General features: G+C 38.6%; 45 protein-coding genes and 1 pseudogene (2 of these 46 running past the window's edge). 16 read left to right on the forward strand and 30 right to left on the reverse strand.

Annotated features, from left to right (window positions below):
- The 4 genes from F580_RS0112900 to F580_RS0112915 all read left to right on the forward strand — a co-directional run.
- Positions 1-3,482, forward strand: partial view of an ATP-binding protein gene (locus F580_RS0112900; RefSeq protein ID WP_019028151.1) — the 3' portion only. The gene continues 334 nt to the left of window position 1, outside the view; 3,482 of the gene's 3,816 nt are visible here — the last part of the coding sequence; its start codon lies off the left edge, out of view; the stop codon is at positions 3,480-3,482.
- Complete coding sequence (locus tag F580_RS0112905) at positions 3,475-4,098, forward strand: hypothetical protein (RefSeq protein WP_019028152.1); 624 nt, start codon at positions 3,475-3,477, stop codon at positions 4,096-4,098. Before F580_RS0112900 ends, F580_RS0112905 begins: the two co-directional genes overlap by 8 nt.
- A 61-nt stretch (positions 4,099-4,159) precedes the next feature.
- Positions 4,160-5,434, forward strand: coding sequence for a hypothetical protein (locus tag F580_RS0112910; protein ID WP_019028153.1), 1,275 nt, complete (start codon positions 4,160-4,162; stop codon positions 5,432-5,434).
- Positions 5,435-5,479: 45 nt separating this feature from the next.
- Positions 5,480-6,400, forward strand: a complete 921-nt coding sequence (locus tag F580_RS0112915) for a DUF7281 domain-containing protein (protein WP_019028154.1) — start codon at positions 5,480-5,482, stop codon at positions 6,398-6,400.
- Positions 6,401-6,851: 451 nt separating this feature from the next.
- Here the strand turns inward: F580_RS0112915 and F580_RS0112920 are convergent, their stop codons facing one another.
- Positions 6,852-7,115, reverse strand: a complete 264-nt coding sequence (locus tag F580_RS0112920; protein WP_019028155.1) for a hypothetical protein — start codon at positions 7,113-7,115, stop codon at positions 6,852-6,854.
- A gap of 198 nt (positions 7,116-7,313) precedes the next feature.
- Between F580_RS0112920 and F580_RS0112925 the strand changes: the two genes are divergently transcribed.
- On the forward strand, positions 7,314-8,186 hold the full coding sequence (locus F580_RS0112925) for a hypothetical protein (RefSeq protein WP_019028156.1): 873 nt from the start codon (positions 7,314-7,316) through the stop codon (positions 8,184-8,186).
- 553 nt (positions 8,187-8,739) lie between these two features.
- Entirely contained in the window at positions 8,740-9,999 is a 1,260-nt protein-coding gene (locus tag F580_RS0112935; RefSeq protein ID WP_019028157.1) for a tyrosine-type recombinase/integrase, read from the forward strand.
- Positions 10,000-10,637: 638 nt separating this feature from the next.
- On the opposite strand, the gene F580_RS26375 is transcribed toward F580_RS0112935, so the two are convergent.
- The 6 genes from F580_RS26375 to F580_RS0112965 form a co-directional block, all read right to left on the reverse strand.
- On the reverse strand, positions 10,638-10,811 hold the full coding sequence (locus tag F580_RS26375) for a hypothetical protein (protein ID WP_019028158.1): 174 nt from the start codon (positions 10,809-10,811) through the stop codon (positions 10,638-10,640).
- Positions 10,812-10,891: 80 nt separating this feature from the next.
- Positions 10,892-13,348, reverse strand: a complete 2,457-nt coding sequence (locus tag F580_RS0112945) for an autotransporter outer membrane beta-barrel domain-containing protein (protein WP_019028159.1) — start codon at positions 13,346-13,348, stop codon at positions 10,892-10,894.
- A gap of 878 nt (positions 13,349-14,226) precedes the next feature.
- The gene (locus F580_RS0112950; protein WP_019028160.1) at positions 14,227-14,895 is read right to left on the reverse strand and encodes an esterase/lipase family protein; all 669 of its coding nucleotides are present in this window, start codon (positions 14,893-14,895) and stop codon (positions 14,227-14,229) included.
- 11 nt (positions 14,896-14,906) lie between these two features.
- Positions 14,907-16,226 carry a type II toxin-antitoxin system HipA family toxin gene (locus tag F580_RS0112955; protein WP_019028161.1) on the reverse strand — a complete coding sequence of 440 codons (1,320 nt, stop codon included), beginning with the start codon at positions 16,224-16,226 and terminating at the stop codon, positions 14,907-14,909.
- On the reverse strand, positions 16,220-16,585 hold the full coding sequence (locus tag F580_RS0112960; RefSeq protein ID WP_019028162.1) for a helix-turn-helix domain-containing protein: 366 nt from the start codon (positions 16,583-16,585) through the stop codon (positions 16,220-16,222). The genes F580_RS0112955 and F580_RS0112960 overlap by 7 nt, the downstream gene beginning before the upstream one ends.
- Before the next feature lie 315 nt (positions 16,586-16,900).
- Positions 16,901-17,851, reverse strand: a complete 951-nt coding sequence (locus F580_RS0112965; RefSeq protein ID WP_019028163.1) for an MBL fold metallo-hydrolase — start codon at positions 17,849-17,851, stop codon at positions 16,901-16,903.
- 270 nt (positions 17,852-18,121) lie between these two features.
- On the opposite strand from F580_RS0112965, the gene F580_RS0112970 reads away from it, so the two are divergent.
- Positions 18,122-18,862 carry a tRNA (adenine(22)-N(1))-methyltransferase gene (locus F580_RS0112970; RefSeq protein ID WP_019028164.1) on the forward strand — a complete coding sequence of 247 codons (741 nt, stop codon included), beginning with the start codon at positions 18,122-18,124 and terminating at the stop codon, positions 18,860-18,862.
- Between the two features lie 33 nt (positions 18,863-18,895).
- Here F580_RS0112970 and F580_RS0112975 read toward each other — a convergent pair whose 3' ends face one another.
- From F580_RS0112975 to F580_RS0113045, 15 genes are all read right to left on the reverse strand, one after another.
- Positions 18,896-19,300, reverse strand: coding sequence for a hypothetical protein (locus F580_RS0112975; protein ID WP_019028165.1), 405 nt, complete (start codon positions 19,298-19,300; stop codon positions 18,896-18,898).
- 70 nt (positions 19,301-19,370) lie between these two features.
- On the reverse strand, positions 19,371-21,773 hold the full coding sequence (locus tag F580_RS0112980) for a UvrD-helicase domain-containing protein (RefSeq protein ID WP_019028166.1): 2,403 nt from the start codon (positions 21,771-21,773) through the stop codon (positions 19,371-19,373).
- 294 nt (positions 21,774-22,067) lie between these two features.
- Positions 22,068-22,208 carry a hypothetical protein gene (locus F580_RS26380; protein ID WP_019028167.1) on the reverse strand — a complete coding sequence of 47 codons (141 nt, stop codon included), beginning with the start codon at positions 22,206-22,208 and terminating at the stop codon, positions 22,068-22,070.
- Positions 22,209-22,299: 91 nt separating this feature from the next.
- Positions 22,300-23,244 carry a carbon-nitrogen hydrolase family protein gene (locus tag F580_RS0112990; RefSeq protein ID WP_019028168.1) on the reverse strand — a complete coding sequence of 315 codons (945 nt, stop codon included), beginning with the start codon at positions 23,242-23,244 and terminating at the stop codon, positions 22,300-22,302.
- An 823-nt stretch (positions 23,245-24,067) separates the two neighbouring features.
- Positions 24,068-24,574 (reverse strand): regulatory protein RecX, encoded by a 507-nt coding sequence (locus F580_RS0112995; RefSeq protein WP_019028169.1) that lies wholly within the window; start codon positions 24,572-24,574, stop codon positions 24,068-24,070.
- 61 nt (positions 24,575-24,635) lie between these two features.
- A complete protein-coding gene (locus F580_RS0113000) occupies positions 24,636-25,853 on the reverse strand; it encodes an EAL and HDOD domain-containing protein (RefSeq protein ID WP_019028170.1) in 1,218 nt (405 codons plus the stop codon).
- 255 nt (positions 25,854-26,108) lie between these two features.
- Positions 26,109-26,504, reverse strand: a complete 396-nt coding sequence (gene folK / locus F580_RS0113005) for a 2-amino-4-hydroxy-6-hydroxymethyldihydropteridine diphosphokinase (RefSeq protein ID WP_019028171.1) — start codon at positions 26,502-26,504, stop codon at positions 26,109-26,111.
- On the reverse strand, positions 26,504-26,854 hold the full coding sequence (locus tag F580_RS0113010; protein WP_019028172.1) for a dihydroneopterin aldolase: 351 nt from the start codon (positions 26,852-26,854) through the stop codon (positions 26,504-26,506). Before F580_RS0113010 ends, folK begins: the two co-directional genes overlap by 1 nt.
- Entirely contained in the window at positions 26,827-27,612 is a 786-nt protein-coding gene (locus tag F580_RS0113015) for an SDR family NAD(P)-dependent oxidoreductase (protein ID WP_019028173.1), read from the reverse strand. The genes F580_RS0113010 and F580_RS0113015 overlap by 28 nt, the downstream gene beginning before the upstream one ends.
- Positions 27,612-28,154 (reverse strand): GTP cyclohydrolase I FolE, encoded by a 543-nt coding sequence (gene folE, locus F580_RS0113020; RefSeq protein WP_019028174.1) that lies wholly within the window; start codon positions 28,152-28,154, stop codon positions 27,612-27,614. The genes F580_RS0113015 and folE overlap by 1 nt, the downstream gene beginning before the upstream one ends.
- 124 nt (positions 28,155-28,278) lie before the next feature.
- The gene (locus F580_RS0113025; protein ID WP_026301427.1) at positions 28,279-28,503 is read right to left on the reverse strand and encodes a hypothetical protein; all 225 of its coding nucleotides are present in this window, start codon (positions 28,501-28,503) and stop codon (positions 28,279-28,281) included.
- Positions 28,504-28,805: 302 nt separating this feature from the next.
- Complete coding sequence (locus tag F580_RS0113030) at positions 28,806-29,165, reverse strand: SpoIIAA family protein (protein ID WP_019028176.1); 360 nt, start codon at positions 29,163-29,165, stop codon at positions 28,806-28,808.
- Positions 29,166-29,342: 177 nt separating this feature from the next.
- Positions 29,343-30,164 (reverse strand): M90 family metallopeptidase, encoded by an 822-nt coding sequence (locus F580_RS0113035; RefSeq protein WP_019028177.1) that lies wholly within the window; start codon positions 30,162-30,164, stop codon positions 29,343-29,345.
- 552 nt (positions 30,165-30,716) lie between these two features.
- Positions 30,717-32,255, reverse strand: coding sequence for a methyl-accepting chemotaxis protein (locus tag F580_RS0113040; RefSeq protein WP_019028178.1), 1,539 nt, complete (start codon positions 32,253-32,255; stop codon positions 30,717-30,719).
- Positions 32,256-32,583: 328 nt separating this feature from the next.
- Positions 32,584-34,734 (reverse strand): CapA family protein, encoded by a 2,151-nt coding sequence (locus F580_RS0113045; RefSeq protein WP_019028179.1) that lies wholly within the window; start codon positions 34,732-34,734, stop codon positions 32,584-32,586.
- A 572-nt stretch (positions 34,735-35,306) separates the two neighbouring features.
- Here F580_RS0113045 and F580_RS0113050 point away from each other — a divergent pair.
- The 5 genes from F580_RS0113050 to F580_RS0113070 all read left to right on the forward strand — a co-directional run bounded on the left by F580_RS0113050 (position 35,307) and on the right by F580_RS0113070 (position 38,287).
- Entirely contained in the window at positions 35,307-35,507 is a 201-nt protein-coding gene (locus tag F580_RS0113050; RefSeq protein WP_019028180.1) for a hypothetical protein, read from the forward strand.
- A gap of 1,054 nt (positions 35,508-36,561) precedes the next feature.
- Positions 36,562-36,933, forward strand: a complete 372-nt coding sequence (locus F580_RS0113055; protein WP_019028181.1) for a hypothetical protein — start codon at positions 36,562-36,564, stop codon at positions 36,931-36,933.
- 12 nt (positions 36,934-36,945) lie between these two features.
- Positions 36,946-37,191 carry a hypothetical protein gene (locus F580_RS0113060; protein ID WP_019028182.1) on the forward strand — a complete coding sequence of 82 codons (246 nt, stop codon included), beginning with the start codon at positions 36,946-36,948 and terminating at the stop codon, positions 37,189-37,191.
- A 117-nt stretch (positions 37,192-37,308) separates the two neighbouring features.
- On the forward strand, positions 37,309-37,701 hold the full coding sequence (locus F580_RS24525) for a hypothetical protein (RefSeq protein WP_019028183.1): 393 nt from the start codon (positions 37,309-37,311) through the stop codon (positions 37,699-37,701).
- 43 nt (positions 37,702-37,744) lie between these two features.
- Positions 37,745-38,287 (forward strand): DUF4287 domain-containing protein, encoded by a 543-nt coding sequence (locus tag F580_RS0113070; RefSeq protein ID WP_019028184.1) that lies wholly within the window; start codon positions 37,745-37,747, stop codon positions 38,285-38,287.
- A gap of 314 nt (positions 38,288-38,601) precedes the next feature.
- Here F580_RS0113070 and F580_RS0113075 read toward each other — a convergent pair whose 3' ends face one another.
- The 5 genes and pseudogenes from F580_RS0113075 to F580_RS0113090 all read right to left on the reverse strand — a co-directional run bounded on the left by F580_RS0113075 (position 38,602) and on the right by F580_RS0113090 (position 49,943).
- Complete coding sequence (locus tag F580_RS0113075; RefSeq protein ID WP_019028185.1) at positions 38,602-40,209, reverse strand: N-acyl-D-amino-acid deacylase family protein; 1,608 nt, start codon at positions 40,207-40,209, stop codon at positions 38,602-38,604.
- A gap of 8 nt (positions 40,210-40,217) precedes the next feature.
- Positions 40,218-41,504: a M14 family metallopeptidase gene (locus F580_RS0113080; RefSeq protein ID WP_019028186.1), complete on the reverse strand. Its 1,287-nt coding sequence runs from the start codon at positions 41,502-41,504 to the stop codon at positions 40,218-40,220.
- 13 nt (positions 41,505-41,517) lie between these two features.
- Positions 41,518-41,748, reverse strand: a pseudogene (locus F580_RS26925) (hypothetical protein).
- A gap of 164 nt (positions 41,749-41,912) precedes the next feature.
- The gene (locus F580_RS0113085; RefSeq protein WP_019028187.1) at positions 41,913-44,813 is read right to left on the reverse strand and encodes a TonB-dependent receptor domain-containing protein; all 2,901 of its coding nucleotides are present in this window, start codon (positions 44,811-44,813) and stop codon (positions 41,913-41,915) included.
- A 384-nt stretch (positions 44,814-45,197) separates the two neighbouring features.
- Positions 45,198-49,943: an NAD-glutamate dehydrogenase gene (locus F580_RS0113090; protein ID WP_019028188.1), complete on the reverse strand. Its 4,746-nt coding sequence runs from the start codon at positions 49,941-49,943 to the stop codon at positions 45,198-45,200.
- Between the two features lie 381 nt (positions 49,944-50,324).
- Between F580_RS0113090 and F580_RS0113095 the strand changes: the two genes are divergently transcribed.
- The 4 genes from F580_RS0113095 to F580_RS0113110 all read left to right on the forward strand — a co-directional run bounded on the left by F580_RS0113095 (position 50,325) and on the right by F580_RS0113110 (position 56,118).
- Positions 50,325-51,602, forward strand: a complete 1,278-nt coding sequence (locus F580_RS0113095; RefSeq protein ID WP_019028189.1) for a type III PLP-dependent enzyme domain-containing protein — start codon at positions 50,325-50,327, stop codon at positions 51,600-51,602.
- 134 nt (positions 51,603-51,736) lie between these two features.
- On the forward strand, positions 51,737-52,948 hold the full coding sequence (gltS, locus tag F580_RS0113100; protein WP_040357317.1) for a sodium/glutamate symporter: 1,212 nt from the start codon (positions 51,737-51,739) through the stop codon (positions 52,946-52,948).
- A gap of 239 nt (positions 52,949-53,187) precedes the next feature.
- Entirely contained in the window at positions 53,188-54,909 is a 1,722-nt protein-coding gene (locus tag F580_RS0113105; RefSeq protein WP_019028191.1) for a Na+/H+ antiporter NhaC family protein, read from the forward strand.
- A gap of 333 nt (positions 54,910-55,242) precedes the next feature.
- Positions 55,243-56,118, forward strand: a complete 876-nt coding sequence (locus F580_RS0113110; RefSeq protein WP_019028192.1) for a LysR family transcriptional regulator — start codon at positions 55,243-55,245, stop codon at positions 56,116-56,118.
- A 59-nt stretch (positions 56,119-56,177) separates the two neighbouring features.
- On the opposite strand, the gene F580_RS0113115 is transcribed toward F580_RS0113110, so the two are convergent.
- The 3 genes from F580_RS0113115 to F580_RS0113125 form a co-directional block, all read right to left on the reverse strand.
- Complete coding sequence (locus F580_RS0113115) at positions 56,178-56,819, reverse strand: DsbA family protein (RefSeq protein WP_019028193.1); 642 nt, start codon at positions 56,817-56,819, stop codon at positions 56,178-56,180.
- The gene (locus tag F580_RS0113120; protein ID WP_019028194.1) at positions 56,812-57,282 is read right to left on the reverse strand and encodes a disulfide bond formation protein B; all 471 of its coding nucleotides are present in this window, start codon (positions 57,280-57,282) and stop codon (positions 56,812-56,814) included. The genes F580_RS0113115 and F580_RS0113120 overlap by 8 nt, the downstream gene beginning before the upstream one ends.
- Positions 57,283-57,504: 222 nt before the next feature.
- A protein-coding gene (locus F580_RS0113125; RefSeq protein WP_019028195.1) for a M20/M25/M40 family metallo-hydrolase crosses the window boundary here: on the reverse strand, positions 57,505-57,671 show its end. 844 nt of this gene lie beyond the right edge of the window; only the last 167 of its 1,011 coding nucleotides appear in the window; its start codon lies off the right edge, out of view; its stop codon occupies positions 57,505-57,507.

Genomic DNA, 57,671 nt, shown 5'->3' on the forward strand with positions numbered 1-57,671 from the left:
CTTATGATCCGCAGTACTTTAGAGCCACTAAGCATGATGGCAAGGCGAAGTCTTTTACCATCAACGAAATAGAAAAAAACTACCGTAATATCAATGCAGAATGTTCAAAGTTCCTCGGCATTGATAAATACCGCCAAGTTATTCAAAATTTGCGCAGTGGTCGTAAACACAAAGAAATAAGAATACTGCAAAATCGCTTCTCGTTCAGTGAGCAACCATGTCCACATATTGATAAAGTGATTAACGGCACCATAGAAAAAAACCTAGATTTTGAAGCGGTTAAGCGCATGTTAGTGGCAATTGCCAGTGATCACCTTGCCCGTAATACCAATGATGAGAAAGAACAGTTAAGTTTAAACAAAGCCGATATCACCAGCTGGTTGGCCGATATTCAGGCCAGTCGCGCTATTAAAAAAGTTGCCGACAAAATTTCTGTTTGGCAAAATGACTTTAGTGCCTTCACTAGTTTATTAAACAAGTTACAACATCTGCACGCAGAAGCAATCGCACATCAACAGCGCCTTGAATTAAAACAACAAGGGCGGGACGAGCTTAAGAAAACCAGCATAGTCACACGCAATAAACTTGAAACTGACTTAGCCAATACCATTGAAGAATATCAAAAAACCTTATTTACTTTAAACGCTAAGATTGATGCCGATTTAAGTAAAATAGAGCTACTTGATGAAGATAAGCTTAACTATGAAGACGATGATGCCAGTAGTTATCAAATAAAGGCCGAGCAAGCACCACAAATTCAAGCCGAGCTCGATGAAGTCATTGCCGTTATTGATGCCTTTGAAGGTAACATCACTAAAATAGGGCAGAAGTTTGATAAGCTAATCCAAAAAATTGAAGTAGAAAAACTTAAAGCAGTCAGTAGTAATAATGAAAAATCAGCGCTTATTACCCATACGTCAAATGAGCAATTAAGCCATATTCATGAGGTTTTTCATCAACAAGAACACTCTCTTAATGCCCAATTGCATAAAGAAGAGCTAAAACTGCAAAAAGATCAGCAACAAATACAATATCAATTAAACAGTGCTCAGCAACAGTTAACGCAGCCAATAATACCGCCAGAATTAACCGCCAATATTGACGATAACATTGCCGCGTTAACCCAGGCACAGCAAAGTTATAATCAACTGCTGCAACAAGAGTCAGTGCTACAAAAACAACAATATCAACTAGAGAAACAGCAAGACCAACAATTAACGCAACGCAGTGAAGCAAACCGTTACTTAGAACAGTTACGCCAAGATTATCATCAAGTTGAATTGCAACTGTTACCAGAAGCAGGCTCTTTACACCATTACCTAATTAACGAGCCTAAAGCGGCTAATTGGCAAAATGATATTGGCCGTTTACTCAACACCGAGCAATTATCGCGAACTGATTTAAATCCACAGTGGTTAGCCAACGATAGTTCAACGACCAGTCTTTATGGTTTATCCATAGATTTACAACAACTTCCTTGTGACGATTCATTATTTTTAGACGAAACGCAACTACGAGAAAAGCGTCAAGTTATCGAAACTAAGTTACAAGCTCAAACAGATAAAATCGTCCAACTTGATGAACATTTAAAAGGACTTGTTAAAGCGCTTAATCAGCTAAAAGTTAATATCACTGAACAGTCACAAAACTTAAACCAACAAAAATTAACCTTAGGGCAATTGCAAACACAGCAAGAAAGCCTAGTGGTTAAAAAACAATTGGCCATTAAGGCACACCGTCAAACGATCGAAGCACAATTACAAAGTTTCAATCAGCAAATAAAAGCGCTTGAGAAAAAGCAGCATAGCTTTAAAGAAGATAAAGCAGAGCAATTGCATGAACTCACTAATGATAAATTAGAAAAATGTATGGTGGTTGAAAGTGATAGAGATAATCAGTTAACGCTTTTAGCCGAGCAACTTATCACCTTAAAAACCAATGCCAAGCAGCGCCTAGCCGACCTTAAAAAACAACAAGCCAGTGATATTAAACACCTTGATCCCGAAGGTGAGGTAGACAAACGTATTGTTAAGCGAGTGACGTTAGAGCAAGATTTACAGCAATGTTCACTGTTTGCGCAAAAGGCGCGCGACTATCAAAGTTTTATCAATGAACGTTATTGTCATCGTGATGCCTTGGCAGAAGAAAATCAAAACAGAAAAATTACTAAGCGTAATCTCGATTCTAGTCATGAAGATACTAGCATTGCGCTATCCTCTGAAATTAGTGAATTAAGACAGCTGATTAAGAAAACCAATCTAGAAAAACAAGCTACCGATGATTTATTAGTACAGCTGAATGATAATAAACGTTTGTGTGAAATGTCAGCCATTGAAATTAAGCTATCGACAGATGAGCCAGCTAACCAAGCTGATTTAACCGTTAGCTTTTGTCATGATTTTCATCAGCAATTTAAGGTCATTGAAAAACGTTTGGCTAGTCAACTAAATACCTTTAGTGAACGCTTTAGAAAAGATCACTCTGGCAGTGAGCTTTTCGATAACTGGCAAAAATTATTAGCTGAAAATGATAACTACACCGGTGCTCAAGCTTTGTTTAAATATCGTGAACCTATTAGCGCGTTATTAAATAGTGCCGAGCAAAAGCAGCAAAGCACTTACCAACTGGTTACCGTTAACGCCACCATGATCAACGAGTTTTATCAGCACATCGAAAACTTTGGCCGTAATATAAAACGCATAGGTAAACTGCTATCAACTAAGGTAACTGCTTTAGCACATTTCGAAGCCTTAGCCGATATCAATGTTACCACGGTAATGAAGCAAGAAGAGCTAGAGTACTGGGGGCCGTTAAAAAGTTTTGCTGAGGTTTTTGAACTACATAAAGACCAATTGCGTGATGGCCTTGGTGATGTACCCGATGATTTAGTATACGCCATGCAAAAGTTGGCCAATTATTTACCTAATGAGGGTTTTGTTTTAGCACACAATAATTTATTCGATTTAGAATTTACCATTGTCGAAAAAGGCCAAATAAAATACGCTCGTAATGCCAAGCAGCTGAAAAAAGTGAGTTCAACCGGCTTATCTTATTTAGCCATGTTGTCTTTATTTGCCGGCCTTTTAGCCATGCTGCGTGGTGATAGCAAACATGCTAGCCAAATAATTTTACCGGTAGATGAACTCGGTGAACTTGCAGCAGAGAATATTGACCTGTTATTACAAATGTTTAATGACAATCATATCAGTATGTTATCTGCATCTCCTTCAACAGACCGCCATATTTTATCCTTGTATAACCGTCATTATAAATTAAAAGATAATAAGATTTATCATGCCGAAATTCCGCAATCACGCTTAGATGAATTACTCGCGCAACGTAATAAAGTACCGGATATTACTGATGAAAGTACCAAGGTAAGCGATGAGGATAAAACAGAAATTAGCACGGATGAAAGTACAGCAGTAACTGCAGGGGAAAGTGAACAACAAAGCAGTAAAGAGGAAATAAACAATGTTTAAAGAAAGTATTCAAAAGCTGCTTTGTGGTACGGTTATTTGTCAAACGGCTTATGAAGCTGAATATTTATACCTCAAAGCAGAAAGTCATAGCGATAAGGTCAATGATTTTTTAGCTAACTTAGATAGAAAACTTACCTATCTTGACAGTGCTGACGCCTACTACTGTACATTTAACCAGGTAGATGAAAGCAACGAACATGAACTCAGTATTTTATTTAGTGAAATGCGCAGTACCTTTAGACCACTTGTCGAGTTTTTAGATTTACTGCTAACGGCAACGCAAGCAGATTTACCTATTCGCGCTAAATCGGTTTTGAATATCAATGAGTTATTCGAACCCTTTGAACATGATCAAACCTTGAGCGAGCAATTAAGACGCTTAACTTCAATCAAGCCTTTTAAAACCAATAAAACTGAAACGCGAGAGCAATTAGTTATGGTCTTTCAAAAGCTTGAAGAAATGCAGTATTTTGTTCGTAAAAATACTGGTAGCAGTCGCTATTATGCTACCGCGCGTTTTGATTTAATTTATTTATTGATAGAGTTTTTAAACGATGCCGAGCTAGTAACTTTACCTGAGCAAGAAAAAAGCCAACAAGATGAGCTACTTTTCTAATGGAAAGTTTAATGGAAGTTCTATCGGAAAGTTTAATGGCTATCTCTAGTGGAGAATCCTAATGGCTGGTTTTGATTCTTCTCAAGTAGCAAGTTTACTAAGACAAATTGGTGCCTACAATGAGTTACTCGCCAGTGCCTATGTTTATGGCTCGATCGCGAGTGACGAACAAGATGTTAACACCATTAATTTGTTACACAAATCTGGCTTGATCAGACCTGACGATTCTCCAGGTGAGTATCGAGTAACCACAGATCTTAAGCGCATGTTAAACCGGTTAATGCGCAAGCAAACCAGTTATCGACAACTTACCGACATGGGTAAAGTCATTGAAGCGATTGAAGAAGTAGTAAAAGATTATCAACTGGCGACTATAGCCAAAGAGCAAGAAGATGCCGAGTATTATTTAGATCAGCTCGATGATTTACTTTACGAAACTAAAGACAGTTTAAACAATAACTTAGAGAACATGCATTTTGCTATTGTGAGCCAATTTGGTTTTGTCAGTAGCTTGTCTAACAAAATTCGCCAAAACGAACGTTACTTATCTCACGCGCAAAAGCTCCTGAATGAGTTACAACAAATTGACCCGCAAGATTGTTACGACTGGTTAGATTGGCTTTGTCCTAATGAGTTTGCTCGTAAAATATCAAACTTTGTTTACTGGTATAACCAAATTTTGCCGAAGCTGCGTTTGATTATTGATAACATGCGTATTAGTTTGTTTCGCTTACGTCGAGATGAAAAACAAGCCAGTCAATTACGCAATATGGCGCGTTTTTTACGTAAACATCCGGAATTTGATCTTGATGACAGACTTTTTGAGTTAGCCAATTTACCTGAACAGCTAAAATATTCGCCGCAAATGCCACTGCGCAGTTATGTTGATACCAAGCAAACCGACATTGAACAACCTTTACTCGAGTTGATACAGTCATTACGCAAACAAGCAGTAGTTACACCAATCAAAGCAAGAACCACCAATGAGGTGAGTTTCGAGCCGATTGAAAAAATTGCCGCCGATGAAGATTTTTTCGAAGAGCAAACTGAGTTGTTGTTTGAACGCGTTATTATAAATAACTGTGCGGTTTCAGCGTTAAGCTTTTATCAAGAGTTTCAAAATGTTTGGCTAGAATCATCTCAAGTTATCGCACCAAAAGAATGGATAGAATTAGTATTTAGTTGTTACTGCAAATTAACCAGTGGCCAACAAAAAGCACTGAATATAAAAATGAAAGGTGTGGCTGTGCCAGGCACTACCGATAACTACAGTTATAGTGATGTAGTTATCGAATTAAGAACCGAACTAAAACCTAAAATGAAAGCTAGTGCGTAAAAAGTCAAAGTTTAGTCGCAAAGCAATGCAAAGTAAAAAACAATCATGAACAAACAACTTTATAATTTTGCACAAGATAAACTTAAAAAAAACCGGCAGGGCGGTCAGATAAAAAATACCGCGTTAGCAACAAAGCTGTATGAAGAATATAATTTTGGCAAATTGGATTTCAGTAAAAAAGTCCTAAGCTTTAGCCTCACCGATATTTTGGCACTGAGCCAAGCAATAAAAACAACGCTGAGTGTTGAAATTAGAAATGATCCATATCCTAGTAAAACCAGCAGAGTAACTAATGCTGGAGTTAACCGAGGTGAAAAACAAAATAGCTATGCGGTTAGCAAAGATTTCATCCTGATTAATAGTCTAGCTGAGCTGAAACTTAATAAAACAACTTTTACACCGTCGCCATTTACTGCATTAGGTAACTATATTAAAGCAGATGAAATTCAATCAGTTGAACATAGTGCCATTGTATTAGTTGAAAATCTGGCTGTTATGGCAAACCTAAAGTTAATTAACTTAACCAAGTTATATACTGAAATTGATTTACCGATTAACCTAAGTAAAGCGCTTTGGCTTTACCGCGGTGATGTAAAACCGCAACAAACTACGAATAGCAGTTACCAATTTTTTAGACGTTTTAAGGGCGAAATTCCATTAATTTGCTTTAGTGATCTCGACCCGAAAGGTATTGAAATTGCGTTAACTAGCCATGCTGATTATTGGTTAACTCTTAAAAATGCCAATGAAGTTGATATGCCATTACTAGGTAGTGAACAAGAATGGTATAAACAAAAAACTTCAATTTCTTTTTTACTAAAACAAGCAAAGGCCAATGAAGAAAAACAGCCATGGCAGTTTAGCTTTGAAATACTACAGCATCATAGAAAGACGCTTAAGCAAGAACACATGCTCAAACATAAACTTGAGTTAGCGTTATTAAAAATAAATGACAAGGTGCATTAAGTAAAATAAATAGAAGCTGAAGCGAGAAAAAATAAACCAGGCTAAGTTAACTAAAAATAATTTCTTCCATCTGTGCACGGTTATCACCATGGCCATTGTCACAACGTAACATTTTCCCTAGCGGATAAAAACAAAGTGTTAGATATAAGTCGGGCTAGAGTTTTATATTTAAAGTGTTTGTTGAAGGTGTTAGCTGTAAAGCGACAGGCGCAAAGCATATTGTTGCAAGTAAGATTTAAAACAGTAAATGATAATGTAGAGTGTGAAAACGAACAGCTACAAAATCAGTAACTAGATTACCAACATAACTAAAATCATAACTGAAGTAATCCAGTGACAAGCCTAGAATACAAAGGCTAGAACAAACTAACTAATAGAGTAAATATCAGCAGAGCACAGATATATACTCTCACTATGTCCAATACTCTTCAGAATAGACAAATGGGCTATTTTACGCTCTTAAACTGCGTAGATGGGCTATTTTAGTGCTGATAGATGACTCTTTATTGATTTCGATAAGGAACCTCAACCTATCTATTTCAGCTTGCATTGAATCAATTTGTCCTTCGTATAATTCAACTTTTCTATCGAGATTATAATAATTCTCTACCGCTTTACGAACTGCTTTTGATGCTGCTCCAGTTCTGAACTGTAGTTTAAGCAATTCTACTTTCTGTTCAAATAATGGGTCTGGGGAATTGAATTTAATTAGCATTTGAGGATTATGCTTTTAAAAATTTAATATTGGTAGGTTATTTTAAATTGGATAATACCTTCGACGACGACGAAGGAGAAGCCTGAGCAATGAGAAGGACAAAGAAGGTATAGGGAATACTAACTCGTTTTAGTAGATTAAATATAGCATAAACCACATAATAACATGTCTAATCACTTGGTTTTATGGGGAATTTAATTGCAAGACAAAAACACTGTACCTATAGGTTTTAAGATTAACTACTTGAAACCTGTGACTCCTGAATCTTATGATAAGGCTCAGGGCATCAAACAATCATTAGATGAATTGATTGATGAATTAAATGGCGCTCTTGGCATAAATTTACTTTTAAAAAAATCAAAGAACCTAATTATTAACCGTTTAAAAAATCTGGTTAAGTTTATAAACAATAAAGATGCTAATGGATTTATGCAAGAATATACTCACATGCGTCTATTCACAAAACAGTTAATTTCAGTAAAAAACAATGATGTAGAAATGTTCGCCCACTTTAAACGTGAGATATTAAAGCAAAGTCACCAAGATAATTGGTATGGTATTCGAGCTGAGTTGGGTATTGCCTTTAATTGCTTAGAGAACTTTAAAGGCACAACTAGAAAAAGAGAAAGCCCTGATTTTGTATTAAATGAATCAACAATACCTGTCTTTATTGAATCAACAATGGCACATACGAACTCACAGAAAGTAGAAGTACTTTATAAAATAGGTGCTGCAATTAATAAGAAAAACAAAAAGATATATGCCAACAACAATACAGCTTTGTGCATAGACATAACAAATATTTTCAATCGTTTTTTTAATGATACTAATAAACAAGAAAGTGAACTTGTTGATTGGATAAATAATTATTTGAATGAAACAAAGATTAAATACGGCGCTATCATAATTATGGTTCATATGTATTTAAAGGCAGAACGTAGGTGCCAAGCAACATATTCAACATATAAATTACAACATTGCTCTGCTGAATTATCTGAAGTTTTAGATGAACTTTATCCTAAAATTGGGAAAAATAAATATGCTGACCCAGTGTTTTCAAACTATAGCTAAGGAGATTTTTTAGTTCGGGTACTAGTGACACCCGAACTAAGTCCGGACATCCGGATTATTTCTTCTTAAAAACAGTACTTAAAAAATCTTCTTCTTCTTCTTTGGTATCAAACTTAATTTTACCGCTTTCATACATTGATAAAAATAATGAAGCATTGTCATTCCCCTCATTGAAAATATCAAAAGGGTGGTTAGATACCTTAGCAAGTTAGGCACATGTGAAATTCCTTAATTTTGGCTGTTAGTTCTATAGGAAGTTCTAACAATAAGGATATTGAAATACTGGTATTTAGGAATAAGGGGATTCACTAAGAACTCTTAGCTGTAAGGTTTATGTGTTTCTTAGAGAGAAGTAATTAATGGTATAATTAAATGGTGATCGGACGTCATTATAAACTTTTGTTAATCTGATTAACGACAGGGATAGCCGCCCTTACAGATATATACATCCACTATGTCCGATACTCTTCAGTATTGGACATAGTGAGTGTATTGATTTAAACTAGCGTTAACCTATATTTCCCCGTTAGATTTAAAATTTGGTATTCAATTAATGTCATCATCTAAAGCCTCAACCTTATCTAAGCCTGTTCCTTTATATCCACCATACATAGACTTGTGTGATTTCGATCTCGAAGATTATCCGCAGTTAGATAAAATATTTTCATCTAACGAACCTTGGTGGCTTGAGCAATTTAACTGGGGAAAAATATTCCTAACCTATATAGGTAGAAATAAATCTACCCACACTTATGACAGATTTAGAAATGACGTTGAACGTTTTCTTTTATGGTCCTTTATTGTAAATAAAAAACCCATTTACCAATTACGTAAATCTGACTTACTTGAATATGCCGACTTTTGTTGGCAACCACCAGTTACTTGGATTGGCACATCTAATCAAGAACGTTTTAAAATCACCAATGGTTATTCCGCTGCGAATGAACTTTGGTTTCCATTTAAGATTCAAGCACCTAAAAGTCTAAAATCACAATTCGTTATTGATAAGAAAAAATACCGTCCATCACAACAAACACTTTCATCAATGTTTACCGCACTTATCGTTTTTTATAACTATCTAATGGCTGAAGATTTTTGTATTGGTAACCCTGCACAAATCGCTAAAAAAGATTGCCGTCACTTTATCATTGACTCACAAGTTAAAGAAATCAAACGTTTAACGGCCAGCCAATGGCAATATGTTTTAGATACTGCAGTTGAAATGGCTGATGAAGATCCTATATTTGAACGAAACTTATTCGTAATTGCATCCTTAAAAACCCTCTTTTTAAGGATTTCAGAATTATCTGAACGGCCCAATTGGTCCCCAACCATGGGTCACTTTTGGCAAGATGATGATGAAAACTGGTGGCTTAAAATATTTGGTAAAAGCCGAAAAATACGTGATATTACCGTGCCCGTTGATTTTTTGCATTTCTTGGAACGTTATCGTGCTTCTCGTGATTTGTTAGGTTTGCCATCAAGTAATGAAAATTCGGTTCTGGTTGAAAAAATACGTGGTCAAGGCGGTATGACATCCAGGCACTTACGCCGTTTAGTGCAAAGTGTTTTTGATCTAGCCCATGAGAATATGCGCAGATCTGAAGGCGAAAACAGAGCACTAAAATTAAAAGAAGCTTCTGCCCATTGGCTTAGACACACCGGTGCCAGTATGGAAATCGAACGTGGGCGCCCTCTTAAAGATATTTCAGAAGATCTTGGTCATGCCAGTATGGCAACTACCGATACTGTTTATGTACAAAGTGAGCATAAAAAACGTGCTGAAAGTGGAAAACGCAGAAAGGTAGATTAATGTTTGATTAAAAATCACCCTATAAAACAGCGTGCTACGTGATTATTTACCAGTAATGACAGCTGATGTTTATTAGAATGCACGTAGCGTCAGTTTGATATTTAAACAAACTGACGTACAAGCCTTTATAACCATGAGATACAGTGGATTACATCAACACTTCAATGACTAGAAAATAGCGAGTAAAATTTTGTTTGAAGTGCCCTACTACTATTCTTGGTTATTCAGCTGCTTTGGAATTTAAAGTATCGTTTTTCCACTATTGTGTGTAATGTCCACAAGCAGCACAAACTTTCGCTGCTTCTAAAAGACCTTTTCTACACATATTACAATGCATAATTCTCCCTCGAAAAATAACGGCCTAAAAAAGGGAAAAAAATTATTGGCTAAAATATTTGAGGAATGATCTTACACCACTTTCGTAGACACATTACTAATTTTTTAACCTGTGTGTTGCGTCCATCGGTTGAACTCAAGCCACAAAGCCGACCTAATTATTAGAGCAACAAACTCTATTTTTATGTCAGCTACCTGCAAGGATAGCTGACATTAGAATATATACTCTATGGCGATTCCTGCCCCATGAGTTACTTATTGGAGAGTAAGACAGGTTTCTAACCGTTGGATTATCGACACTGTCAGACTGAGATAATGCCGGCTAAATCAGGTAATGATTCTTGGTAGTCGATCATTTCAACCCCAACTTCAACATCACTGTAAGATTGATAGGGGCTTTGAGTACTCGTGTTTTCAGCATTTGCGTTTACTAGCGGACTACAAAATAAAGGAGACGTTATAATTATTATTTTCATGTTTCATTCCTATATTTACAAAAAAGGCTGAACCTTTGAATGGTTCAGCCTTCGAATATTGTCGGTACTAATTAATAAACTTACTGTTTAATAAAACTGCCTAAAACAGTATAATTGGCACTGTCAGCTTGCCCTTCAGGTGTAGTTATAATCTGTAGAGCATTCTGGTTATTTGATGCTGCATTTGCCTCAAGGTTACTCACTTGCCAAAACCATTGCTCTCCATCTCCCCCTGTTTCAGTAAATTTAACTGAACCATCGGCTTGAATGGCCCAAGTTGTTGTATTGATGTCAGGTTCATTTTGGTCATCTAATCCAAAATCTATGGTACCGGTTCCATCAGCTACAAACGTTACCAGGAAGGCACCATCACTATCTATAATTGACTCATAAGTACCAACAATGTTCTCTTGTGTAAAGCTAACACCACGCGTTAGCGTTACTGTTTCTTCTATTGCAGGTTCACTAAAGTCTCTTAAGTTAGCTGTAAATTCAGTTCCAGCAGGATCACTACTATTAACGATATGCTCCCAAGTCATAGTGCCAAACTCATAAAGGCCTTCTTCAGAATCATCATTACTGCTTACAAGGGCAAAGTAACTTGTATGAAATACAATTGACTCTGCGGTAATAGACGTAGCCGTTAATATATCTAGTTCATTAACATCACCAGCATCACCAGCAGGATCCGCAGGATAACTTATTAACAATTGACCAAAAGCAAGTTCCCATGTTGCTGCTTTGGTCGGGTCACTGCTTATTGTTGCTGTACCGTCAGCATTAAATACCATTGTTGAGCCGTTATCATCAATGTAGTCACCTACATCAAAATATTGTCCAACGATATCTTCCCGGGTAAGGGTTGGTTGGTCAAGGGTTGCTGTTTGGGTACGGCCCATAACGCCAGCATATTCAGCATCTTTCCAAATTAGAATATCTCCTTCTACTTTAGCAACATCACCTAATACATCAAACGTCGTGTTCATACTATCAAAAAGAGCAAGGTCACGAACGAGTAGATTAGTTAATGAGTCGTAGCTATATAGGCCGTAGCTGAAACCTTGATCTTCATCGTTATGGCCTAATTCCATTACTTTAGTGTCCGAGATGAAAACATTTAACCAAAAATCACCGTCAAAATCACCTTCATAAAAGCCACCAATTAATGGATTGCTTGCGCTGATAACACGGGCAAAAGTTACAGTGAACGTTTCTTCAACACCATCATTATCTTCCGTCCCCTCAATAACTAAAGTATCACCATTTACTGTTAGTGAATTAATGCCGGTTGCATTACCTTCATCATGTAAACCGATACAACCGTTCATATCTTCAATATTTTCTATGTCGGTGAGTGCAAAGTCACCAGTACTCTCAGACCAAGTATATGTTCCAAGCTCATAGCCGGAGTTACAACCAGGATCATCTGTTAGTGTTGGATCATACTCCATATGAATATAGTGGCCGTCTTGTGTAAAGGTTATAGCGACTTCAGCCTCATCCATTGTAAAAGCCCATGTTCCTACGATTGAAGATTGTTGGTATAAGTCTTTATCATTAGTTATATCGTTGATTGTATTGGCAAGTAAGTCAGCGTCTTGAGTATTAATGTTATTGATGTAAGCAGCGGTATCGGTTGTACTGCTTACCAAGTCAAGTGTAGTAACTCCGTCAGCTAAAGAGTAATCGTCGTTATCAACAATCACTTTAATTACCGCTGCCAGCACTAATTTTTCATTTTCATCTATCTTTGCAACGGCAGTTGAAAGTTCAGCATCAGAGGTAGGAACAGTCCCGTTATTTTCTTCTTTAACTAAAACAAATTCGGCTGTTGTGACATTGGTAATGTTTACGCCAAAGTTTTCTGACTCGTCAAGTACATTATCGCTACCTGCTTGGTCTTGTAATGTTGAAAGAGAAGGAAGTATGGAAACAAATTCTACCGCGTCATCAACACCTACAGCACCTAAGGCAGTAACTTTAATTGTACTTTCTGTGTCAGCGCCAACAAGGTCAATTTCTACAGTGTACTCGCCTTGGGCATTAGCGGTTGTTTCAGTTTTAACACCTGCAACATCAATGACCAATGTTGCATTGGCAATTACTTTATCCGTCACTAATCCGCTGATGGTGATGGTTGATATTTTGCGATAGATACTTATTGCAAAGTCTTTGGTAACTGAATTATCGCCATTGGTTGCTGTAAGGGTAAGTGTTAGCGTAGTGTTTTCATTCACAGTAGGCGCAGTAAAGCTAACCGAACTTGAGTTACTACCTGTTAGTGCAATACTTTCATCGCTTATTGACCAAGCGAAACTCGTTCCTGCAGGTGTTACGGCAGAAATAGTAACCGTGTCATTCGATGTAAATACTGCGTCATTGCCGTCGAAAGAAATACTTAAGGAACTCGTATTATCATCATCTTGAGTTGGCGTGGCTTCTTCTGAGCTACCACCACAAGCAGAAAGTGCTACAGCTAAAGGAATTAATAAAGCGTGCAGATTTCTTGGTTTAAGGTTTGCCAGTGAATACTTCATAATAATCCTTAATATGAATAGTTATTTTTCTACGATTTACATAAACCGCAGCAAGAGAGTGTGTGGGGGTCATAGCTTGGCAAATATAATACAGATAACATAAAGCCTCAAGTCACAAATTGTTACATATTTGTAGGGTTTTATGCGTTTAGCCTCTCGTTTTAGAATGAAGGAGTTATGACTATGGTGTTACTAAAATGTAGTGTTTGGTTGAAATTTCCATTGAAACATGAACATAGATATTTTAGGTTTAAATAAGTTTGGCTTTAATCGTTTTGTAAGGCCATTCTCTTCACTGGTAATAGCCATTTTTTATTGGAGTTGTCTTTTAGTAAAGGAAATACCATGCAAATATTTAATCAAATCCCCCTGAAAGAAATTCTCCCAACTGGCATTGCCGATAAGCTGTAGGCTGAAGTCGATTATTCCATAGATAAATAGAGTGAATATTCTAGGGAGCTTTGTGCCCAAAAACGCCATGGAATGATTAAATTTATGTCCGCTGTATGATCAGAAAGTTGTCGTTTAACATTTTGACGGGGCTTATTCCGCTTAGCGCACCTTGTTGTCATGACAAGATTGATTGTTATTACAGTTATTTACAGAACTCCAAGTAAAAAGTATCTTTGCCATTCTGACAGGCGACTAACTAAAGATAATAATACGGTAATGTGATTGTTTTACTTTGATCTAAAGCCTAATTTCTAGCTAAAGCTTTTTTTGAGGTGTATTTGAGTTGTTTATGCTTTTTCTATTTTCCAATGGTAATGGCGAGTGACGATAGCTTGACCCATAAACCTTTCACTTTGAGTAGCCGTTCAGCATCATAATAACTTTGTAAGCACTCTCCTGCATCAATTACGTTGGCACGAAATATCCTAGCGATTAAATTGACCATGATTAAGATAATAAAGCACTTGTTTGATAACCTTATTGTTTTTCATCATAAACGGATGTGTCACTGGTAAAGAAATATGATCTCTCATGCCGCCAAGCTTGGTATTTTCGACCGATACCTTGCCGTCATCGGGTTTTGGCAACATAGTAGAAAGAATCAAATTTACGCTGCGAGTTCCCGCAATAATACCCAGATCAAAATTCGCTGAGCCTAGTTTGTTTGGTACGCTGCTCGCTTCAGTGCCAAGTTGCACACCGGCTGGACCATTGACCAGTTTAAATCCTGGTAAATTTTTCAGCGAATCAACAACCTGACTGCCTTTATTGGGCGGCCCAAGCATTACCACACGGCCCAAGTTCTTGATTACTTTTGTACTTAAGTATTGGCGAACTAGAATGCCACCCATTGAGTGAGTGACAAAGTGAACTTTACTTGCTGCTGGGCATTGGGATAAGGCAGTGCTAATTGCCTGTTCTGCTAACTTATCAACACTGTACTTTCTCGATGGATAGTTACAATTGATGGTGTGATAACCCTCTTTATTTAAAACAGAGGCAAGTTTGCTAAACGATCGATCACTTCTTGCTAAGCCATGTAGAAGTATCACAGTTTCATTTGACTGCACTTGAGACGAAAATAAATCTGACACAATAATAATTCCTACAAAAAAATCCTTAGGTTTTGGCTTACTTCTTTTATCAATGACTTGGGTACGTCTTGTTCTAAAGCGTATTTATCCCAATGTGATACCGCTTCGATGGTCTGGTTCAAGACATCATCTATCTTACGTTTACTAAAAATGGGGCTCAGCTTTTCAAAACTGTAGAAGTCATCTCTAGTGAAGTTATCTTGTTTGCCGTTTAGTGTCATCCAATGTTTGCTTACCCAATGACTATCAGGTTTGTAGCTATAGGCTAAATCGTAAGCTGGGGCTAATTGCCATTTATGCTCTTTATCTAATATAAAACCAAAGTTCTTTGCGTGATCATCGTGATTTCGGGCGATTACGTTAAAGACCATGCGTTTAAATAACTGCATGGCATCGTCTGGACTCAGTTTTAATTTTCTTGCTGTATTAAATAGTTCCGCATAAGAGTATGAGCCTACTTGTTTATAACTTACATGCTCAAGTCCGTTCAGTGTTTGTACGTGTATTTTGTTATTACCGTTGCGATCAAACCTTGCGGTTATAAAATGTCTGCGTTTACCTTCGTTAAGTAAATGACATGGCATCATATCGATACCACATTCTTTAGCTAATAAATGGTAGGTATACTCCATCGCGCCATAACCCATAGGATCGCCAAAGGTTTCTTGATTTTTGTTGTGCTCGCTAACGCCGTCAAACTTCATCAGGTAGTGGCTAAACCCCTTTGGCGCATCCGTTTGACCTGAACGCACTTGGCTGAAATCTTTATTGAAGGCAAGTACTGCTTTTGGTCTTGCACCTCCTGCGCTCATGCCGACTGACATGAGAGACATCATTGCTTCTTTATTTTCTTGGCCATTATTGGTCAGGTTGAGGTTAAATTTTTCACGTTTATCTAATACCTCTTGCGCGATAGCAACGAGAGATTCAATGTGTATTGGCTGAGAAGCATTAAGGTTTTTTCTTTTGGTCGCTGGTGAATAAGTTAAGGCACCCATGCCCCGCGTGCCAGTGTACTGTAGTCGTTGTAAAGGCGTGATATCACTTGTTGATTTACCTTGGCTGGCTATCCATGCATTCATTACAGCATTACCAAAGTCATCGGGTAGTGAGTCAGCGATAAGTCCTGGTAGCCCTTTAAAAGTAGCATGGTCTATTTGCGGAAATGAGTAAATCTTTTTCGCTAGCGGCATTTTAATAGGCGATAGTTCGATGCCGGTTTTAATAAAACTAGGGTAATATTCAAACGCTGCTATTTGGGTCTCGGTGTTGTAGCTTACGGCTCCTACATCGTACTCTTGGTATTTAACTTTTATTACCTCAGTTACCATGTGGCAGAGTCCTTACTTTGGCTGCTACTATTACTCTTGCTGCTACTATTGTTGCTGGTTTTGCTAGGACTAGTTGCCCTTTTACGTTCTTTCCCCTGTAGTTCCATGAGTTGAACAGGAGATAGTTCTTGTTGTGGAATAAAGAAATTGAGTTGCTCTGTTATTTCAAGCGCGATGAGAATGGCTATCATAGATTCAAGCGTTGATTTCCCTTTTTCGCCATTAGTCACGGCTTTGAGAGATAAGCCTGCTTTTTTAGCTAATGCTTTCTGAGTGAGGTTGGCATTGAGTCGAGCGGTTTTAATTCGTTCGCCCAGCTCACCCGCAATGGCATGCGCTGTTAATTGGTTAAGTTCCATAATGTACCCTAAAAGATGTTTTATGTAGCATATACACAAGTAAAACCCTTAAAAGGAGTATTGCACGGTACCAACAAATAATCAATGACTAGAGCTAACACCCCTTTAAAGTATGATTAACACCTAGTTAGTGCAATAAAGCACCTTAAAGGGTTGCTTGCTTCATATATATTGGTGCAAAAAGACTTATGGTTGCAAAATATAAAACAGGAACTTAAAATCTTGTTCTAAGTGCCCTGCTGAGATTCTTAAATATTGAGCAGATCTTATATTAGCCATGCTTGGCAATTAGCTAATAACATGATTTTAAAAACACTATTGCTGTTTTTTATACATTGCTTCGACTTGCTGTTTGATAGCTGAATCGAAGTTTTTATATAAAGGCCTATATATCGGCCCTAGCTTAGTGCTAATTTGTTTTTGGATTTCGTCCTGAGGATTACCAGCTTTATAACCCGCTTTGACCATTGACCAAACAGCTGCTAACAAATCAGCATCTCGTATTACCGACTTGCCCGTGGTTGGTTTACCATGTCCGGGTAAGACAATAGTGGGATTCAATTTAGCTACCACATTAATGGTGTTAATTAAGTTATCTACGTTGCCATGATAAATAATCATCGGCATCCAATCAGAATTCAAAACATCACCGCCAAAGATGATCTTCTGTTTTGGCAACCACATCAAAACATCTCCTGGTGAATGTCCATCATTAGAAAAAATGAATTCAACCTCCACTCCGCCGATATTACGCTTTTCTCTTTGCGTTAATAACGTAGTCGGGTGTATAAGGCGGGTAGTTCCAGTTGCCCCTTCAGTTACGCGCGAAAAAAACTCTACCGCTCCTGGGCCATCCTGTTTCATTATTGTTAACGCGGCAGCTGTGGCAATAATCTCAGCGCCGGTATCGGCAAATTCGGCATTACCAAACCAGTGATCGGCATGACTATGGGAATTAACTACCCAGCGAACCGGTTTGTTGGTGACCGATTTAATGGCGCGTCTAATGCCTTGAGCAACTAATTCTGAAGATCCGGTATCAAATACCAGCACCCCTTCTTCGGTAACAACAAAGTGACTGTTAGAATTCCAGCCCTTGTTCTCAGGACTTGGTAAACCATAGGCTGGTGCGATTATGCTATAGACATTGTCGGCAACGGGGGTCACCGAAAAATCAAAGTCTGTATTCGTTGCCCATACGCTGTTGTTAAACATTAAAGCCATAAGGCTGAGGGGAATTAGGATTTGTTTGCAGGCTTTTAACATTATGTTCCTCACTTTTATTACTTTTATTGTTAAACCATCAACTCATAGCGCATTAATGATAATGCTTTATTTATAACAAAACATTCGTTTTTAAATAATGCTTTTGAGATGAAAGAGTGACTTTTTAAGATGAAAGTGCTGCCTCGAAATACAAAGCAGAGTTTTCTGCCCTACTTCTGCTCACGACTTTTAGTCTCTCTTGAAATGCTTGTTGGTTAATGGAGTTAGCTATACAATAACGACGTTTTTAACCGTCGAAAAGCATTACTCTTGAAACACAGCCTAAAAATAAGTAATCGATTACAGAAAATTGAAAAAATGGTGACATCACAATACGACCATATTTGGGATTGTTGCTGTGATCATGGCTTGCTTGGTTACGCTTTATTGTCACGCCAAGCTGCCGCGAATATTCATTTTGTTGATATTGTGCCAGAACTAATGGCTGAAGTAGAAAATAAACTGCGACGTTTCTGTTCGAATTCAAACACAAGTTCATCTTCACGTTGGCAAACCCACTGCCTTGATGTTGCCAAATTGCCGCTAGATCAATACGCGGGAAAACATCTTGTTATCATTGCCGGTGTCGGTGGCGATTTAATGATCAAATTCATTGAAGCCATTTATCAAAATCATAGCAACTTGGCTGTCGACTTTTTATTGTGCCCGGTTCATCACCAATACCCCTTACGCACTAAGTTAATTGAGCTAGATTTTTCTTTAAAAAATGAAGTGTTAGTGCAAGAGAATCGACGTTTCTATGAAATATTGTTGGTGTCAACATCGAGCGAAGCTGATAGGAAAGTTAGCCCTGTGGGTAATCAAATTTGGCAGTCGCTGACCAGTAAAAATTCAGAGCAAACCTCAAAAAAACAAGCCGGGATAGCTGATAACTATTTAAAGAAAACCCTTAATCATTATCAACGTATGCAGCAAGGCTCTTCACCAGGAAAAGCAAATAATGTGCAACACATCATTGATGCTTACCGCGCACTATCCCCCAATATATAAGCTTTTAATCGCCAATAGACTAAAATCCCACAGCTATTGTTGGTGTATTAAGCCTGTTTCAGCATTTTCAAAACCATGACAAAGATAGTCTTGGTTTGCACGTTTTTTCTTAGCCATTTGATGGAAGTGTTCGTAACCCACTGAAAAGGCAAAGGGGTGGGCATTGTAATCGGCATATGCCTGATCGTTACCTAGACTTGCTTCTCTGATACCGGCAGCGAATGAGCTTAAAAAATCATCTCTATTATTGAGTAACAGGCTTATAAAGTCGCCAACAGCCTCAACGAGTTCTAACGCGCCTAAGTTAATATATTTATCAACCACGACTCTGTTGAAATAACCGGTGTATTGATCAGTTTCAAACTCATATGAAACGGGCCCGCCATCAGCGGCTTCCATTAATGAAACAAATAACTCTCTTACTTTTTTTGAAATCAACTATTATTCCTTACTTAGCCAACTTGTCGGCTGTTAATAACATCATTATTGTTTAAATGGCATTAATTGACTAAATTGCCATGTCAGCCTTCTCGGTATGACTACATTGATTATTTTGTTCTGCAAAACCACTACAGCCCCAAAAATCACCATACTGGCCTTTTTTCTGTTTCATGGCTCTGCCACATTTACGGCATTCTTTTACTGGGGTTTGCTGCTTGACCTTATCGTCATCACGCTTATTGAATTGTTTCGACATTACCTTTAAATCATAACTGGCTGCTAACAGCTCTTCAATGAAGCTTGAGGGCGCTTTCGCATCCGCGATGAGATAGACTTTCCTTTTCGCTCTAGTGATCGCCACATAGAGCAAGCGGCGCTCTTCTGAATGTTTATAACCATCATCTAAAGGTAGCAAGGCTTCTACCAGGGCATCTGCTTTACTTTCATTAGGAAAGCCTGTTTTGCCCTGAAAGAAGCCAACAATAATACCGTAGTCTGCTTCTAAGCCTTTAGCGCCATGAAAGGTCCAATAGTGGATATTCTTATCCTTAGCCTCTTTCTTAGTAATAGCAACAGCCGCTATATTTGTTTTGGCGTTATCCAGTAAATATCGGTAACGGGCTAAAATAGCAATACTACCGGTAGCATCGTTTAATCTAATCGAGTTAACAACCTGGGCGATACGCTCATCAATTGCCTTTTTATCACTGTCGAGTAGGTAAACCTGTGATTCGGCTACTTGATGGTGTGTTTGAATTTGTTTGTTATATTGCTCGGGGTTTTGCATAACAAATTGTCCTGCTGTTTTAGCAATACTATTGTTATAACGAAAGGTTTTTTGCAGTGTTGTCAGTGAGTGACTGCCGTGGTGTTTTTCAAACTGGGTGATTAACGCTAACGTGCCGCCGGAAAAACGGTAGATAGACTGCCAATCATCACCAACCACGGTAAGCTTTGGTCTTGGACCTTTATCGATGAGCGCATTTAATAAATCCATTCGAGCTACTGATATATCCTGAAATTCATCAACCAATATATCCGTCCATTTTGGCTTGAAAATGCCACTGCTAACTTGAACAAAAGCGTTATTAATCATGTCATCAAAATCAATAGCTTTTTGATTTTTCAGCTCTGCGCTATAGGCTTGGCTAATATCGTCAAGCAGCTGCGCGTATTGTTTAGCATTAATGACCTTTGCATTATTTAGCCTTGTTTCAACTTGTTTACTATCGAGTTGCGCCACTCTAATGGCCTGTAAACACTTAATATAACGTTTGCTATTTTCAGCCAGTAAACCTGAAGATTTCAGTATTTCTACAATCTCTGCAGTTCTTTTGCGGATTAACTCGGTATTATCTATTGTCACAAGCTCTGTGAGCAGCTGTTCTATACTGGCTTTGACATCAGCTGGTAATGTTTTGGCGGCATTATCTCTTACACGTGTGGCACCTTTACTTGCAGCGCTAAGATCAACCGCATCAAGGGGCTGATAAGCAAGGTCTATAAAGCGCTTTAATGTTTTCGGGCTTTGGCTGATATACGTAATCAGCCAGTCAGTAAACCAGGTCTCAAGTTTTTTTTGGTTTTCAGTAAATTCAGATAACCGGGTATTTGCTTTGACGGCTTTGAGAATATATAGACCCAGGGCATGAAATGTCATGATTGTGGGTAATTGGCAAGTTAAGCCATAGGCATTTTTTCTGACAACTAATCTTTCTTTAAGCTCTTTGGCGGCCGCATTATTATAAGCTAGCACCAATACATTTTCTGCTGGCACGTTATCAAAGCTAATTAAACTCAGCGCCTTAGCAACCATCACCGAGGTTTTTCCTGTACCTGCTGCCGCTAAAATCAGGTTCTTATCATTATTTCTAATCACCGCTAATCGTTGCTCTGTTGTTAACGGGTTTGCTTCAATACCATCAAAAAATTCTGCTTGCTGAGCAAGCCTTTTACCTTCGTAATATTGCCTAAAGCTCTGAGCATCTTTAATGTCTGGCATTCTAGAGATAATATCAATTTTTGAACATTGCTGTTTTGTCAGAATTTTTTGCCAGCGCTCTGTTTCAGCACGATAGTTTTGAATAATCGGGGTTACTGATTTATTGAGCTCTTTAACCGATGAGTCTCTTAGGTATTGGCTAATGGCTTCTTGATGAAAATAATCAATCTGAGACGTTATTTTGTCAGCAATATTTTTATGAAGGTTAAGCTGAACGTCATTCTGATATCTTTTGGCACAACGAGCGTTAATGCCCCATATTCGAGACTCGCCGGCTTTGGTGTTAATGATTAAGTTTTTACTAAATAACGAGGCTTTAATCTGAGGGAAATCGGTAAATTGATCGATGTTAATAACTTTGGCGTTTTGGTTAACATCAATTAGCGTTAACCCAACATCGGATATAACTATTCGATTAATATTGCCAAACCATCGGGCAATAAAATTACGATAAAGTGTTTGTGTCATTAAAATTAACTCTGCTTAACTAACAAATGAAGTTCAGCGGTTTGCTTATGGAAGTATATCGGCTGATAAACGCTATTGTTATATTATACCTGATGGACTGTATAAAAAACCAGTTTACCGTGATAAAGGCAATTAAATTAAATGCCTAAGCAGTTAAATTATTGCTGGTAAGATTTTCAGTGAGTTTTCATAAGGAGTAGAGACTGGCTCATGATTTGAGCGCCGGCTAAAGAATTTACCGGTTAGCTAGTATTTAGTGAATTGAAAGAGCGCAGAAAGCGCTCTTTTTTGCCATTATAATGACTCTAGTTCTTCAATTCGCTTATCGTAAGTCTCTGCTTCACTTCTATAATGTTCAAATTCTTCGTTATTTTCCAGGGCAACACGGGCTTTATCATGGTATTCCGAACTCTTCTTTTTATAATAGTCGATCATACATTTCCTTAGTTTCTGATTGCTAACAGCTAAATAAATTACAGATAACTCATACTTATTTCAACAGTTAATCACATTAAAAACCGACTAATTAACTATTATTTGTAAAGTGCGTTGCTGATTGCCTCGTTTTATCTACTTGTAGGTTAAAAACATCGGGTCTTGAATAGTGACCAGCAACATCTAAAGCACGTTTTGAACTCGCCGCTAGATCAACATCAATATCTATGATGATATTACCTTTTTCTTTAGATAATGGCCCCGAGATAATTTCTCCACTAGGCGATACAATCACTGAACCTCCAGGGTTAATCCATTGTTCATCTTTGGGATAAAGCTCATCAAGCATTGGAAAATCCTTCGGAAAGTCTTTTCTTTCTAACGCTACGCCACAAGATAAAACCCAACACTTACCTTCCCTAGCAATATGCTGCATAGTGCCAACCCAAGCTTCACCACTGTCATAAGTCGGCGCGATATATATTTCTATGCCTTGAGAATATAGCGAATACCTTGCCAGAGGCATGTAATTTTCCCAACATATCAGGCTACCTATTTTTCCAACCTCGGTATCAATAACATTTAAGCCGTGGCCATCTCCGAAACCCCAGACCATGCGTTCAGGGTTTGTTGGCATAAGTTTACGATGATTATTAATAACCCGACCCTGGTTATTAATGGTTATTACCGCGTTGTAAATTGTTGATTGGCTATTCTTATGATCGCGTTCGTTAATTCCACAAACAACGGTAACATTATTTTTTTTGGCTGCGGTCAGCATAGGTTTTAGATCATCAGATGAAAGGTCAACCGAATTTTTAAGTAACCTGCCATGGATCTCTTCACTGGGACCCCAATCACCACCAGGCCTTAGCCGCCATATCCACGCGGGATATCCTGGAATGAACGCTTCAGGAAAAACGATAAGTTTAGCGCCTTGCTCGGCGACTACGTTAATCAGTTGTGCTGCTTTATTTATGGTGCGTACTTTATCAAGTACATAAGGCGCCTGTTGAATGATCGCTACTTTACTCATAACTATCCCTACTATAATTCTCTCTCTCGATTAGATTAACTATAGGTGAGTACTGGGGTAATCATTAACTACATCGGGTTATTAGCCTACTCAAAATTTATTTCCCAGGAGGCTCTCTAACGAACAGTGTGGGGATATATTGCGGTTCAATGCTGTGACCTTCTAAGTAACATAAAATTAAGTTGTTGATTTTTAAGCAAAGAACAAAAGTATATAAATCGTCATCTTCGAAGTCTCTGATCGAAGATCCATTGTATTTTAGAAACTGGATCCCCGACTAATACACCACGGGGATGACGAACAAAGGTTTGCTGTACTTGCGGATAAAAATGTTATTGGTAGATGGTTGAGGCGCAGCCGCTGATTTGCTAATAAGTGCCATTCATGGCATAAGGCACAAGCGCGAATAAATTCCCGCCTACGGGAGTGACAGTTAATAGGTTTGGTGTACTTGTGGATAAAAATGTTACTCGTAGATGGTTGGGGCGCAGCCGCTGATATGCTTCTAAGTAACATCCATGCTACGTCCGACACGTGAACTCGGGAATGACGGGAGCAAACGTTCGGGGGTAAACGTTCGGGCGTAAACACCCTCCTACAGTGTCTGCCTGTAGGAGCTGGCTTTAGCCGCGAACATTGCTAGATTCAGGAGAATGTGCGTCCTGCATTATCTAATAAGTCACATCTATGTGACGTCTGCATTGTCTAATAAGTGCCATCCATGGCATAAGGCACAAGCGCGAATAAATTCCCGACTACGGGGATTGAACCATGTGCATATACAAGTTACTTTATTGATTCACCGGTCTTTTATATAAGTAAACTAATAGTCTTCAACACTTGCATGACTGACTACTTTATTAGCAATGGCATATGAAAAACCTTTCGCGATTATATGCCGCATCGCTTTTTGCTTTAACTTGATATCTTCGATGGGATCTTGACCAAATTTTCTTCTTTTTAGGAGTAGCGCCTTTTCAAAATAATCATCATCGGATGTTTCAATGGCACTAACGCACTCATTGATTGTTTGTGATGAAAAGCCTTTAGCATAAAGCTTCTCTTTTATTTTGTTAGGGCCGATGTTTTTCTCTGCAAAGCTTTGTGTTAAGCGCTGCGCATAACGGCTATCATTGACAATGCCTCGCTCTATTAAATAATCGAGTGCAGGCTCATTATATTGTCTGTCGTCTTTAAATAATAAATTGGCCTTTTGCAGCAATACTTTAGCTGAGTATTCTCCATATCGTTGGATCAGCCACTGCATATACGATTTTACCCGGTCGTAAGAGATGACTTGGGGTTTGGTACTTTTCTTTTTGCTATACATGTTAATCTTAAATCCTGTCGCTCGGTAGACGTTACTATATGGTGCTTAACTGCTTAACTGCTTAACTGCTTAACTCAAGTGCTTGGCACCATTTACAGGCACTAAGAAATTCTTGTTGGATTATCTCATTACTTAGGCCGTGCGTCGCAATCAACGCTTGAATATCTTCATTATTATCGGCAATAAAGCTTGTTGTTAAATTTAATAATTCGCCCAATACACCATCATTGGCTATTAATGCCTTTTCAATGGGTTTAGCCAAAGGCATGGTTTTAAGAATTTCAGCAACGGGCATGGATAATATAACGTCGATAGAACTGAGTAAGCCGGTAATAAAAGCCAATTCTTGTACTGAAGTGAAATTGTTTTTAGTGCTAAGGGTTTGCATCATCCTGCCCGTAATCAAAGACTGTTTACATACTTCATCCGCTTGGTCTGATGTTAAGTTTGATAAGGCTAAAATAGCGATAAATTGCCTTAATTTTCCTTCGCCCAAATAAGTTGCCGCTTGCTTTAATGACTTTATTTCCACACTAACGCCGGTGGAAACGTTGTTAACCATTTTTAATAACCCTATGGTTAAGTTAACGTCATGACTAATGATTTGTGATATTTTCTCAAAATTGAGGCTAGTATGAGACGTTTCGCTTAGTAACCTTATCATCATCGTTTTTAACGTTGTTAAAGTTTGTCCGGTAATCATTTCAGGTTGGTGATAAAAATAGCCCTGAAAATAATTAAAGCCAACCTCAGCCAGTGTTTGCTGTTGATTTTTAGTTTCCACGTGTTCCGCCAATATGCGGATATTGAAGGTTTTCATTTTGGCAACGGCGGGATGTAAGCGTTTGGTATTAATTTTTTCAATATTCACTTTTACAATATTGATATAGGGAAATAACACTTCCCAATGTAGTGCTAAATCATAGTCCTTTAGCGCTATTTTATAGCCATTTTGGTGATAATATCGAACAATTTTAACGAGGTTTTCCGATGGTTTATTATGACCCTGTAGCTCTATAACAATTAAATCTTTATCAAACATTAAGGGGAATTTATGTCTTAGATTACTTTCAGTGAAATTAATGAAGGCCAGTTTACCCATACACAAGGTATGGATATCACCTTGAATATGATTTTGAATGATAAGCTTAGAGCTAGCAATATCTTGGTCAACTTCGGGGAATTTGTTTTCTATGCTATCCCTAAAAAACAACTCATAGCCAATAGTCTCAAGTTTTGCATTAAAAATGGCTTGCCTAGCGATATAAGTATTATGCATTTCTAAGCCTTGTTAGCCCTCATTGCTTTAATTATATCGTTAAGTCCCTTATTTGGTGGTTAAAAGTGACTATATTTTTGTATTTAATAAAATCCCTTCACCTTAAAAACTACAATTGTCTGTTAAATCCGTACTGTTACAACGCATAAGTGAGCGAATTAGCGTATCCCCATGGTTAATTTACCAAGGTAATCACTATTGATAATAGGGTTAGGTAATAACCCTCAATGATAGCCAACAGTCACTTAGTTCTACTTAGCTGTTACTTTTATTGGCGTTTATAACAACCAGTTCATCAACTGAATTCTTAACAAAATCATAACGGTAATAATCGTCATCAACAATGTTTTGGTTTATTTTGACTATGTCTAAATCGATGGTGCGCGGACCATTTTTATTATCGGTTCTAACTCGCCCCAACTTTGTTTCTATATTTTTCAAATAAGTTTTCAAATCAGCCGCATTAAGGTTGCAGTTAAATGAAAATGCGGTATTGATGAAGTCGGCCTGTTCAGTGAAGCCCACCGGTTTAGTGCAGAGTAATGTTGCTATATTGGTCTGGGGATCAACTTGCTGCAGTTGCTCAAACGCCTGCTGAATATGTTTTTCTGCTTCAATGTTCGAGCCAACCGCAATGATATAAAACGCCATTAAGCTGAACGTTCTGCCGTGACCGAGACACTTTTCGCGTAACGTAACGCCCCTGGCTTGGCAACTTTTAATTTGGCATGCAACACGCCATCGAACGAGAGAATCAACTCTAATAGTATGCCCAACAGACGCTCTATGGTGTTATAACTAGAACTTTGTACTATCGCTAAAATTTCTTTATTGACGGTACGATAATTAACGCAGTCGGCTATATCATCCGACATCATCGCTTTAGATATATCCGCATCAATCCAGTAATCAATGATGAGTTTTTGTTTGTTTTCACGCTCTTCTTCGGTAATACCGAGAATGGTATAAATTTCTAGTTTTTCAACATATATGGTGGACATTGTAAGTGACTCCCTCCGTCTATTTGTAATGTTTGTCCCGTAATAGAATGATTATTTGATAAAAATTCAATGGCTGAAAATAAATCAGCTAACGGGACCTGGCGTTGCAAAATATTAATGTCTGTATTCTTGATCTCTGCATCAGATTTAGCTAATTGATTACCCGGCTCAGCACTCGCCCCAACAGTTGCCTCTAAGACAAAACCCGGTGCTATGGCATTCACCCGTACACTGGGCGCACATTCTATTGCCGCCAATTCAGTTAAGCTTTCTTGGGCTTTTTTTGAAATGAAATAGGCAGATTTACTGGTGTATAGGTGCGATAGGTTAGCGTCTGAAATATTGATGATTTGGCACGGTTTATTTTGTTTTATATTCTGTTTTGCTAAAGCCTGAATTAATAACCACGGGCTAGTAAGATGAATATTGATGTTACGTTGAATTTGTTCTAATGACGATTCTAATAATGCCCCCTCTTCAAAAACAGAAGCATTATTTATCAACAATTCAATATGAGGAACTTGCTGCTGCAGTTCAGCAAAGCGCTGTTCAATACTGCCAGGATCGGCTAAGTTTGCTTGCCACAAGACCACCTTACTATTGTGTGCTTCTAACTGCGTTTTCAAAGCGAATGCTTCGACCTCAGATTGATGGTAATGCAGAACAATATTCTTACCACTTTTAGCAAATTCTTGATTGAGAAACGCGCCGATGCGCTTGGCCCCACCAGTGACTAATACCCAGCCTTTATTGCTCATCAATCTCTTATCAACGTTAAGAATTCAGCGCGGGTGTCTTTACATTTTAAGAAAGAACCGAGCATACACGAGGTTTTCATTTCAGAGTTTTGTTTTTCAACACCACGCATACGCATACATAAATGTGATGCGGACATGACCACACCGACACCTTTGGCATCAGTAACGGCCATTATGGCATTGGCTATTTCTTGGGTTAGGTTTTCCTGAATTTGTAAACGTCGAGCAAACATATCAACAATACGCGCTAATTTAGATAAGCCGATGACTTTACCATTAGGAATGTAGCCAATATGGCACAGGCCAGTAAAAGGCAGCATGTGGTGTTCACATAACGAATACATTTCAATGTTGTTAACCACGATCATCGAATCACAATCTGAGTTGAATAAGGCGCCGTTAATAACCGAGTCTAAATCTTGTTGGTAACCTTGGGTTAGAAACCGCAACGCTTTTGCGGCCCGTTTGGGCGTATCTAATAAACCTTCACGTTCTGGGTCTTCACCTACTTGTTCAATAATCGCTTTAAAATTTTGTTCCACGTTTGGCTTCCTGCTTATTTTATTTACACATTTGATTAACTTAATAACGTTATATTCAATTATGCTGGGCTATGCTGATTGATGTTGAAACATCACCCTTAGCTAGCAGCACCTAAGGTTAGTACTAAAAGTTAGCGCTAGCCCACTTACTTAACTCTTCAATGGGTTTAGGGAAACCTAACGTATACACAAAGCGATATTCGCTATCTTCAAAAACACTATTGCCTACCCCAAGTAGGACAAAGCCATCAACTAACAATTTACTGGCATCTTGTGCACATTCAGTTTCAACAATTTTGGTTACTTGCAGGAGTATATCTGCTGAACGAGTAATTTCTGAGTTGTTCATCATCATCCTTAAAAATAAAGTCGTTATTTTGTAGACGTTTTGCTTATTAAACTTAATGGACTTGGTATTAAATACTAAATAATCTACCCTAATGTTCATAAACATCAAGTTCTTATTATATTTATATCGAAACTTATTGTTTGTGGCTTGGTGATTACTACTCTCGCGCTAAAGCATAACAGGACAATACTAGCGTATAGCCTTGTTGGCGTTATTCTCAAAAGCATTAGCTCAAAAAAATCATTCGTGACAAGCATAGATATTTCAAGTCAGCGTTAGTAGATAGAATAGACTAACTCTTGTTAATTTAGCCAGGCGAGTGCTTCTTCTCTATCGGTAAAAACATCAATAGTTAAAGCGGCTGAGCTTGGAATGGTCGCGGAAAAATCAGCACTCATTTTTGCCAACTTATTTGGGGCAAATACCGCTATTCTATCTAGGGTGGCTAAGTTACCAAATTGAATAAGCGCATCGAGTTGTGTTGAGTAGGAATTAGTTTTGTTAATCAGCAATGAAAATGACTGATTGAAAAGCGACAATAAATAGCGGTGGATTTCGTCAACCATGTTGAGGTCAATATCCACCCCACTGTCTACCGTTATTTCGGCGAGATCACGGCGTAGAACACGAATCTGTGCAAATGATATTTGATGTATTTCCATATAAAATTGAACTCTATCCCTGATGATGTGACTTGCTAGCCTCCAACAAGCCAACGTTTAGCTATAGCTAAGTATTTCAGTAATCTATTTGTATAGTACTATTGGATATATTTTATATTTTTAAGTTAACACCCACAAGTGTTAACTTAAATAATAGTATAAAATTTATCCTTAACACTACCAATGAATAGGATCCACTTTGTAGTAATTTGTCATTTGGTTATACAGTGCTGGGTGCTCTTGGGAAAACTGTTGAGCTTTTTCAAAAAACACTTCACTGACCACGGCAAAAAATTCTGCTGGCTCAGTGGCGCCATAATAATCAAATATAGAGGGCAACCCCGCCGTTGCCTGTTGTCTTAATAATTCAAACTGCTGAGAAAACACCTGTGACCAGCATTGGTAACTTTGTCCTTTACCCAGAATAGGCGAGCCGTTTGCTTTACCATTTTCTTGATCAAGTTGATGAGCAAACTCATGGATGACAACATTATGGCCATCGTTTGGTAATTCAGCGCCATGGACACTGTCTTGCCAAGATAAGACGATTTTACCAAAATCCCAAGACTCACCTGATAAGGCTATTCTTTTGGTATATTGAGTGCCATCAGGGTTCAACTGGCTCTGCTCTTTAATAAACGCGCTTGGGTACACTAAGATTGTTTTTAATTTTGGGTAATAATCTGTTTTCCTATTAAGCAGCAATAAACAAGCTTGCGCTGCAATAGTAACTTTTATTTCATCGGTAATTTTAACGCCATTACAACCGATGAAGTTTTTTTCTGCTATAAAAACTTGGATATGCTGTTTTAACTGCAACTGTAAATCTGTAGGCATCTGTCTAAAGTAAGGCATCCTTCGCTGAATTATTTTTCGCCACTCTTTCTTAAAAGGCAAACGTCTCACTTTATCGCGTTTAAATTCACGTAAATAAGGTTTTGCCATTAAAGAACCAATGATGGCGACAGCAATAAACAAAGGTAACAAAATAGGTAACATAAACATCCTTATAGGGTGAGCTTACTTAATACCTTGGTATGAGTGGGTGAAATTTCAAGAGATGATAGTTTTTAAAAATGAGTGCAAGTGCCACTAGTTGAACGTAACCTTGTTAATTTACCAAGAATTATAAATTAACAAGGGTTAAGATAAAGTACTGGTTTGGGTTGGTATACCCGTTACCATTCAAAGTGCTGGATTTCAGTGGGAATTAAAAAGGGCTTTAGCAAGAGACATAATTTAAGCATAGTCACTCTATGGTTTAATTATTTAACGCGGTATAAAATCATTTTAAACCCATCGAAGAAGCGTTTGAACAACATCACTTCATCGTTGCTGTAACTCATAATGGCGTTATATGGATGGTGTTATAAGAGAATGCAGACGGTACAGGAAGTACCTTATAATGATTATCCAGGAGCATATTCTCCTGAACAACCATTATTTCATCACAGCGCCTTGAATTGAAATTGCTCAAGTACTCTGAAACATGCATCTTGAGTGGTAACGGGTATATATCTCAAAATCAGAATTATCTATCGAGTCAATTTTTTATTTAAATGTAGTACTTAAACCCTCTATTAACTCAGCACTTTTATTGACTTCAATACCACAGTTATTGACCTGTTCAGCTAAATCTGCATTATTTTTCGAGATACCGTCTATGGTTACAATGCTCTGATTGATTTGATTTGCCACCACACTTTGTTCTTCGGTTGCTGTTGCTATTTGCGCAGTCATATCACTTACCATATTTACATTAGTAATAACGTTTTCCATTGCTGCCGTTATGTTCATGGTATCTTGTGAGCATTCTTCGGCATTAGCTTTACTTGCCAGCATTATCTTACTCCATTGCTTTAACGTTTTTTGTAACGCTTGTACCGACGTTTCAATTTGCACAGTAGCACCTTGGGTTCTACTTGCTAAGGTTCTTACTTCATCGGCTACCACGGCAAAACCACGGCCTTGTTCACCTGCCCTTGCCGCCTCAATAGCCGCATTTAAAGCCAATAGATTAGTTTGATCGGCAATGCCTTGTATTTCAGCCATGATGGTGGAAATTTTATCGACATCTTTTACTAAATCAAGCGCACTTTCTGCCGCTACTCCGACTTCGTCTGCTAAGGTAACAATTTTAGTCTGGGTTACTTTAGTGATTTCAATATTTTTCTGACATTCATCTTGAATATGAACCATTTTGTCATGAGTGTTTGTAGTATTGGTACTCACCTCATCTATAGTCGCGCTCATTTCAGTGATTGCCGTAGCAAACTGTGCAAGGTGAGCGTTTTCTTCATGTATACCTTCAATCATATTGTTGGCCGCTTGTTCAAGGTCAGCTGCTACCTTGACTAGGCTTCGGCCTGAATCTTTACTGCGCCCTAAGATAGTGTTTATTCTTGCTTTGTATAACTCCGCAGGGTAATTCATTATGCTTGTTAGCCCTTTACCTGAAAATATTAGGCGTGATGGGCTATCAAGCGCTGTTTTGGTCTGTGCCGCTAACTTGGGAAAAACAAACAACTCCTCAGTAAAAATGATAAAAATGAGCCCTATCGTGGTCAATAAAATAGCCGTAGACATTAACGGTGCTGAATACAGCCAATTGGCTAGACAAGCAAGCAGGATGACAGTTGCAACAAGGATACGTTTTAGCGCCGTGTTGGCATTAAAGTCTCGGGCTGACTTGCCATTATTTAACTCGTCATACAAGTGTTGAGCTTTTTGCTTTTGACTATCGGTTGGCTTAGTTCTTACTGACTGGTAACCAACAACGCTATTGTTTTCATATAGCGGCGTTACATAAGCGTCAACCCAATAATAACCACCGGTTTTGCAGCGATTTTTAACCATGCCACGCCATGAGTCACCTCGTTTTAGCTTTTGCCATAAATCGGCAAATGCCTCCTTAGGCATGTTGGCATGGCGAACAATATTATGATGTTGGCCAACTAACTCAGTCAGGGAGTAACCTGAGACACGACAAAATTCATCATTGGCGTAGGTAATCCGGCCTTGGAGGTCGGTAATTGAAACAAGTTGTTCGGCATCAGAAAAGGTTATTTCATTGGCTGAAGTATTATGCATTAAAATATATCCAAAAAGGTGAGTCGGTAACGTAATTTGAAAGCTAGCATGACATTAGTCAGTCACTTTAAGATAATCAAATTAAAATAGTTGGAGAGACCGCATTAGGCACTTTTTTTTGATATAGATCAACATTTAACGTACTAAAATGTAACTTGAATCAACGCCTTTAGTGGAAAGTTGTGATATTGACAATTATTTCTTGATGCAAGTACAAAAAATGTTACTGCCATTGGTTTGCTGAGTGGATTATTGAGTACTCTACACCTTTAATTTAATACATTCATTAAAAAGCCCGACGATGTGCCGGGCTATTGAACTTGCGAACTTACTCTGTGGTAACAACAACTCCTTGGGCGTTGGCTTTAATCATTTTACTGATATGAGATAGACCCAAATAAGCCGGTTGACGACTATCAAGGGAAAAGAACTGCGGTGCTGCTTTATTAGTAAAAGCAGTGTGCCATTCAATAACGGCAAAATCATCTATTGCTAATTCTGCTGTGCTACCATCAATGAGCTCAGCTTCAACCATAATGCGGTAACTTTTATAGCCAATTCTAGGCGAATTAAAATCGATTTCCACACTTTGCCACTTATCGCTCCCTGCTAGAACTAGGGTTTTTATTAGGTTTTTCGGACTATTTTTAAAAGCATCAAATAATTTTTGTCTGCTTTTTCTACCCTGCCAGTAATAATGCAATTTAACCGCATTTTTGCTCAGATAGTTCGCTTTAATGGTCATAGGTCTACTGGCTGAATAAACCCGCCAAAAACTCTTCACACCAAAGGTCGTTGGTTGTTGCTTGTTCAGGGCTAAAGACATACTGGTATTACCGCTAGCACCATAATTATTTAAACTCATGATACTTCGATCAAAAAACAAACCACGTTCTGGGCTATCAAAAGTTGAAAAGCCTTCAAAGTCACTGCCATTGACTAAGTTTTTCCCTAAACGGTAGTTTACCTGTTCGTTGTCGAGTAAAATTTCGTTTAATTGTTGATGCCATGGCAAGTGATATAAGCTTGCTATTTTACTTCCCGGAGCAAAAGTCAGCTTATGTTGCATTGCGGTCTTTTTATCTAGTGTCTGTGCAACTACGTTAATGTTAACTGACTTAACGGTTACTGACGCTGTTATTGGCGTGATAACACCGTGACCACCTGATTGGCTAATATGGGTATTTCGTACCTTAGAAAGCACTGTTAAACGTTTCATCACGGTATAACGATTGATGCCCGTTGCTGGGGTTGGTTTATAACCTTTAACATATAAAGGCACTATTTCCGCACGATGGAATTTGCCTTCATCTAACCAAACATACAAGATAAAACTGTGTTGGGTGGCACTAAAATTTTGATCAAAGATGAAATTCCCCATTGAGTAAGCAATTAACTTATTGTTATATAACTCTAAACCTTGAGTAACATGCGGATGATGAGCAATGGCCAACGCTGCGCCATTATCTAATGCTGATTTTAATCTTTGCTCGGTAACGCCAGTTGGACTATTGGCATATTCTTGACTGCCATGATATTGCACTATGGTGACTCTATTTTTTGCAACTTCTTGTTGCACAGAGCTAATAATATTAGTCATTGAACCATAAGCAGCACCGCCATGTTGATGATTAGCAGTTTGCGTTGGCTCAGAGCGGCCTTCCCAGCCGACATAACCTAACATAGAAAACTCGGTATTTTTGATGGTATCGCGATGCGCCTTTAATGCTTGCTTTTCATTCATACCGGCACCAGAAAAGCCCAGTTGGCTTTGCTGTAGAAATGCTAAAGTTGACTCCATGCCCGGCTCTAAATAATCATAGGTGTGGTTATTCCCCAAACTGACGTAATCAACGCCTGCCCACGATAAAGCCTCAAGAATTTCAGGGCGAGAATAAAAGGTAACTGACTTAGGCGCGCGCTCTCCTGGCTTCTTATCGGCTATTTGCGTTTCTAAGTTAACCGCGGCGTAATCAGCAATACTCATATAAGGTTTAATATTTTCGACAATTTTTTTGCTATCTTTAAGCCGAGTTTCAGGGTGAATCAAAATAGCATCACCAAAATAGGGCTTATAATAACGGCGGTCCATCATCACATCACCACCAAAAGCTAACATCACGCGTTTAGCTTTTTTAGCGACTAGGGTGATATCAGCAATAACGCCGTGACGTTTTTTAGTTTGCAAAGAAAAAAGTTCATAATGACTGAACGTTTGGATAATTTGAAAGTAATCTTTTTTTACAAAGCTAAGTTGGTAAATAGCTTGTTTTGTCATTGAACGCTCTATCGGCACTTCAAAGCGCCCCAAATCATCACTAGTCACTGTTTTATTGTTTAAGGTAATGTTTACATTACTTAGCGGGTTATGTGATTCATCTAGCAATCGGCCGGTAATATTAACCGTTTGTTTTGCAGTGACCGTAGACTGAAAACCCAAAGCAGCTAAGATAATTATTATTGTTATAAACTGTCGCATAGTTATTCCATGTTTTTTGCTAAAAGAGGGGCAATTAAGCAAGTTTCTCTCAAGTATTAACGAGTATAAACAATCAAAGCCGGTCGATAAGTAAAATATGCATGCTTTTCTATAGATGATACATAACCTGCGGGTATGGCTTGAAAATTAGCTAACTACACTTAATGACTCAATGATTTAATTTAATTATCTTTAATAAACCCTCAATAATACTGTGATTTTTCACCACGTTGACAACAACAGCGGTAAATTTTCTCTTTATGTAAGTGATGGCAAAGAGTAATTATTGAAAGTAAATTTACTTTGCTACCTTTTCAAAATATTTTTTCAGGTCAGATAGCTTGATTTATTTCCCTTAACTTAAGCTAAATAAGTTATCGCTAGTAAAGACTGACTGTTGTCGGTTTTTAGGTGAACTGAGGCAGGTAAAACCCAGCCCCTTCAAAAATTTCCATTGTTCAAGCTATAACCTTTATTTATGGGTAGCCCAAAATTAAGTCTTATCATTTTCACACATAAAATTACATGATGGTAATCCAAGGTGATTACAACGATTTTAACAAGGTGATGAAATGGCTAACACAGATGATACTCAAAATAATTTGACCAGTAACAAAAATCCTAAAGGTAACGTTGGGGTTAAAGTTACCCGTAAAATGGCTAATAATAGTGACTCCACCAAGGGTAAAGACTCACTGGTAGGTACGCCATTAATGCGCTATTTTGATTTAGCGGAAGAATCTAATTGTAGCTATGTGTTAGGTTATAACTAATCCTTACACTAAACCGGAAAATAACACTCTGTCAGTGGTATAGCCAGATGACATGTACTGATTGTTGAACCTAGTAATTATGCTAAGTGATAATTACCGTGGTAGATAACTACAGAGATAGATAATTATAGACAGTTGATTACCGCTAGATAATGCAGGCTATGAACTTTTGTTTCGCGGGGATGTACCCGCATTAAAATAACCTATTGCTGTTTCATCATTTAAAAAAAACGGTGGTTTGCTGTTGCCGATTTTTGAATTAGCGTTACAGTACTTGTTACGTTGTTAGATCCTAGTGCATGATGGTTATATTTGTCCCTGACACGCGGTTTAGAAAACATCACCAAACTGCGCGCATCATGTCGTTATCAATACTCTTCAATTCAAACCAAGCCTAAGACTAAACTTCACGACTAAATAAAACAAAATGACAACGCCTTTAGTCACCCCCTATTTCAAAAAAACTTCTATTTTCCCCTGTTAGCAGATTGTTCGACTTACCTGCTACCATACCCGGTAATACGGTCACTAGACTAAAACGGTAATACCGACTTAAAAAAATCCTAACTGAGGCTTTTCAGTAATATACAAATAGCTTAGGTAATCAAATTTATTTATTGCATAAGGCCAGGAAAATGTGTGATATTAATGAGAATTAAATTAAAGCTATGAGGCTGACATTACGGAGAAATCTCCCAATGTGTGGTTACATGAACAAGGGAATTAACAAAGCGTTAGCTATCAGGACTCTTTCAACACCGCGTGTTTTTTAAATGGAACATGGAATGAAAATAAAACATTATTATTGTTATTTTATCAGCCTTAATATTCAATTGTTGTGCTTCAAGTTAACAGTTAAATCAACGCGCTGAAAACAATGATAATCCATTGAATTTCCAAGCCATATTGTTTGATTTGTTTTTTTGCTCAGATGATAAGTAAACTAGAAAGTTGATAGCTTACAAACGGTTAAATTAAGACAAAACACAGTTGGCCATGCCCGAGTATTACACCTACTTAACCTGGTCTTATTTTCAAAAATAGGGTTCAGGTTATGAGTATATTGATAATTATTTTTGGACTATTAATGTTTCTGGCTGGCATGTCGCTCATGACCAATCCTGAGGTTATAGTTGGTCTACTGAAAAGAAATTCTGATAAGCTTTGGTTACATATCGGTGCCGTTCTAGTGCGACTAATGCTCGGGGTATTACTTGTTTATCAGGCGAGTGTTTCAAAGTTTCCTATAACACTGACAGTCTTTGGCTGGATAGCAATTGTCGCCGCAATAGTTTTTATGATGATAGGACGCAATAATTTTATAAACTTAGTATCATGGGCATTCTCCTTGATGAAACCATTTGCTCGTATCGGGGGCGGGCTCGCGATTTTGTTCGGATCTTTTCTTATATATGCATTTGTGTAAAAGGAGTTCTCCATGTCGGTAGGAATGAGCCTAGCAATGAAAGCAAAGCAGCCAAAACAAAAACGCTGCCATAGATGTGACTTATATTACCCTGAGTCATTAGATGCCTGTGATCATTGTTCTCAACTTAATGATGCTCAGTTGGTTGAGCTTAAAGCGCAACACCAAGCAACGCTTCAAGATAATTCTACCTTTGGTAAATACCTGCTATTTGGAGCGGTAGTTATAGGTTTACTATTACTACTGAGTTTTTTATAGTTTGTATCTCAGTAACATTTCAGTTTACAGACAACTGATTACATTAGAAACGGGTTAAAGCTTAGGCCCAAGAAAAGAGAAATCAGCATCTAGAATAGTATTAAAATAGGACGTAGTATGAATCAAACCAAAGGCTTTATCGCTTCATTCGTAATAGTGATTATTATATTTTTAGTTTCCGCAATATCAGCAGCATTTCTAGCCGACTATGTTGGTATTTGGAAAAAACCTGTCATTGGCGCTATGGCCGCTTTTTGTGTGGTTATATCCGCCTACTTAACCTCCCCTAGCCATAAACGATCAGCGGCTGTAATTTGGTTAATTGTAGGCGCTATTTCAGCTTGGTTTTTAGCGGGTGATTCATTTTATCCAGAAGATTCTGAACAGGCATACCAACTGACAATCATTCCGTTAGCCGCAACCTATCTAAGTGGCTTATTTGCACTATTGATTTGTTTGGTTTGGCACCACAAAAAGCTCAATAAAATCACCAGAAGATCGCTTCGTTAATAGCATTTTAGTCATCAATATTGTGAAGTAACATGTGAATAATATGGATAAAGCACTTCAGACCATGATTAATAACATCCCTGATAAAACAGGTAAGCAGTTAGCAGAGTGGCTTAAAATATTAAATGAGGCAAACTTCGAAAAACACGCAATGGCGGTAAAGTTTTTAAAAACTGAATACGCAATGACCCATGGGTTTGCCAATACAATAGTCACTTTATCGAAAGACAATAATGTCTGCGCTGAAGATTTGGTTAGCAGTCAATATACGGGTAAAGAGGCACTTAACCCTCTTTATCAGCTACTGATCTCTACCGTTGATACGTTTGGCAGTGATATTGTCATAACCCCCAAAAAGGCAAGTGTCAGTTTAATTAGAAAAAGACAATTCGCTTTAATCAAACCGGCAACCAAAATCAGAATAGATTTGGGGTTAAAACTAAAAGATGTAGCGGTACAAGGTCGACTAGAAAATTCAGGCCCATTTGGGACTATGTGCACTCATAGAATACAACTACACAATGTTGCAGATATTGATGCTGAAGTTATCAAATGGTTGACCATGGCATATGAACAATCAGTTTAATTAATACCAATCACACTAATATATTGATCAACTTAGGGTTATATTAGAGAGCTTAGAACAAGCAAAATCACTTAAACATAGTTATTCTATATGTCTTTAATTTTGTGCCGTTATCAGCTATTAATTGCCACTGACAAAGCCATAAAATAGCAAAGCCTAAATAACCAGGTAAGTTATTTAGGCTTTTCGTCAGCGGTAATGAAAGTTAACTTAACGGTCGCCTTTTGAAAAATGACCGACGGTTAGCACAATCTCAAGCGGTATCCGTATTGACCTGTTTTACTTAGCTAAGCTTATATTTAGCTAAATTGCACTTACTGGATAAACTCTCCGGCTAAAGTATTGTTAAATTTTTCATTTTCTATTACCAAAATACCGTTAACAATCACTTGCTCTACACCCACAGAATATTTATTCCACTGACTAAAGTTTGCCTTAGGGGCAAAGGTTTGTTGATCAAAAACGATAATATCGGCTTTATAACCCGTTTTTAATAGGCCTCGATTACTCAAACCTAGTATTTTAGCGGTCTTTGCAGAGCTCCTATTAATAAATTCGGCAAGGGTGAGCAGTTTTTTCTCAACCACATAAGTCTGATACTTTCTTGGAAAGCTAGCGTATTTTCTCGGATGACCATTAGTACCATCAGATGAAGTAACCACCCAAGGTTGTACCATAAAACGTTCAACATCTTTTGGTGACATATTAAAAGACGCGACTCTCACCTCCCCCTCAAGTATTAGCGAAATGGCGGTATCAACAACTGACAAGTCTTTTAGCTCAGCGATTTGAAGCAAATTCAAACTGACTAAAGTTGTATCAGTAAATTCAGTAATATAAAGCGAGTCTGGTCCACCTCTTCGACGAATGTTCTCAGTCACTTCTTTAGCGAGTTGTTCAGCTAGATCCGCTTTTTTTAAACGTTGATGAAAAGCCTCTGTAGAATCGGCCATTACCCATTTTGGCATCACCGCACTACGAAGTTTGGTTCCAGATGCTAGCCATGGGTATTGATCTGCTGATATTGACGTGCCCTTCTGTTGCGCTTGTTCAATTTTAGCAATGGCCTGTTCACTTTGTCCCCAGACATCAATCCCTAGGGCCTTGATATGGGCTAAATGTAGGTGGATATTAGCTTTATCGGCAATATTAATGGCTTCATCTAGGGCCGCCATAAAACCAATATCAAAAGTACTTTCATCACGTAAATGGGTGTCATAAATCCCGTGGTATTGACTGGCTATTTTCGCCAAACTAATCACTTCGTTAGTATCAGCATAACTACCCGGTACATAATATAAGCCGGTTGATAAACCAATAGCGCCTGCTTTCATTGCTTTGGTTAATAGAGCCGACATTTCTGCGAGTTCTTCTGGCGTTGAATAACGCTCAGCACGACCCATAACTTGTTCTCTTAAGCTACCGTGGCCCACTAATAACGCGGTATTTGTGCCTATGCCATTAGTAGTTAGCTTTTCAGACATTGCGGTAATATCTACCGGTCCGCCGCCATCATTACCATTAATAACGGTAGTAACACCTTGGGTTAAGTAATTTAAGTTATGGTTTTTATCTTTACTTAACAGCTCAGCTAAAGAATGAGTATGTGGGTCAATAAATCCCGGGCTAACAATTTTACCTTGAGCATCAATTGTTTTGAGCGCTTTAATAGTATGCTCACCACTAGGGTATAAACCACAAATAATCTGCTGACAAATAGCGACATCTAATTGTTGAGCTTCACTGCTTTCACCGGTGTAAACGGAGCCATTCGTAATTAGCAGGTCAACTTTACTTTGCTCTTTATTTTGAACAGCACTTTCATCAGAGCAAGCAGATAATAAGGCTAAAACCACCGCCATGGAGACTACTTTTTTATTTAGCAGTTTTGTATCGGGAAATTTTTTATCAAATATACTCATAAAAGGTCCTATTGTTTATCGTGATCAACGTTTGATAACATATTAATCATCAGTATGTTAGCTGACTTAAAAGCAATGCGCTTTATCTTAGTACGATCAGTGTTGTCACCCACTTCGTAGGTAATGGCATGCACACCAAATTTATCAGAGAAATACTGTTTGGAAACGCCATTATTAGGGTTGTTGCCAGGTCTTTGTATTACATTGAAGTTAGGCATTTGACGATCTAGCTCAGCGAGCCAATTCCTAACAAAATAAGCTTTCTCAACACCATAATCAACTGGCATGGTATAAAAAATATCGTTTTTAGTTGAGTGGAAATCTACGGCAAAACGGATTTTCTGTCCCTGGCTAACCAATTCCTGCAAATAATCGTTTATCAGGCGCGTTTCAACTTGTGAAAATTTCACCCAGTCGCGGTTTAAATCTAAGCCATTAGCATTACTGCGCCAATTGCCGGCCTGGACACCATCGGGATTAATATTGGGGATAACGAGAACATTATACTTTCTCAGAAAATAATTACTGAGTTCACTGCTTGATAACAAGGTTTCCACAAAAGGAAACAAGGCCAATGCACCGGTAACTTCCGGCGGGTGCTGCCTACCAAGAATAATTACCCATTCATTGGTATTTTCATTTCGACTTTCAATTTTGTAGATGGGACGACCTTGTGTTGATAGCCCTAAAATACTGTGACTAAAAGCGTTTTTCTCAGTGAGTTGCTGAGCCCAATCGACGTAGTATTCATTATTGATTATTTCTTGGGCAGCAATCGTTATTGGCTTAGGTGTTGCCGTCATCTTCATGATTAAGCGCTTACCACGTAACTTATATGTTTGTAGTTGCCAAGTTTTTCCATCACGACTAATTTTTGGTGGGTACCTGTGCTCATCACCACGAACTCTCATGGTGATTTGAATATCAGTATTTGTATCAGCCTGTATTTTAAAGGCATACCAAGGACTTGAATTTATTGGCGTATTTTCTGGAACCAAAATAATTTCAAATTCATTTTCTGCCACTTGCTTACATTCGTCCATGCGGCCGGCAGAAAATTTAGCGGTTAAGGTTACCGGACCGATATCGCAAGATTGATCAGATTTGTTTTCGCGCTTAACTTGTTTGATGACACTTTCAAGTGGCGTCTTATCAGCAGATTCTACCGGTTTCTCTACAGATTGCTCTGTTGTAGAAGCAACCGTCGGGCTTTCTTTTTCAATAACATGAGGAGATGAACATGCAAACAAGAATAATGGTAATAATAACGGAGAAGTTTTCAATAATTTCATCATAATTTTCAAACTATTAGTTGGTTAAAAATAATATGGCTCGGCGAGGGGCTGTTAAGCTTTCAAGATTATTTTTGCAGCGAATTGTTGGGTGTTTATACAAGGCAGAGCCTTTGTAATGTGGTCACTCCACATAAAAAGGCGATAACGCCGTAAAAAGGTCCAACAAACGCTGTCCGAAGGATTCGGCTAAAAACATTTTACTCATTGTTGAGCAGTATTTGCGTTGAGTAACTAGGCTACACACTACTCGCCGTGACTAAAACGTTTTATTCTCTTTAAAAGAGCCGAACAAAATTTAATCGTGAATGTTTTACAGCCCCTACATTTGCTAACCGAGCCATAACGTCTATCGCTTACTTATATCTGAATTAAGCTTTATACCAAAAGGTATTACTTCAAAGGTATTACCTAAAAAGTTTTGCTCAAGTTCATGTATAAGTAACGACCACGGTTTGAATGATAATCACCTGAGTAACCATGCCAGTAATTATCGGCTACTGGTGGCTCTTCATCACCGATATTTCGAATACCAATTCGGATATAAGAACCATCTAACATAGAATCATTTGACACCTTGTATGAACCATACACATCAACAGTAGTAAAACTATCTATCGGTAAGAATACTTTTTCACCGTCAACTGTCGCGTTTGTACTGGTATCAACAAACTCACTAACATAATTTAAGCTAACACCAGCGCCCCAACCATTGAATCTCCAGTTAAGTGAACTTTTAGCGCGCCATTCAGGATTACCATCTTGTTTGATTAGATCGCCTACACCGGCAACTTCTACTTCTTCAAGGTTTGGATATTTAACTAAATCTTTTTGCGCTTCAAGTACGGTGGCAGAAAGACTATCAACTGATGTTTCATATTTAGTTAAATAGGCGGCATTTACGTTAAATTCAAAGTCGCCAAATGACGTTTCAAGGTCATACACTATACCGAAATCAAGACCAGACAACTCTTGGCTTGAGGCATTGATATATCGATTATTTACTTGGCTAGCAACTAAATCCTCATCACGAATAACGTTAGGGTTACCAGCACCACCATCTACACGTAAAATATAATCGTGTGCTAAAACGGTTTCATAAGGAGCAAGGAAAACCAGATTTTCTTGTTCAATTTTCCAATAATCCACAGTAAGCGTTAAATTTTCAAGCGGCTCCAAAATGATACCAAAAGAGGTGCTAACACTGTCTTCTGGTTTAAGGTTAGAGTTACCTTGGCGATTATCAATAACAGCATAAGTCTCATCAAGTACCGGATCATACTTAGAGCTACGACGCGGCATACTCGCTTCTTCAGAACTTTGTTGTAGGCCAGGTACTTTAAAACCACCCGCATAAGATGCTCTCATGCTTAGCCAATTTGTCGGTTTGTAGAATAATGCGACTTTAGGTTTTAATGCATCACCACCGTCAGAAAAATTTTCATAACGTGCAGCAAGTTGCACTTCTGCATACTGATCACCACTGTCGATTAATGGCAAGATAAGCTCCGCAAAAGCGGAAGTAACACTACGGCTAGCGCTGGCGTCCGTCGTTGCACTACTACCATATAATGAACTTTCATTAACCACACCTTTATAGTCCGTAAAAGGTAAACTACCATCTACATACTTAGAACGGTCACTGGTATAGTCTTCATAACGGTATTCAACACCTAGAGCAAGGCCAGCATCGCCTGCAGGCATTTCGAAGATCTCGCTATTCGAAGCCTTGAAATCGATTGACGCTAAACTCGTTGTTGAATCAGTGTGAGCTTGAATTAGAAACTGGTCAGTAATTGATGTCGAAACTAAGGGTCTAGTTCCAATCGTATTTGGATTGTTGATATCACCACCACCAAAGACATTGTATGCGGTACTTTCATTGGTACTGTTAACCGCTTTTTCAAAAGCATTTATATCAATACGTGTACTGACATCGTTGGTTTCAGCTGCACTATAAAATGCTGCACTTTCCCAATCCCAGCTGCCCATATAACCTTTAAAACCGGCTAGTACTCGATAACTGGTATCATCAACGGTAACGGTTCTTAGTCCAATATCAGTAGGACGATATTTTTTTAAAGTGACTTGTTCGCCAAATGGATTATAAAAGGCATCTGCAGCTATATTAAATCGATGTTTACTACCGTTGTGATTTTGCTCTGACTGGTTAGTAAGTTCCGCTTGGTAATAAATACCTTCAGCAAAAAATTCGACATCATCATTAACTTGATGGGTGAAGTGTGTGTAAAAGTTAAGTCTTTGTGCATCTGAAGATAATGGACGTGTAGTACCACGATCAAATTTCACATCACCACCTGGTTTAGAGCCAGCTGAACCGGAAACTGTTTCTCCAACAACACAAACACCATCTAAACCAAGAACCGCAGATGCACCATCTGCACCACCCGCATCACAATCGCCCATACTTTCTGGTTGAAGATGAAATGTTCCGTAAGAAGAACTACTAAACTCGCCCCAGGGGGTATCACTGCTGCGGTTATCTAATTGACTATCACCAACAAATTCTTCAGGTAAACCAGGGTAATCACGTCTATCATGACTTGCTGAATAAGGACGTTCTGTTGCCATCATGCCATTGCGGTTATAGATAGTAACTGAGCCAACTAAATTTGAACGGCCTTCGTTAAGCTCTAAACCACCTAAATAGCTAAAGGTTGTTTCATTTAATGGTGTACCTTGTGATTCACCGTATCTAAGACTTACCTTACTACCAACATACTCACTATCAAGTGCATAGTTAACCACACCCGCAATAGCGTCAGAGCCATAAATTGCAGCAGCGCCATCACGTAAAACTTCTAATGAACGTAAGCCTGAAACAGGTAAAGTATTTGAGTTAACCGTATTGACTGGTACTTTATTAGCGCCAGACTTAGATTGAGTACCTGGGTGGTTAACCATTCGGCGGCCATTAAGCAATACCAAGGTATTACCAGCGCCTAAACCTCGAAGGTTAAATGAGCCTACATCACCTCGGGCATCATTGACATTTGAAGAGCCAGTGGTTTCACCAAAGTTAACTGAACCCATTTGCGGGATAGAGCGAAGTAATTCATCACCTGACACTGCCGCGGAATTTTCAATATCAGATGCTGACATTACAGTTATGGGTAAAGTACTCACATCCGTTGCACGTTTAATATTTGAACCGACAACAGAAATCCTTTCGATTTCTTCCTCTTTAACTTCGGCTTTCTCTGCTGCAAAGGCAACTTGAGAAGTAAGGGCAGTTAGTACACATAGACTTAAATGTGACAATTTAGACTTAAACATTGTTTTATCTTTCATGACATTCACCGTTGCAATTTTTATGTTTTATAATTAGTCAGGCTTATTAGTTGCCTGATCATTTGATTTCATTCTGTTTCATTTTGTTCACAATCACCTTGAACTTAAATCACAGACTTAACAATTACCCCTTTGTTGCATACCTATAACCTTGGGTTATAGTCTCTGTTTTTACTAGAGCTTAACGGCTATTTTTAATGACAAAAATAGCCTGGTTAGATAAACTTTTTGAGGATTTAGTTAATTGCAGAATGAGTTTTGTTAGCAGTTGAAATATATTGATGAAATTGTGTTGAAGAAACCATAGCAGACTAGCGTATATCTATCACTCATTAACGATAACAAGTGATAGATAACAGCGGAAACCGCTCAGTTAAGCGTCACTTAAGCCATTAATGTCCTTAGTTGACGATTAGCAAAATAGAGTTTATCGATAACTACGCTGCCGGTACTTTTTAAGTCATCTAATATGCTGTTTAGTCTCTTTAACTCAGCAACTTTATCCGCTGACCACAGATCAACAGCAGTACTAGCGGTCACATCTCGGTTACCATTAATGACATTTACCACCAATTTTTCTCTAATCTCGAGTAGGTCAAGTAATAAGCTAAACCGGGCTAACCTAGACCAATGGTCTGTGGCTGACACTTTTTCCGTCTGCTCTATTAACCAAGGCAGGCCAAGTAATTGGCTCATTTGACTATAACAAGGCAATATTTCAGTCACAGGTAAATTAAGCTCACTGGCTGTTTTTACAATGTCACAGAAAACCACACTAGAGACTTTTAATTGATGAATCTTATCGACCAATGCCTGTGCCAGGGGTTCATCCTCAAGTTGATATAGCGATTCATCTACCGGTGTAAAGGGTAAACTAATGTCGTCGCTATTAAGCTGTTTCAGGCTACTCAGCCCTGGTTTATAACGTTGCACTATGGTGGCAATGCTCTCATTAGCATTAGCGTGGTTTATAAACCAAATGGCCATCAAACGATAAAAACGCTGTACCTCTATCATCATCTTAATTTGAATTAGGGCTGAAACACGGCCCTGTAGTGCCTCAATATCTCGCCAGATATCATCCAAAGCAAAAACTTCTTTGGCAATAATAAAGGCCTTCACAATCTCGGCAATAGTTGCCCCTGTTTGCTCCCTTAACGCATGGATGCCGCCACGGTTAAAGATTTCATTGGCAACACTGGTGGCTATAATTTGTTTCGCTAATGGATGGTCAATAATGGCTTGATTATAATCTTTCGCCAAGATAGCAGGAAATGCCGACAGTAAGTGTTTTTCGAAATACTTGTCTGTTATTAAAAGTTTTTCTTTTAATAACGCATCATGAACATCCATTTTTGAATAGGCCATTAACACAGCCAATTCCGGTCGAGTTAACCCTTGTTGGGCAACGCTCCTCGCTTGTAACTCTTCATCATCAGGTAAAAATTCTAGTTCCCTATTGAGGCCAGCGCTATTGACTAGGTATTGGCTTAAACGAGTGAAACTGTCAAAGTGAGATTGGCTATTCGCCTCATCAATACTTAACGCTTGCGCTTGATAATAATTATTGCGCAGTACCATAAGGCCAACTTCGTCAGTCATGGACGCTAATAAAGTATCACGCTGTAATTTGGTGATGATTTCTTTAGCAACAATGCCATTAAGCAATATTTTTATATTCACTTCTGCATCAGAGCAATTAACCCCGGCGGAATTATCTACGGCATCGGTATTAATTTTACCGCCGGCTTTAGCAAACTCTATTCGGGCGAGTTGACTACAACCTAAATTACCGCCTTCGCCTATGACTTTACACTGTAATTCATTGCCATTAACCCGTAATAAATCGTTGGCTTTATCCCCTACTTCGGTATTAATTTCATCACTGGATTTTACATAAGTGCCTATACCCCCAAACCAGAGTAAATCAGCCTGACAGAGTAAAATATGGCGAATTAAGTCATTTGGCGACAGCCGCTTCACGCTACTATCAATATTAAGTAACTGTTTTATTGGTGTGCTCAATTCAATGTGCTTAACCGTGCGACTAAAGACACCGCCACCCGCTGAAATCAACGTTTTGTCGTAATCTTGCCATGAAGAACGATCAAGTTGGTATAGTCGACTACGTTCAACATAACTCAAAGTACTATCAGGGTTTGGGTCGATAAATATATCGCGGTGATCAAAAGCAGCCACCAGTTTTATGGTTTTTGAAGATAACATGCCATTACCAAAGACGTCCCCGGACATATCACCAATACCAATAACACTGATTTCATCTTGTTGAACATCAATATCCATTTCACTGAAATGACGCTGTACTGACACCCAGGCACCTTTTGCGGTAATACCCATTTTTTTATGGTCGTAACCAACACTACCACCCGAGGCAAAGGCATCACCAAGCCAAAAACCATAGTCTTGGGCTATTTCGTTAGCAATATCAGAAAAGGTAGCGGTACCTTTATCTGCCGCAACCACTAAGTAGCTATCATCGCCATCAAAGCAGACAACGTCTTTGGGTTTAACAATACCACTGGCGGTATTGTTGTCTGTTATATCTAATAACGCTGAGATAAAAACCTTATAACAACTAATGGCTTCGAGCGTAATTTGTTCACGAGAGCCATTAACCGGTAGTTGCTTAGGTACAAAACCGCCTTTTGCACCCTGTGGCACGATCACCACATTTTTTACTTGCTGAGCTTTAACTAAGCCTAATACTTCAGTTCTGAAATCTTCCTGTCGGTCAGACCAACGTAAACCACCCCGGGAAACAGGTCCGAACCTTAAATGAACCCCTTCAACTTGCGGTGAATACACAAAGGTTTCCACATAGGGTCTAGGCTGTGGCGCATCATCTATTTCGCCACTACGTATTTTAAAGGCGCAATAAGATTTCGGCTCGCCCGTTGGGGATGTTTGATAAAAGTTAGTTCTTAGTGTTGCAGAAATAGCAGCAATAAAATTACGAAGAATTCTATCATGGTCAATTTTTGTCACCGTACTGAGACTTTGTAACAACTCGGTTTTGATGACCTCAGCCTCCACTGTTCGCTCTTTAATACTTTTATTACTTAAAGCAAAGCGGGTTTCGAATAAGTTGATTAAGCTATGAACAATATCTGGGTAATTAATCAAGGCTTGTTGGAAGTATTCTTCAGAGTAGCCCAGGCCTAATTGACGTAAATATTTACCATAAGCGCGAATAATAATAATTTGTCGAATATTGAGTTGGGCACCGAGCAACAACTTGTTATAACCATCACTTTCAATGTGACCCGCCCAAACTTGTGCTAATGCCTGTTCAAGGTCAACTTTTACCGCCTCAATATCGATATATTCACCGGGACACTCAAGGGTATAACTATAAGCTTTGCTACGAGTACCGTTGTTTGAACAGCTGACTTTAAAACTAAATTCATCTACCGGTCTAAAACCAAACTGCTCTAGAATCGGGATTGAATCACTTAAGGCAATGGTTTGCGCTAAAGTAAATATATTTAAGGTCAGCTGAGTTTTACTTTGTGGTGAACGAACTATTTGAAACTGGTAATCATTGTCAGTGGTTAAACATTCAATGTTATTTATTGCACTGATGGCCTGTTGGGCAGAAAAGTGTTCTCGATAGCTTTTTGAAAATGCATTTTTATATTTTTTCACTAAAATACTTGCTTGTTGACCTTGCCATACTTGCGATATCAGCGAGGTCAAATTTTCGTTCCAACTTTGTGTTTTAGCTTCGATACTTGCGATCAATGCACTGATGTCGACCTCATTTTTAAGGGAGTCATCTTTTTTAACAATAAAATGCCATTGCGCTAGGTAATTATCATTGAGCATAGAGCGACGTGATAATATCTCCCCTTGATAAACCTGCGATAGCTCAGTCTCTATTTCGTCACGCAAATCAGTACAAAAAGCATCCTTAGAAACAAACACCAATATAGATACTTGTTCGTTAAAATCATTTTCTCTGATAAACACGCCGGATTTACTTCTCACATTAAGATTATGAATATTCTTTGCTAAGTCTAATAGCTGCTCATTACTACTTTCATATAATTCCCTTTTCGGCAAAGCCGCGAGAATATGGATAAAATTACGGTAATCATGGCTGTCTAACTTCAGCGAAAGTTGTCGTATTATTTTAGCTAATTTATCTTTTAAAAAAGGGTTTTTGTTCGGGTGCAGATTAGTCGCAACTTGCGTGAATAAACCGACAAACTGATGCACTGCAATAAGGTTACCTTGTGCGGAAAACGCTTTGACACTGACTAAATCAAGGTAATCATGACGATGAATAGTGGACTTTACTAATGACTTGCTCACCTTAAGTGCGTTGTCCGAGATAATAAATTGGTTAAATTCGGCACTGTTAAGGGTTAATACTTCATTAGCTACATTTACGTCTTCGTTGAACATCCCTAAACAGTCATCTATAGGTATCGCGTTACCTTTGTTTTTTATTTTTAGTGAGTTATAACCAAGAAAAACAAAGTGTTCCTGACAAAGCCATGATAAAAAACTTTTCGCCTCATTTCCGTTAGCTGTAGACGTTTGATGCTTTATCCCTTCAGTTTTAGCCATCATTAACGGCCAATCTTGCGTCACTCTATCGATATCAGCTAACAAGTTCTGGATTGTTTCGAGCAGTTGCTCAATCACTTTAGCTGTTAATTGGTTAGCAAGCGCTATGTATAGAATTGACTGTTCTGGATGGGAATCTTTCTTCGATTCGCAGCCATTAAGAAGTTGCTCTCGATTCATTACCGGATGTAAAAAGACATTGATTTTATAATCTTGCTCCATCAGTAACGCTGAAATAGAATCAACAATAAATGCTTTATCATCAGTAATAATATGTATTACTGAACCCTCAACCAACCCCGCTTCTTGGCTGCTATTCTCAATGACTACAGTATTTTTTTGTCTGTTAGCAGATGAAAAAGATTGCCATAGTGATAAAGCAATTTGATAACGCTGCAAGGTTGATAGCCGATGTAAATCAACACTGAGTGCGTTGTTAAACATTTGTTGAGAAAAAGCAGTAAAAGCAGTGATATCTGCTTCCGGATAGTTTTCATTTATATAACGACATAATTCTAGATCAGTAACAACAGTCACAATAAATTGCCTTAATTGGTATTATAAAAGCCCTTCCCTTATGGAAAAAGGTGCTAGCCAAGTCATTTACACAAAAACACACTTGGTTCAAATAAAAGACTAGTCAGTGGAGCTTTTACTGGCAAATTCATTTATTTAGCAAAGGTATAACCAAACGTTGTAGTAAATATAGAGCCCGCTACTTCCTATAAAAATAGCCAATAAACAATCCCTTAACCACGTTAAGGGTAAAATAAACACCAACACATAACCCTAAGTTATTACCTAGCAAAGTTTAACTATTACCCCTTTTCATTTTGTTACATTATCTTAAAGGTATCGACAAACAATCATCTGTTATACCAACAGTGCCATGTTTCCTTAATTCAAAAAGATACCCACATGAACAGAAAGCAAAACATAATAAAAACGGCTATCAACATACAAGCTATCAATAATGATTTAACCGCTATTGGGGTGATGGACTTAGACGGTTTGAAAAAAACCGTTAGCGATGCTTATGACGCTTTTCCGGCAAATTTTTTCCATACCTTTGCGGTAAAAGCTAATGCTTTAGTCAAGGTATTAACACCTCTTCGTGAGTATGGCATGGGCGCGGAAGTTGCCAGTCCTGGCGAGCTCTTAATAGCACTGACTGCTGGTTTTAGCTCACAAAACATCATCTTTGATTCGCCAGCAAAAACCATACAAGACTTAACAACCTGTATAAAAAATGGTATCGCTCTTAACATTGATAACTTACAAGAACTAGAGCGTATCGATGCCCTGATGCTAGAGTTTCCTGATAGCAAATCTGTTATTGGTTTTCGCGTTAACCCACAAATTGGCGCGGGTAAAATAGGCTCAACAAGTACAGCGACGGCAACCTCAAAGTTTGGCTATGCTTTAAATGATAATAATAATCGAAATGACCTTATTGCCATTTATAAAAAACGTCCTTGGTTAAAGAGTATTCATACGCACACGGGCTCTCAAGGTTGTGAATTAACCTTAATGGCACACGGCATCAATATTATCACCGAACTTGCCGAAGAAATAAATGCCGAAATTGGTAGCCAACAAATAACCCGCATAGATATTGGCGGCGGTTTACCGGTTAACTTTAGCTCAGAAGTCATCAAGCCGAGTTTTAAAGATTATGCCGACTTATTAAAAGCTGAAGTGCCATTACTATTTACTGGCAAGTACCAAGTAAAAACGGAATTTGGTCGTGCGATTGTCGCGAAAAACGGCGTTATTATCACCCGTGTAGAATATACCAAGAACTCTGGTGGTCGACATATCGCCACGACTCATGCTGGTGCCCAGATCCTCACTCGTACGGCTTTCTTACCTAAGTCATGGCCAATTAGAACCACGGGTTATACCGCTGAAGGCATAGAGAAAACGCCACAAAACTCAGCAGTCGTGACCACAGATGTGGCGGGCCCCTGTTGTTTTGCCGGCGATTTGATTTGCAGCAATCAACAATTACCTAAGTTAGAGCGTAATGACTATGTCATGGTGCACGATACTGGCGGTTATTATTTTACCAATCATTTTGATTACAACAGCCTGCCTCGCGTGGCTGTTTATACTGTCAACGGCCCAGACGATGAGCTGACAATGCAATGTATCCGTGCACAAGAATCCCTCGCCGATGTTTTAAGCAAGATGTAAACGCTAATAATACCAGTTAAAACACATCGTCAATAAAAATCCTCATACTAAAACAGCCTCATGCCAGCCACTCTGTAAAGATTATTTACTGAGTGGGCTTAGCGAAGGCACATAACTATAAAGTGAGTTTAATCATGGACATAAACATAGGCATCTTAGAAACGTTAGTCGTTGCGCTAATCATTCTTTTTTCAGGTTATTTTTGTAATAGCAAAGTAGCCTTTTTACGTGACAATAACATTCCAGAGCCCGTTGTCGGCGGTATACTCTTTTCAATAATAGCGGCCATCGCACATAGTTTTTTTGATATTCACTTTAATTTTGCCATGAATTTTAAAAACCCGTTAATGACGGTGTTTTTTACCACGGTTGGTCTAGGAGCGAGCTACTCATTATTGCTTAAAGGCGGCCCAAAAGTTATTTTGTTTTTAGGCGTGGCCACCTTATATTTATTGATACAAAACGCGGTGGGTGTCACCTTAGCCATCAGTGCCGGTATGGACCCATTAATGGGCTTAATTGGCGGCTCAGTTACCCTCTCAGGTGGTCATGGTAATGGCGCAACGTATGCCGATTTATTCATTAGCGAATACAATATGCCTGCTAGCGTTTTCGAACTTGCTATGGCAGCAGCGACCATGGGTTTAGTATTGGGCGGCTTGGTTGGCGGTCCTGTGAGTAAACAATTGATTAAACGTCATAACCTTAAAGCCGATAGTTATCATGAAGAGCTTGATGATACGATAACCTTTAACCCTGACGACCATGATCTGGTTACCCCCAAAAAAATGATGGAAACCCTGTTCATTATTTTATTATGCATGACTGTTGGCCATGTGGTTTACCTAGAGTTAAAAAGTAATGATGTTATTTTACCGGCATTTTTGATGCCATTATTATTTGGCGTCTTGGCAACCAACTTAACTGAGCTATCTAAACGCTACACCATTAGTCGAGCTTGCATTGATTTATGGGGCACTATGGCCCTGTCAATCTTTTTAGCCTTAGCCTTGATGTCGTTAAAGGTATGGGAACTCGCCAGCTTAGCCCTGCCTATGATCCTTATTATTTTAGTGCAAACCATTATGTTAATGATGTTTGCTTACTTTATTACCTTTAGAGTCATGGGTAGTAACTATAATGCCGCCATTATTGCGGGTGGTCATTGTGGTTTCGGTTTGGGAGCAACGCCAACGGCGGTCGCTAATATGGAATCATTAGTGGCAAGGTATGGCCCTTCGCCGCAAGCTTTCTTAGTGGTACCTTTGGTGGGCGCTTTCTTTATCGATATAACCAATGCCCTCGTTATCCAACTGTATTTAAGTCTGCCTTTTGTGACCCCTTAACTTTACAGCTGATGAGTCTTGGTCGAATAAAAGTATAAAATATTATTCTTATCGGCTTTATCTGCTTAAGTTTATCCTATAACCTTAGGTTATACCTTAGAACTAAGCATTTATTGCCGTATTAACAACTTCATACGCTTTTTTCTTTATTTATTTTGACTCGCTTTACCTAGGGCTTTGCTAATGGCTAAACAAGAACAGTGCCTATCCTTTCGAAATTTGAGCTTAACGTGTCCGCTATGAGTAAAAATAATAGCTTTGCACTCATCATTCTTAGTTTAGGATTATTTTTCGCTGTCTATATTGATAGCTCTGTTGATAAAACGTGGCTAGAGCAATCCTATACCTATGATACTTACCAAACCGATTCTGGTCATACTGCCTATAAATATAAAGGTAAGCAAGTCATTATTACCGAGGTGGTTGCCTACCAAAAATCTCCACTGCGACAAGCACATTTAAATCAACTAAGCCAAGATCCACAATTAGCTCAACAATGGGTCGAAAATGATAAGCAGCAATTAAAACTGCTCAAACCCGCATTTCATTTTGGTCTATGGTCATTATTACCCGCTTTTATTACTATCGCTTTATGTTTGCTTACCCGAGAGCCCTTAACTTCGCTGTTAGCGGGCATTGTCGTTGGCTCAATTATGCTTGGCCAATATAATTTAACCGATGCCGTTATCATTCCTAATCTTGCCAAAGAGGGCACTGCCGGCCTTTTACTGTTGTATTTGTGGTTACTAGGCGGTTTATTAGGAGTCTGGTCGAAAACGGGTGCAGCCCAGGCTTTTGCCAATTACATGAGTGAACACTATGTTAAAGGCCCTCGGTCAGCCAAAACTATTTCATGGTTATTGGGTATTTTGTTTTTCCAAGGTGGCACTATGAGTACGGTGTTAGTAGGCACCACCGTCAGACCGTTAGCTGACAAAGCTAACGTCAGTCACGAAGAAATGAGTTATATCGTTGATTCAACGGCCTCACCCATTGCCTTAGTTATCGCTTTTAATGCTTGGCCCGCCTATGTCCAAGCCTTAATTTTTGTGCCAGGGGTGTCATTTTTGGCAACCGAAGCAGACCGACTAAACTTTTTTTTTAGCAGTATTCCTTTTAGCTTTTACAGCATTCTTGCCGTAACTGGCACGTTATTATTATGTTTAAACATCACCAAATTTTCGGGCAAAAGGATTCGTAATGCTCAGCAAAGAGCCAGCACAACTGGCCAGTTAGATGCGAAAGGCGCAAGACCCTTAAGCGCTAAAGAGTTGCAAAGCTGTGATGTTCCCCCTGGATATAAACCCCACGTACTAGAGTTTATTTTCCCTTTATTCACCTTGATTGTTATTGCCGTTAGCACCTTTATTTACTTAGGCTCACCTCAAATCAATTGGGCTTTTGGCGCAGCTTTGCTGTTATCGGCAAGCATAGCGTTAATAAAAGGCATGTCGTTAACCAATGTTGTCGATGGTTTTGGCAATGGCTTAAAAGGCGTAGTGCTAGCCTCAGTGATATTAATGTTAGCGGTTATTATCGGCAGTATCAGTAAGGAAATTGGTGGCGGCTTGTATTTAGTGTCGCTGTTAGGTGAACACCTACCCTTTTGGCTTTTACCGCTGATATTGCAGTTAATCACTATGGTTATCGCCTTTTCTACCGGTACCAGTTGGGGTACTTATGCGATTGCATTTCCCTTAGCCATGCCTTTAGCTTGGGCTATTTGCCAATCTCAAGGTCTTGCTAACCCAGAACTTTTTATGATGGTTTGTTTTGCTACAGTACTTAATGGCAGTGTATTTGGCGATCAATGCTCGCCCATATCTGATACTACGATACTCAGCGCTATGACCACGGGTTGCGATTTAATGGACCATGTTAAATCACAGCTAGTACCGGCAACATTTGCGGCAACCCTAGCCGGGTGTTTATGGACATTCACCGTTTACTTTTTTGCTTAATACCAAACGGATTAATAAATCGACCAACTTAGAGCTTCAATAGCGAGCTTAGAACAAACAAAATGAGTTAAACATAGTTATTCTATATTTCATTCATTTTGTGAAGTTATCAGTTTGCTACGGAGCTCCCGAAGGGCGAGTTTTAAAGGCATATATGCAGCGTTATTGATTTTGACAAGGACCCTACAGGGATGGTGTTCTTAGAGAATGCAGGAGCTTATTCTCCTGAACAACCATTCTCTGTAATCAATGCCTTGCCTCTAAGCCTTTTAATTCTCGCTAAGTGATCGATTAATTAGTCCGATTGGTACAACACCACACTTAGGAGAGACCATGCGCTTAAGACATATTGAGATTTTCCACGCCATTTACACCACGGGCTCAATAACCAACGCTGCAAAAATATTGCATGTTTCACAGCCATCAGTCAGTAAGGTGTTATCGCATGCAGAAATGCAGCTTGGCTTTGATTTGTTCAAACGGGTTAAAGGCCGTTTGATCCCAACCGATGAGGCAGAAATGCTGTTCGATGAGGTTGATAAAATATACCAACAGATGCGGTCGATAAAAAATACTGCCGAGAATATAAAAAAATCAGAATACGGCCAAATAAGCATAGCCTGTAGTCCCGCGTTAGGCTTTGATGTCATTCCCGGTGCTATCGCAAAATATCACCAGAAACATCATCAAGTAAACTTTAACGTACAAACGGTACATAACGATGCAGTCATGCAAACCTTGCTAGAGCATAAATGTGATTTAGCGATCTTGTTTGCGCCAAATATTATGCCTGGCATTACCTCTATTGAGTTGGCCGAATCTGAATTAGTCATTGTTTATCCAAAAGCAAGCTTTCCAGATAGCCCCAAAGAGTTAACCTTAAGCCAGATAAAAGAATTCGAATATATTGATATCAGTGATAGCGGCCCATTAGCTGATTTATTATGGACCAGAATGATGAAAGATAACGTCACTCTGGAGGCGTTAATAAAGGTGCAAACCTATTTTATTGGCGCTAGATTAGTCGCTCAAGGTACCGGAATTTGTGTGGTAGACCGATTTACCGCTCAAGGGAATTTATCAGATAATACTGGCATCGCGTCATTTAACCCACCCTTAACCTTCTCAGTCAACGCTTTGTACCTTGAAACCAAAAGCTTGTCTAAAGTGTGCGAAGAGTTTCTACCTTTTTTAATCGCTGAGTTCTAGGCGGGCATTAATGACTAAGCAAAGGTTACCGGTAGAAAATATTCGTCGAAGCCATTGAATTAATAAGCCTCTTCAACCGCTGTTGCGACTAAATCAACCAGTTGGTCATAGCCAAAGACAACCAAAGGTTTGCCATTAACAAAAAATTGCGGTGTAGCACGTACTTGTAAGGTATGTCCGTCTTGGATATCTTGAGCGATGATCTTAGCGACTTTATTACTTTGCCAATCCCTATCAAGTTTTTCGTGATCAAGGGGTAATGTTTTAATGCCGGCTAAGGCTTTTGTCGGATTCGAAACGTGGTGTTCAACCCAACGATCTTGATTAGCGAATAAAAGCGCAACCGCTGGCCAAAATTGTCCTTGTAGGTGAGCGGCTTCAAGCATTTTCACCACATCTTCAGAGCCTTGGTGTAGTGGCGCATAACGCATTTCCACTTTCACTTTTCCTTGATATTTTTTAACTAAATTATTAAGTAGTGGATAAAATTGACGGCAAGTACCACAGGCAGGATCAAAAAACTCGACGATTGTCACTTTTGCTTGTTTTCCACCTTTTGAAGGCACATTCACCCGCTCTAAGGCCGGTAATAACTCATGCGCAATGCTTGTTGGCTGATTACTGTTGTAGACTGCAACTGCGGCAACAAACATAATGCCAATAAACGCAGCAACGCCGATAAAGAGGGTTTTATTATTCATGGTTAGTCCTAGTAGAAGTTTGATCAAATGATTTTTTTGCGAGCATCAATAGCAGCCCAATAAAAGTAAAGGTCAGCAATGACATGACCGGAATATTGATAAAGCCAAGTAAGCTAAAGTGAATTTGTGAGCAAGGCACGCCTTGTACACACGGCTGTGCCGCTTCTGGAATGATGCCCGACACCACCAACACATGAAACAGAGCGGTGAACCAACCCATAATAACTAACGGCATCGCATATCGAGTCACTTTTATATCAAAAGGGAATAGTGCCAAAGGCAGTATGATCACCAAAGGATAAAGGGCAATACGTTGATACCAACACAACACGCAAACCGGCAATTGTACTACTTCACTAAAAAACAAACTGATTAAGGTGCCACTTGTGGCAACTACCCAGGCGATAAACAGATAATTCCAAGGGTTGTTATCAACAGGGATATTTGATTTTTTATTGTTCATAGGGTGTTTTTTCCAATAATGGGAAACTGTATTGCAGGGTTACTTTCGAGCTATTTTAGCGAGGTAAATGATAACAATTATTACGGGGATTTTCAGTATCATTGATACTGTTAAATAAGCTATTTTCCTTAACCTTGTATTAATTTTGTATTAGCCCAGTTTTAGCTCAGCTTAATAAATTCAAATAGTATAATTTTAGAACTAAGTAATCGTATAAAACAATTAATCATGCATAAGTGTATGGTGACTGTTAGTTGTTTTTTCTGCTTCAATGGTCAAACTCGCTTGGGTAACCATCGCGTTGTCTAAGTAGATAAGTTGTTGGAAAATAATATCAGTCGCAGATAAAAAGAATTGATGATTTATATTGGCGTAAACATCAAATTCGC

This window comes from Colwellia piezophila ATCC BAA-637, from assembly GCF_000378625.1.
Taxonomy (GTDB): Bacteria; Pseudomonadota; Gammaproteobacteria; order Enterobacterales; family Alteromonadaceae; genus Colwellia; species Colwellia piezophila.

Bases quoted from the DNA above. Each gene is read 5' to 3' on its own strand.
- F580_RS0112905 (WP_019028152.1), top strand. From the start codon at position 3,475: ATGTTTAAAGAAAGTATTCAAAAGCTGCTTTGTGGTACGGTTATTTGT.
- F580_RS0112910 (WP_019028153.1), top strand. From the start codon at position 4,160: ATGGCTGGTTTTGATTCTTCTCAAGTAGCAAGTTTACTAAGACAAATT.
- F580_RS0112915 (WP_019028154.1), top strand. From the start codon at position 5,480: ATGAACAAACAACTTTATAATTTTGCACAAGATAAACTTAAAAAAAAC.
- F580_RS0112920 (WP_019028155.1), bottom strand. From the start codon at position 7,115: ATGCTAATTAAATTCAATTCCCCAGACCCATTATTTGAACAGAAAGTA.
- F580_RS0112935 (WP_019028157.1), top strand. From the start codon at position 8,740: ATGTCATCATCTAAAGCCTCAACCTTATCTAAGCCTGTTCCTTTATAT.
- F580_RS26375 (WP_019028158.1), bottom strand. From the start codon at position 10,811: ATGAAAATAATAATTATAACGTCTCCTTTATTTTGTAGTCCGCTAGTA.
- F580_RS0112945 (WP_019028159.1), bottom strand. From the start codon at position 13,348: ATGAAGTATTCACTGGCAAACCTTAAACCAAGAAATCTGCACGCTTTA.
- F580_RS0112955 (WP_019028161.1), bottom strand. From the start codon at position 16,226: ATGGTAACTGAGGTAATAAAAGTTAAATACCAAGAGTACGATGTAGGA.
- F580_RS0112960 (WP_019028162.1), bottom strand. From the start codon at position 16,585: ATGGAACTTAACCAATTAACAGCGCATGCCATTGCGGGTGAGCTGGGC.
- F580_RS0112965 (WP_019028163.1), bottom strand. From the start codon at position 17,851: ATGTTAAAAGCCTGCAAACAAATCCTAATTCCCCTCAGCCTTATGGCT.
- F580_RS0112980 (WP_019028166.1), bottom strand. From the start codon at position 21,773: ATGACACAAACACTTTATCGTAATTTTATTGCCCGATGGTTTGGCAAT.
- F580_RS26380 (WP_019028167.1), bottom strand. From the start codon at position 22,208: ATGATCGACTATTATAAAAAGAAGAGTTCGGAATACCATGATAAAGCC.
- F580_RS0112990 (WP_019028168.1), bottom strand. From the start codon at position 23,244: ATGAGTAAAGTAGCGATCATTCAACAGGCGCCTTATGTACTTGATAAA.
- F580_RS0112995 (WP_019028169.1), bottom strand. From the start codon at position 24,574: ATGTATAGCAAAAAGAAAAGTACCAAACCCCAAGTCATCTCTTACGAC.
- F580_RS0113000 (WP_019028170.1), bottom strand. From the start codon at position 25,853: ATGCATAATACTTATATCGCTAGGCAAGCCATTTTTAATGCAAAACTT.
- folK (WP_019028171.1), bottom strand. From the start codon at position 26,504: ATGGCGTTTTATATCATTGCGGTTGGCTCGAACATTGAAGCAGAAAAA.
- F580_RS0113010 (WP_019028172.1), bottom strand. From the start codon at position 26,854: ATGTCCACCATATATGTTGAAAAACTAGAAATTTATACCATTCTCGGT.
- F580_RS0113015 (WP_019028173.1), bottom strand. From the start codon at position 27,612: ATGAGCAATAAAGGCTGGGTATTAGTCACTGGTGGGGCCAAGCGCATC.
- F580_RS0113025 (WP_026301427.1), bottom strand. From the start codon at position 28,503: ATGAACAACTCAGAAATTACTCGTTCAGCAGATATACTCCTGCAAGTA.
- F580_RS0113030 (WP_019028176.1), bottom strand. From the start codon at position 29,165: ATGGAAATACATCAAATATCATTTGCACAGATTCGTGTTCTACGCCGT.
- F580_RS0113035 (WP_019028177.1), bottom strand. From the start codon at position 30,164: ATGTTACCTATTTTGTTACCTTTGTTTATTGCTGTCGCCATCATTGGT.
- F580_RS0113040 (WP_019028178.1), bottom strand. From the start codon at position 32,255: ATGCATAATACTTCAGCCAATGAAATAACCTTTTCTGATGCCGAACAA.
- F580_RS0113045 (WP_019028179.1), bottom strand. From the start codon at position 34,734: ATGCGACAGTTTATAACAATAATAATTATCTTAGCTGCTTTGGGTTTT.
- F580_RS0113050 (WP_019028180.1), top strand. From the start codon at position 35,307: ATGGCTAACACAGATGATACTCAAAATAATTTGACCAGTAACAAAAAT.
- F580_RS0113055 (WP_019028181.1), top strand. From the start codon at position 36,562: ATGAGTATATTGATAATTATTTTTGGACTATTAATGTTTCTGGCTGGC.
- F580_RS0113060 (WP_019028182.1), top strand. From the start codon at position 36,946: ATGTCGGTAGGAATGAGCCTAGCAATGAAAGCAAAGCAGCCAAAACAA.
- F580_RS24525 (WP_019028183.1), top strand. From the start codon at position 37,309: ATGAATCAAACCAAAGGCTTTATCGCTTCATTCGTAATAGTGATTATT.
- F580_RS0113070 (WP_019028184.1), top strand. From the start codon at position 37,745: ATGGATAAAGCACTTCAGACCATGATTAATAACATCCCTGATAAAACA.
- F580_RS0113075 (WP_019028185.1), bottom strand. From the start codon at position 40,209: ATGAGTATATTTGATAAAAAATTTCCCGATACAAAACTGCTAAATAAA.
- F580_RS0113080 (WP_019028186.1), bottom strand. From the start codon at position 41,504: ATGATGAAATTATTGAAAACTTCTCCGTTATTATTACCATTATTCTTG.
- F580_RS0113085 (WP_019028187.1), bottom strand. From the start codon at position 44,813: ATGAAAGATAAAACAATGTTTAAGTCTAAATTGTCACATTTAAGTCTA.
- F580_RS0113095 (WP_019028189.1), top strand. From the start codon at position 50,325: ATGAACAGAAAGCAAAACATAATAAAAACGGCTATCAACATACAAGCT.
- gltS (WP_040357317.1), top strand. From the start codon at position 51,737: ATGGACATAAACATAGGCATCTTAGAAACGTTAGTCGTTGCGCTAATC.
- F580_RS0113105 (WP_019028191.1), top strand. From the start codon at position 53,188: ATGAGTAAAAATAATAGCTTTGCACTCATCATTCTTAGTTTAGGATTA.
- F580_RS0113110 (WP_019028192.1), top strand. From the start codon at position 55,243: ATGCGCTTAAGACATATTGAGATTTTCCACGCCATTTACACCACGGGC.
- F580_RS0113115 (WP_019028193.1), bottom strand. From the start codon at position 56,819: ATGAATAATAAAACCCTCTTTATCGGCGTTGCTGCGTTTATTGGCATT.
- F580_RS0113120 (WP_019028194.1), bottom strand. From the start codon at position 57,282: ATGAACAATAAAAAATCAAATATCCCTGTTGATAACAACCCTTGGAAT.